Source organism: Citrobacter sp. RHBSTW-00881 (assembly GCF_013728515.1).
Classification (GTDB): Bacteria; Pseudomonadota; Gammaproteobacteria; order Enterobacterales; family Enterobacteriaceae; genus Citrobacter; species Citrobacter braakii.
Window position 1 is genome coordinate 3,337,613 of record NZ_CP056269.1, and the last position, 57,671, is coordinate 3,395,283.

Sequence of the window (57,671 nt, forward strand, 5' to 3'; positions counted from 1 at the left end):
GCTGAGAAGATCGCGAAAATCCTGCTCCGCTTCCTCTGCGACCTGGATGAATTCTTTGCCACGGTGGCTAATTTCCATCACCGACGTGCCAAGACCGTTCCAGTCGCGAAGATCCTGTTGAGCCAGTTTAAGTACTTCTGCCGGTAACATTGCCGGACCTGAACTAAAATTGAAGACCTGAGCCATTTCCCCTCACCACGTTGTGTTGTTGTCCAATCAACATCCTGTCATTGGCGATAATCCGGTGACAGACATTGGTATAAGTTATTCCTGTGGATATCGGTTTTATCATTCAGTGACACGCGCCGCAATGGGTAAAACTGACCAGGGTAAAAATGTGTCATTGGTCACACAACAGAATCTATCGGATTGACGGGTAAAAACCGAGATTTTCGCTGTCAGGTGACCCGTTTTGCCCGACTGGCCTTCGACCATTCTGGATTTGCACAGCGTGGACATAATTGATGATCTCCGGCGTTCATTTGCACCACTTCACTACACCGTATACAGGCATAGTCCCCAGCTTCAGGTATCACTTTAAATCGCTGTGTGCAGCGTTTAGGCAAAATACTGAGCCCCGGCTTTACGTCTTCATCAGCAAAGAAATAGACGCTGATTTGCCCATTAGTCTCCAGGATGGCCAGTCTCACCTGTCCCAATTGCTCCACGCCGTTCAAACGCAATTCCATAAAGAATTCGAATTCCGTCATATTGGCGCTATTGAGCTTCGACCATGCCAGCTCGCCGTCCTCAATGATCACAACGGGCTTGCCCTCCAGCAAATCCTCCATTTTCTCGCTATGCGCCATCAGCCACATAACCAGCCGATACAGCACAGCAAGCGTAATAAAGACCACCAGCACCGGCAGCATCGGGACATCATCATAAAATGCCACGTCTCCCGCCGCGGACCCCAGCGTAAGGATAATCAGCACTTCAAAAAGCGACATCTGGCGTACGCCGCGACGTCCGGTGATTTTTAAAAACAGAAAAACCAATATAAAGGTATAGAGGCTGCGCAGAGCAACTTCTCCCAGAAAATCCATGGGCACCTTATCCAGTACCATTCGGTGTAAATCGAAAGCTTTCATTATTATGCTCTAAACGTGGTTGGCTGTAGGAAAGCATAGCTAATACTTTTATTTACGTCTGAACTCCGGCGACGATAGCGCCATTCATTTAAAACCCGTATCATTGCGCGCTTTCCGTACGACAAAAGTGATTTTCATGACGCAAACATTTATCCCCGGCAAAGATGCCGCTCTGGAAGACTCCATCGCTCGCTTCCAGCAAAAATTGCTCGACCTTGGTTTTCAAATTGAAGAAGCCTCGTGGTTGAATCCCGTCCCTAACGTCTGGTCTGTACATATTCGCGACAAAGAATGCGCGCTGTGCTTCACCAACGGTAAAGGCGCGACGAAAAAAGCGGCGCTGGCTTCCGCGCTGGGCGAATATTTTGAGCGTCTGTCGACTAACTATTTCTTTGCTGATTTCTGGCTGGGTGAAACCATCGCCAACGGCCCATTCGTGCATTATCCGAACGAAAAATGGTTCCCGTTGACTGAAGAAGACGACGTACCAGAAGGTCTGCTGGATGCTCGTCTGCGTGCGTTTTACGATCCAGACAACGAACTGACTGGCAGCATGCTTATCGATCTGCAATCCGGTAATGAAGAACGTGGGGTCTGCGGCCTACCGTTTACCCGTCAGTCGGATAACCAGACCGTCTATATTCCGATGAACATTATTGGCAACCTGTACGTTTCTAACGGCATGTCTGCGGGTAACACCCGAAACGAAGCGCGCGTTCAGGGCCTGTCTGAAGTCTTTGAGCGTCATGTGAAGAACCGTATTATTGCGGAAAGCATCAGCCTGCCGGAAATCCCGGCCGAAGTCATGGCGCGCTACCCGGCAGTGGTTGAGTCCATCGCCAAACTGGAAGCGGAAGGTTTCCCAATTTTCGCCTACGATGGCTCGCTGGGCGGCAAGTATCCGGTGATTTGCGTTGTCCTGTTCAACCCGGCCAATGGTACCTGCTTTGCCTCCTTCGGTGCACACCCGGATTTCGGCGTTGCGCTGGAGCGTACTGTCACTGAACTGCTACAGGGCCGCGGTCTGAAAGATCTTGATGTCTTCACCCCACCGACCTTTGACGACGAAGAAGTGGCTGAACACACTAACCTTGAAACCCACTTCATCGATTCCAGCGGCCTGATCTCCTGGGATCTGTTCAAGCAGGATGCTGACTATCCGTTCGTTGACTGGAATTTCTCCGGTACCACGGAAGAAGAGTTCGCCACCCTGATGGCCATCTTCAATGCTGAAGATAAAGAAGTGTATATCGCCGACTACGAGCACCTGAGCGTTTATGCGTGCCGCATTATTGTTCCGGGAATGTCTGACATCTATCCGGCTGAAGATCTGTGGTTAGCCAACAATGCCATGGGCGCCCATCTGCGTGACACTATCCTCTCTCTTCCGGGCAGTGAATGGGATAAAGAAGACTATCTCAATCTGATCGAACAACTGGATGAAGAAGGCTTTGACGACTTCACCCGCGTACGCGAGCTGCTCGGTCTGGCAACCGGTGCGGATAACGGTTGGTACACCCTGCGCATTGGCGAGCTTAAAGTGATGCTGGCGCTGGCCGGCGGCGACCTGGAGCAGGCGCTGGTCTGGACAGAATGGACGATGGAATTCAACGCCTCTGTCTTTAGCGCTGAACGTGCCAACTACTACCGCTGTCTGCAAACGCTGCTGCTGCTATCTCAGGAAGAAGATCGTCAGCCGCTACAATATCTGAACGCGTTTGTTCGCATGTACGGTGCCGAGGCGGTTGAAGCCGCAAGTGCAGCATTAAGTGGCGAAGCGCCGTTCTACGGGCTTCAAACTGTTGATAGCGATCTGCAGGCTTTCCCGGCGCATCAGTCTCTGCTGAAAGCTTACGAAAAACTGCAGCGCGCGAAAGCAGCACATTGGTCAAAATAGTGACAATCAGCCTGCGCTGAGTAGGCTAAAGGTATTGTCTGGGCTATATTACGGGGCGCTTAATGCGCCCTGTTTTTTATTTTGGTCAAATCAAAAAATAAATGTAAAAACAAGGTTAAATATTAGTAGTTGATATTAAGAAAATTAGCTTATTAATGTGGTTTTTTATCTCAATTACTCCATTTTAATTAACCGCCCCAGAGGAGACAGAAAGAAAAAATTCAACTCACTTTATAATTTTTAAAATTTATTTTTATTTGGATAATCAAAAAGTTACACCGTAATCGCATAAAAACCATGCGCCTTACGGGCCTATAAGCCAGGCGAGATATGATCTATATCAAATTCTCATCTATAATGCTTTGTTAGTATCTCGTCGCCGACTTAATAAAGAGAGAGTTAGTGTGAAAGCTGACAACCCTTTTGATCTTATTCTTCCTGCTGCAATGGCCAAAGTTGCCGAAGAAGCAGGCGTCTATAAAGCAACGAAACATCCGCTTAAGACGTTCTATCTGGCAATTACTGCCGGTGTATTCATTTCAATTGCCTTTGTTTTCTATATCACCGCCACAACCGGTACCGGCACAATGCCTTTCGGCATGGCGAAGCTAGTAGGTGGTATCTGCTTTTCCCTGGGGCTGATTCTCTGCGTTGTCTGCGGTGCAGACCTCTTCACCTCAACCGTACTGATTGTCGTAGCGAAAGCCAGTGGCCGCATCACCTGGGGCCAATTGGCGAAAAACTGGCTTAACGTTTATGTCGGCAACCTGATTGGCGCCCTGATCTTCGTGTTACTCATGTGGCTTTCTGGCGAGTATATGACCGCTAACGGCGCGTGGGGTCTCAACGTCCTGCAAACAGCCGACCACAAAGTGCACCATACTTTTGTTGAGGCGGTAAGTCTTGGCATCCTGGCGAACCTGATGGTGTGTCTGGCAGTATGGATGAGCTATTCGGGTCGCAGCCTGATGGACAAAGCGTTTATCATGGTATTACCGGTCGCAATGTTTGTTGCCAGCGGTTTTGAGCACAGTATCGCAAACATGTTTATGATCCCTATGGGTATTGTAATTCGCGATTTCGCCACCCCGGAATTCTGGACCGCTGTTGGGTCTTCTCCGGAGAATTTTTCTCACCTGACCGTGATGAATTTCATCACCGATAACCTGATTCCGGTTACGATCGGCAACATTATCGGCGGCGGTTTGTTGGTCGGGTTGACATACTGGGTCATTTATCTGCGTGGTAACGATCATCATTAATCTGATGATGCCCATTACACGCAGTAAATAAAAAATCCACTTAAGAAGGTAGGTGTTACATGTCCGAGCTTAATGAAAAGTTAGCCACAGCCTGGGAAGGTTTTACCAAAGGTGATTGGCAGAATGAAGTAAACGTCCGTGACTTCATTCAGAAAAACTACACTCCGTATGAGGGTGACGAGTCCTTCCTGGCTGGCGCAACTGATGCGACCACTGCACTGTGGGACAGCGTGATGGAAGGCGTTAAACAGGAAAACCGCACTCACGCGCCTGTTGACTTTGACACCTCCGTTGCTTCTACCATCACTTCTCACGACGCTGGCTACATCAACAAAGCGCTCGAGAAAATTGTTGGTCTGCAGACTGAAGCTCCGCTGAAACGTGCGATCATTCCGTTTGGCGGCATCAAAATGGTTGAAGGTTCCTGCAAAGCGTACAATCGCGAACTGGACCCGATGCTGAAAAAAATCTTCACCGAATACCGCAAAACCCACAACCAGGGCGTATTCGATGTTTACACCAAAGACATTCTGAACTGCCGTAAATCCGGTGTTCTGACTGGTCTGCCAGATGCCTATGGCCGTGGCCGTATCATCGGTGACTACCGTCGCGTTGCGCTGTACGGTATCGACTACCTGATGAAAGACAAATACGCTCAGTTCGTCTCTCTGCAGTCCGATCTGGAAAACGGCGTAAACCTGGAAGCCACTATCCGTCTGCGTGAAGAAATTGCTGAACAGCACCGCGCACTGGGTCAGATCAAAGAAATGGCTGCTAAATATGGCTGCGATATCTCTGGTCCGGCAACCAACGCTCAGGAAGCTATCCAGTGGACTTACTTCGGCTACCTGGCCGCGGTTAAATCTCAGAACGGCGCAGCAATGTCCTTCGGTCGCGTATCCACCTTCCTGGATGCCTACATCGAACGTGATATCAAAGCGGGCAAAATCACCGAGCAAGACGCTCAGGAAATGATTGACCACCTGGTCATGAAACTGCGTATGGTTCGTTTCCTGCGTACCCCTGAATATGATGAACTGTTCTCCGGTGACCCGATTTGGGCAACTGAATCTATCGGTGGTATGGGCGTTGATGGCCGTACTCTGGTTACCAAAAACAGCTTCCGCTTCCTGAATACCCTGTACACCATGGGTCCTTCTCCGGAGCCGAACATCACCGTTCTGTGGTCTGAGAAACTGCCTCTGAACTTCAAGAAATTCGCCGCTAAAGTGTCCATCGACACCTCTTCTCTGCAGTACGAGAACGATGACCTGATGCGTCCGGACTTCAACAACGACGACTACGCTATCGCTTGCTGCGTAAGCCCGATGGTTGTTGGTAAACAAATGCAGTTCTTCGGTGCGCGTGCAAACCTGGCGAAAACCATGCTGTACGCAATCAACGGCGGCGTTGATGAAAAACTGAAAATGCAGGTTGGTCCTAAATCTGAACCGATCAAAGGCGACGTTCTGAACTTCGACGAAGTTATGGAGCGCATGGATCACTTCATGGACTGGCTGGCTAAACAGTACGTCACTGCACTGAACGTTATCCACTACATGCACGACAAGTACAGCTACGAAGCCTCTCTGATGGCGCTGCACGACCGTGACGTTATCCGCACCATGGCGTGTGGTATCGCTGGTCTGTCCGTTGCTGCTGACTCCCTGTCTGCAATCAAATATGCGAAAGTTAAACCGATTCGTGACGAAGACGGTCTGGCTGTCGACTTCGAAATCGAAGGCGAATACCCGCAGTTTGGTAACAACGACTCTCGCGTTGATGACATGGCGGTTGACCTGGTAGAACGTTTCATGAAGAAAATTCAGAAACTGACTACTTATCGTAACGCTATCCCGACTCAGTCTGTTCTGACCATCACCTCTAACGTGGTTTATGGTAAGAAAACCGGTAACACCCCAGATGGTCGTCGTGCTGGCGCGCCGTTCGGACCGGGTGCTAACCCAATGCACGGTCGTGACCAGAAAGGTGCTGTTGCCTCTCTGACCTCCGTTGCTAAACTGCCGTTTGCTTACGCTAAAGATGGTATCTCTTACACCTTCTCTATCGTTCCGAACGCACTGGGTAAAGACGACGAAGTTCGTAAGACCAACCTGGCTGGTCTGATGGATGGTTACTTCCACCACGAAGCGTCCATCGAAGGTGGTCAGCACCTGAACGTGAACGTCATGAACCGTGAAATGCTGCTGGATGCGATGGAACATCCGGAAAAATATCCGCAGCTGACCATCCGTGTTTCTGGCTACGCAGTACGTTTTAACTCCCTGACTAAAGAACAGCAGCAGGACGTTATTACTCGTACCTTCACTCAGACCATGTAATTGGTTTTGACTGAAATCGTACTTTAAAAAGCGTACAATAAAGGCTCCACGTAAGTGGGGCCTTTTTAATAGCCTGCTTTGTCAGCTATCTATACTTATGGATAGCAGCCAAAACAGACTCGACACAGTTAATAACTGTGCACTAACACTGGCCCCGGATGGGCCACACCTGGAGAAACACCGCAATGTCAGTTATTGGTCGCATTCACTCCTTTGAATCCTGTGGCACTGTTGATGGCCCGGGCATCCGTTTTATTACCTTCTTCCAGGGCTGCCTGATGCGCTGCCTGTATTGTCATAACCGTGACACATGGGATACGCACGGCGGCAAAGAAGTCACCGTCGACGAGTTAATGAAAGAGGTCGTGACCTACCGCCACTTTATGAACGCCTCCGGTGGCGGTGTGACAGCGTCCGGTGGCGAAGCTATCCTGCAAGCTGAATTTGTACGCGACTGGTTTCGTGCCTGTAAAAAAGAAGGTATTCATACCTGTCTGGATACCAACGGTTTTGTTCGCCGCTACGATCCGGTGATCGATGAATTGCTGGAAGTCACTGACCTGGTGATGCTCGATCTCAAACAGATGAATGATGAAATCCATCAGAATCTGGTGGGCGTATCTAACCATCGCACGCTTGAGTTTGCACGTTACCTGTCCAATAAAGACATCAAGGTGTGGATCCGCTACGTCGTTGTGCCTGGCTGGTCTGACGATGACGACTCCGCGCACCGCCTGGGCGAGTTTACCCGCGATATGGGCAACGTAGAGAAAATCGAACTGCTGCCATACCATGAGCTGGGCAAACACAAATGGGTGGCAATGGGTGAAGAGTACAAACTTGACGGTGTTAAGCCACCGAAGAAAGAGACCATGGAGCGCGTGAAAGGCATTCTTGAGCAGTATGGTCATAAAGTGATGTACTAATGACGACCACGGCGTCGCAGCGCTCTGCTTGAGTAGCGCGACGCCAACGTTCGATGCCTACGACATAAAATATTCTGAAAGTTTATTGGTCACGCTTTCAATAGAGAAAATACGTTTCTGGTGTGCTTTACGACACTGCACGTAACGCTCATCCTGCTCTTCCAGAGCACTGAGTATGCGATCTGCCACCATCATCGCACCAGCAATTTCAGCAAAACCAGACTCACCTTCCCCCTGTAATGCAACCGCCGCCTGCAAATTCCAGTCAGAAAGCCGATTTAATGGCGCAAACGATCCGCGAGTTAACGAGAGAATTTTTATGCCTTGTTCCTTCGCTAGCGTCAGCGACTGCATCATATCGGTAGAGACTTGTTCTGTATGAATAACGATAATCCCTGTTTTTTGGCTGTCCGCCAACGGAGAGATAGCCGCCGGATAAAATCGGTCGATATAACTGGCTATTTTCCCCATCTGCACCAGATTGATTTGCAGGAATAACGCCACCGGCACCGCAGTACCTACCGCATAAATTGCAATATTACTGAGCTGATTTAACCAGGTCGCAACCGCCTGCAACTCTTTGCTGTCAATGATGGCATTGCTGTCACAAACGCTTGCCAGTACCGCCGCCGTCTCCTCACTTCCTCCATCATTCGGCCGTGCAGCTCCTTGCTCCAGTGCAAGAGCCGTTCTGAAATCAGAAAACCCCTTAAAACCAAAGGCACGGCAAAAACGAGTGATACTCCCCTCACTGGTATCAATAGAATCGGCCAGCTCGGTTATCGTATGCCGCATCACAAAATCAGGATTTTCAGTGATAAAACGCCCTACCTTTTCCAGGATCGGACTCAGCTCTGAAGCCCCATTTCTTATGTTAATCAATAAATTAGTATCTATTTGACTCATTTTTCGCCTTTTTGCACAAAATGCAAATGCTGTCACATACTTTGCCCGGCTTTGCGATAATAATTTTTATCGCACCAATGATAATTAAAAATAATTATTTTTACAAACAGGAGAACGTCTAATGAAAGGTCTGATCGTCTGTCGTACCGGTATGGGCAGTTCACTAATGCTGAAAATCAAAGCCCAAAAAGTCATCGATAAACATGGCTGGGATATCGATCTTGAACACGATGTCCTGTCAGGGCTACGAACCTGGCAAAACATCGACTTCGTGATCACCATGAGCGACCTGACCGATGAGGTAGAAGCCGCCGGGTTCAGAGCAATCGGTATCACCGATCTGATGAACAGCGAAGAAATGGAATCTGCGCTCACCAGCGTTGTTCAAAACAACTAACCTCTCCGGGGGAAATATGGATCTCCTAAAGTTCATTGTATTCGACATTTTGGGTGTAACCCCACTTTTAGTTGGCTTTATTGCGCTAATTGGTTTGCTTATCCAGCGTAAACCCATCGAAAAAGTGCTTTCAGGTACCTTTAAAACCATCGTCGGATTTCTGGTATTTGCCGGCGGAGCAGGGATTGCGGTGACATCCTTAGGTAATTTTCAGACCTTATTCAGCGATGGATTCGGTCTGAAAGGTGTGATGCCGTTAGCCGAAGCGTTAACTGGGCTGGCACAGACCAAGTTTGCCATGTGCGTTTCACTCATCATGGTCGTTGGTTTCGGCTGGAACTTGTTTTTTGCCCGCGTAACGCCGTTCAAATACATCTTCCTGACGGGTCAACATAATCTGTATCTGTCTGCCCTCTTAACCGTTACGCTTAAGGCGCTTGGCTACAGCGATGTAACAACAATTATCGTCGGCTCCATACTGCTGGGGCTTGCGGCCTGTGTCTATCCAGCTATCGCTCAGCCGTGGATGCGTAAGATTACCGGTAATGATGAAATCGCGATGGGTCATTACGTTACTCTGGCCTACGCGCTATCGGGATGGATCGGTTCGAAAGTGGGCGATCCTAAGCAGTCAACAGAAAAGCTAAATCTTCCCGGATGGTTGGGGATTTTTAAAGACTACATCGTCTCCGTGTCCATCTCTGTCAGTATTTTCTATTACATCGCGGCGCTTGCCGCAGGCGAAGAAGCGGTAACGGCCGCCGCCGGTGGAATGCATTGGCTGGTTTATCCGCTATTCCAGTCACTCACGTTTACCGCATCGCTTTATATCATCATCACCGGCGTTCGCTTGCTGTTGTCAGAAATAGTCCCGGCATTTCTGGGCATCTCTGAAAAATTTATCCCGAACGCCAAACCCGCACTGGATTGCCCAGTCGTCTTTCCGTATGCCCCAACCGCCACCGTTTTAGGTTTCATCTCTTCCTTTGTGGGTGGATTGGTGGTTATGGGGGTACTCGCATCAATTGGGCAAACGGTCATTATCCCCGTCGCCATCCCCTACTTCTTCATTGGTGCTACCGCCGCCGTCTTCGGTAATGCGTCAGGAGGCTGGAAAGGGGCCATCGCCGGTAGCTTTGTCACTGGCATATTAATTGGTATTGGCCCGGCACTCATCTATCCCATCATGGAATCGGTGGGATTGTCCGGTACTAGCTTCCCGGAGACAGATTTTGTCGCCCTCGGCTTAGTGGTTTATTACATCGGCAAAATGTTGCCCTGATAAGGAATGAACATGAATATTGATGAATTGAAATCCCATGCGCTGGCTGCTCGCCGGGATATTGTCACCATGATTTATGAATCAGGCATTGGCCATCCTGGCGGTGCATTGTCCATCATCGACATTCTGACCTGGATTTACGATCAAGAGGTGGACTTCTCCTGCGCCCCTCGCGCTCGCGTGGTCATGAGCAAAGGTCATGCGGTTGCTGCTCAGTACGCCATGCTGCATCAAAAAGGCAAAATTGAGCGCAGCGAATTTAATACTTTTCGACAAATTAACTCACGTTTACAGGGGCACCCTAGCATCAAATCTCTGCCCGAAGTCGATGCAACAACCGGCCTGCTGGGCCAGGGATTATCCATTGCCTTTGGTATGGCGGCGGCCAAAAAACAGCGGGGGGAATCACAGCGCGTTTTCGCCATCATTGGCGATGGCGAAATGCACGAAGGGCAAATCTGGGAGACGCTACAACAGGCAGGCCATATGAAGATGGATAACCTGGTGGCGATTATCGACTACAACGGTTTTTCCTCCCACGACCCCGTTAATCAGGTGGTGAATCTGGAACCTCTGGCCGACAAAGTGCGTCTTTTCGGCTGGCACGTACTCGAACTCCATAACGGTAACGATATGCATCAGGTTGCCGACACGCTGATGCTTTCACGCCATCTGAAAGGAAAACCTGTCGCCATTATTGCGCATACCACCAAAGGCAGTGGCGTTAGCTATATGGAAAATAACGGTGACTGGCATTCAAAAACCCCAACCACCGAACAATATCAGCAGGCTATGGAGGAGTTGCAGTGATGAAAGCCCCACGTGATGAAATTGGTAACGCACTCATTGCCCTGAAAAAAAAGGGCTATCCCATTGTCGCCATTGATAGTGATTTAGCCAGCTCCACCCGCACTGACCAGTTCCAGGCCATCTATCCAGACGCTTTCTTTGAAATGGGTATTGCGGAAGGATCGGCAATGAGTTTTGCCACTGGCCAGGCGCTGGAAGGAAATATTCCGTTCTACGTTAACTTTGCGATGTTTGTGACAGGCACCGCCTGGACTCAACTGCGCCAGGCGTGCTACGCCAAAGCTAACATTAAATTAGTTGGTAGCCACCCAGGAATGGATGATGGACCTGACGGCGCATCGCATCATGCGCTGGAAGATCTGGCCCTGACGCGCGTACTGCCGGGGCTCACAATTCTAACGCCTGCCGACGCTGAAGAAGTTGAGGCCGCATTTGAACAGGCAGTAAACATTCCCGGTCCGGTCTATATTCGCGTAGCCCGAGAACCGATGCCCGTGCGCGATAAATCTGCCGTTCCGCGAGTGACCGATATCGCCGCCGTGGAGGACTCAGGCAATGACTTCGCCATTCTCTATGAAGGGACCGTTCTGGAGCAGGCAAGCGCAGGTTATGTGCAGCTGTGCGCCCAGGGAAAACGTGGCAAGCTGATTCACGTCGCCATGCTAAAACCGTTTAACCGCCAGCGCTTTCTGCAACTGATTGCCAACTGCCCGCAGATCGCAACGATTGAAAATCACACGATCACCGGTGGGCTTGGCGGACAGGTTGCTGAAGTATTGGCGGAGGAAGGATTAACCACGAGATTAATCCGACTGGGGACACAAGATACGTTTACGGAATCAGGCAATAGCCGCCAGTTGAAAGAGAAATACGGTATTTCGGCGACCGCACTCTTTGAAGCCCTGAGATAGTTCGGGTTGGCAGACCGCAATGCGGTCTGCTGCTCTGAAATAAGGAGAACACAATGACATCTGCGCTATTTTCTGCCTGTCAGTTTCGTGAACAATGCCACTCCTGGCAGGAGGCCGTGACGCTGGCTTGCCAGCCTCTGGAAGAACTGGGCGCGATTACGTCCGCCTACGCTCAGGCAATCATCCGTGAAACAGAACAACTGGGTCCGTGGTACATCTTAAGCCCTGAGTTTGCCCTACCGCACGCTCGTCCGGAAGAAGGAGTGATAAGCAGTGAGACACATTTGTCGCTCTTGTGTCTGAAAGAGGCGGTGCCTTTTCCAGGGCATCCAGATGTGCGGTTAATTATTGTCCTGGCGGCTGCCAGCAGCACCCGACATATTGAAATGATTCAAAAACTGGTTTGCTGGCTGGATGAAGGGGAGCATTTACAACAGCTGACGAGTATGACCAGTCAGGCGCAGCTTCACTGCACGCTGAAAGCATGCGAATACCTCGCAACTTCCGGCATACCCGCAATGGGAAAATGAGTCACGGTATGCAAACATTTTGCCTGCATACCGTCTGGCGCGCTTTATACATGAGCCACCGGAGTCGGTGTATGTCTGGCGCTACGCAACAACATCAGCAGATAAATAAACGATACGCTGGCGATCATAATGAATAACAGATTATCGGAATAATTCTGCATCAGCATTGCGGTGAATGAAGGACCCAGCAGGCTGCCAACGGTATAGCTTAATAACAATGCCTGATTCATGGCGACCAGCTGATGATGTTCAACCTTTTCACAGGCCCAGGCCATCGCCACCGGATAGAGGGTAAAACCTGCCGCACCCAACATAAACAACGCCGGCGCCATCGCCGCCTGATTCAGCATGGCAATACTTCCGACGATAACCACGAAGACCTGGACGCGTAAAACCAGCAGGCGTCCCAGCTTGTCTGCCAGGCGGCCAATCGGCCATTGCCCCAGAATACCGGCGCTAACCAGAACCGCCATCCAGAAACCAATGCTGGCGTTGCTCACCCCTTGATGGTTGAGATACAGCGGCATCAGGCCATACAAAGACCCCAGCACAATCCCGGAAATAATACAGCCGTTAACGCCCAAACGCGCCTGCCGCAGCTTCAGCATGGAGGTAATAGGAGTAGACTGCTGTTCATAACCCTGCTGATTGGCAATGCGCGTAAAGAGCAATGGCAAAACGCCAGCCAGGATCGTACCCGTCACCCACGGCAGGACGTTCATCAATTCTGTTGATACTTTACTGACCAGTAGCTGGCCTAAAAACGTCCCCACGTAATAGATCATCATATAGGCGGCAAGCAAGCGTCCGCGATTACGCGAAGTCCCGCTGCACATCAGCGCACTTTCCACTACCACCCAAATCATGGCGCAGCCAACACCGGCGATAAAACGCCAGGTCATCCAGCTCCAGAATCCCACCATAACCCCCAGGCCGATACAGCCCGCGGCAAAAATAAGCGAGGCAATGTAATAGCTGCGATTAAAACCAAGGTGTTTTATTAAATACCCGGTCAGCAACGTCCCTACCAGATTGCCGGTAAAGTAGGAAGAACTCACCACACCTACCTGCCAGGTGGGCAAATTTTCATGGGCGAGCCAAAGCGGGACGAGCGTGTTTAACACGGCGATCGCCAGGGTCAGCAGAAGCAGCCCGCACAGCAACAGCATGACGGGACGGGTATAGATGGACATGAATAAAAACCGTGAGGAAGTTCAAATTTCATGCGCATCATGCCACTGCCAAAAACATTGTCAATCGGCGCAATCAAAGGGCTGAGGCGCTTTCCTGACGATCGATTTGCATTACTGATTCTTAATGTGAATAGATAAAAAACACAAAAACACATCTGCTTGTTTTTATTGATCTAAAACAAAAATCTCGCGTTGCGTTCAGTCGAAAAATTTCATGGACTCCCCTTACTTTTATTTCTTACTAAACTCTATGCGGGATGCAGATCTGCATTGTCTTCAAAATAGAACAGTGAGTTCTTATTTAGGTATCTAATCCATATATCGTTCTTTCTGTAGACTTAAACTCATCAAATTTCCCCCACTGATGCAGAACAGGAGAAATATCATGACTAAACCTTACGTAAGACTTGATAAAGATAATGCGGCAGTACTGCTGGTCGACCATCAGGCTGGCCTGCTCTCTCTGGTTCGGGATATCGATCCCGATAAATTTAAAAACAACGTGCTTGCCCTCGGCGACTTAGCAAAATACTTCAAACTCCCAACCATTCTGACAACCAGTTTCGAGACAGGACCAAACGGGCCACTGGTACCGGAACTGAAAGCTCAATTTCCCGATGCGCCTTATATTGCTCGCCCCGGAAACATTAACGCGTGGGATAACGAAGATTTCGTGAAAGCAGTGAAAGCGACCGGTAAAAAACAGCTGATTATTGCCGGTGTCGTGACGGAAGTTTGCGTTGCTTTCCCTGCGCTCTCGGCTATTGAAGAAGGTTTTGATGTCTTTGTCGTAACCGATGCGTCGGGTACGTTTAATGAAATTACTCGCCATTCAGCATGGGATCGGATGTCCCAGGCCGGTGCTCAACTGATGACATGGTTTGGTGTCGCATGTGAGTTGCATCGCGACTGGCGCAACGATATCGAAGGTCTGGCAACGCTGTTCTCTAATCACATTCCTGATTATCGCAATCTGATAACCAGCTACGACACGTTAACTAAACAGAAGTAAAAAACCGGGGCTATGCCCCGGTTTGTCATTTAGCTGGCAACCGCCATACCGACGGTCATATGCAGACCGTAGAACACGCCACGACCAATCAACTCGCCGACTAACAGCAGAATAAACGCGACGGAAAGCAGCGGAACTGCAGGCTGGTAGCCTTTCACTTGCGGTACAATCCAGCAGCACAACGCTAATGCCAGAGCGACAATCCGCCACGCCATCAGCGAGCCGTAATCCGGAACCAGCGCAGACGCCTGTTGAATGGAACTGTGGATCGTCGCCAGTTCAGCCCCCTGCATTACAGACATGATGGCGCTCACGACCAGAGCAAGCACTGAAATAGCCGGCAACAGGCGCATCGCCCAACCGTCCACGCCAGCAATTCTCAGCAACAGATATCCCAGCAGCGGACCGCCCATAAACATCGTCAGGAAGAAGCCCAGCGGCGTCCAGATGCTGTACCAGGTCGGTACGGTATCGATGGTGTTATACACGCGCACCATCATCCAGACAAAAACCACGCCCAGTACCATGGTGACAACTAACCACAGATTGCGTAATACGGGCGACATTTTTTTTAACGTTGCCAGCAGCCAGCCGATGCCGCCAACGGCAAAGAAGATTGAGCCGCTGGCAATTTCATTACTCAACGCAGAAGACCCTACACGATTGAGTGAGTTAAAGGCGCGCATCGGTGAGCCCAGGTGGAGCATAGAAGCAATAAAGCCAATGCCCATTAATACCCACAGCCCGAACATGCAGGCAATCACGCGCTGCTGCGATTCAGGGCGTAAGTCCCCTTTCATCAACGCCAGCGCCAGAACGATAAAGCCACCAACTACACACTGTCCGAAGACAGTGAAGATCATCAGCGGCCATTCATGCCATCCACTTCCCATCTTACACCTCCTTCGGATTGGCCAGATAACCTGTAGTATCCCCTGTCGGGCGGCTATTGGCGTTAGGTTTGATGACAATACTTGGTTTGGTAAAGTGCGCGCCCGGCAGTGGCGCTACCGCAGCCAAAGTACCGTGTTTTTTGCGCAGCTCTTCAATCGGACCAAAATCCAGCGCACGCAGTGGGCAGGACTCCACGCAGATAGGTTTTTTGCCTTCAGCGACGCGCTCATGGCAGCCATCACATTTAGTCATATGCCCTTTTTCAGCATTGTACTGTGGCGCGCCGTAAGGACAGGCCATGTGGCAATACCGGCAGCCAATGCAAACATCTTCGTCGACAACGACAAAACCATCTTCACGTTTGTGCATCGCGCCGCTCGGACAAACCTTGGTACAGGCCGGATCTTCACAGTGGTTACACGCAATGGAGAGGTAATAAGCAAAGACGTTCTGATGCCAGACACCGTTGTCCTCCTGCCAGTCGCCGCCTGCGTATTCATAAATGCGGCGGAAGCTGACTTCCGGGGTTAAATTTTTGAAATCTTTGCAGGCCAGTTCGCAGGTTTTGCAACCGGTGCAACGGCTGGAATCAATAAAAAATCCATACTGGGTTGTCATCGGTTACTCCTTACGCCTTTTCAACCTGAACAAGGTTCGTGTGTGACGGATTCCCCTTTGCGAGAGGAGACGGACGCTGGGTCGTCAGGACGTTAATGCAACCGCCCTGATCCACGCGTTTTGCATCCGGGTCATACCAGGCCCCTTCGCCCAATGCCACCACGCCAGGCATCATACGTGGCGTCACTTTCGCCTCGATATGCACTTCACCACGATCGTTAAAGATACGTACCTTGTCGCCGTTGTTAATACCGCGTCGCTGCGCATCCATCGGGTTGATCCACATTTCCTGGCGGCAGGATGCTTTCAGGACATCGACGTTGCCATAGGTCGAGTGAACGCGAGACTTATAGTGGAAGCCGGTCAGCTGCAAAGGGAATTTCTCCACCAGCGGATCGTTTAAGCTTTCAAAGCCTGGGGTATAAATCGGTAGCGGATCGATTACATCACCTTCCGGCAGTTCCCAGGTTGCCGCGATCTCGGCAAGCTGCTGCGAATAAATTTCGATCTTACCTGACGGCGTGGTCAGAGGATTGGCTTTAGGATCCTCACGGAATGCCTTGTACGCCACATGATGTCCTTGCGGATCGCGCTGTTTAAAGATCCCTTGCTGACGGAATTCTTCAAATGTAGGCAGTTCAGGAATCGCTTTGCGCGACTGCTCATACAGATGGCGCATCCACTCTTCCTGAGTACGACCTTCTGTAAACTGCTGCTCAACGCCAAGGCGCTTCGCCAGCTCGCTGGTCATCTGGTAGATAGTCTTGCATTCGAAGCGTGGTTTGATCGCCTGATCGGTGAAAATCACATAGGACATGTTCCCGCATGAGGCATCCAGCGCAAAATCCATCTGTTCGGAGGCAGTGCAGTCCGGCAGCAAAATGTCTGCGTATTTCGCCGAGGAAGTCATATGACAGTCGATGACGACGATCATCTCGCACTTCTTCTCGTCCTGGAGGATTTCATGCGTGCGGTTAATATCAGAGTGTTGGTTAATCAGACAGTTACCGGCATAGTTCCAGATCATCTTAATAGGAACATCGAGCTTGTCTTTGCCGCGTACGCCGTCACGCAGGGCCGTCATCTCCGGGCCTCGCTCAATCGCGTCCGTCCACATGAACATCGAGATGCTGGTTTCAACAGGGTTTTCCAGCGTTGGCATACGCTCAAACGGCAAACTGTATGAGCCCTCACGCGCCCCGCTGTTGCCGCCGTTGATCCCAACGTTACCGGTCAGGATAGCGAGCATAGAAATGGCGCGGGTCGCTATTTCACCGTTAGCATGACGCTGCGGTCCCCACCCCTGGCTGATGTATGCCGGTTTAGCGCTACCTATTTCACGCGCCAGTTTGACGATACGTTCAGCGGGAATACCGGTAATCTGCGCCGCCCACTCCGGGGTCTTGGCAATGCCGTCCTTACCCTGCCCAAGAATATACGCCTTATAGTGACCGTTCTTCGGTGCGTCGGCCGGTAAGGTTTTCTCGTCGTAACCCACGCAATATTTGTCGAGGAACGGTTGGTCAACCATGTTTTCGGTGATCAGGACATACGCCAGACCATTGACCAGCGCCGCATCAGTACCAGGACGGATCGGGATCCATTCATCTTCACGCCCCGCACCGGTATCCGTATAACGGGGATCGATAATGATCATGCGGGCATTGGATTTCTGTCGCGCCTGTTCAAGGTAATAGGTTACCCCACCCCCGCTCATACGGGTTTCACCAGGGTTATTACCGAACAGAACCACCAGCTTGCTGTTTTCAATGTCGGACGGGCTGTTACCGTCAGCCCAGCCGCCGTAGGTATAGTTCAACCCGGCAGCGATTTGCGCTGAAGAGTAGTCACCGTAGTGATTAAGATAGCCGCCGCAGCAGTTCATCAACCGTGCCACCAGCGTTTTACCCGGCGGCCACGAGCGCGTCATAGTGCCACCCAGCGTACCGGTACCGTAGTTCAGGTAGATAGACTCATTGCCGTAGTCTTTGATAAGACGCTGCATATTGCTGGCAATGATGTCGTAGGCTTCATCCCAACTGATGCGCTCAAATTTTCCTTCGCCACGCTTACCAACGCGTTTCATCGGGTATTTCAGACGATCGGGATTATAGACTCGGCGACGCATGGATCGACCACGCAGACAGGCGCGTACCTGGTGCAGACCGTCATAGTTGTCATCGCCGGTGTTGTCGGTTTCGACATACTTTATTTCACCGTCGACCACATGCATACGCAGCGGGCAGCGGCTGCCGCAGTTTACCGTACACGCGCTCCAGATCACTTTCTCATTAATCGGTGTCGGATTAAGGGCTTCTGCAGCATTTGCAATACGGGTAAATGGCAGGGTAAACGCGCTACTGGCCACCGCCAGTCCGCCTATCGCCGTCGTTTTCACCAAACCGCGGCGACTAACCTCAGCTGCCAGCACGGCATCGGGGATCTTAGTTTTCATAGTGGCTCACTCTGCTGCTCACAATAAACAAAATACAAATATTCGATGTATAGTTTTTTATATAACGTTAATATCGATATACAGGCTGGTAGAAACTGAATTTGCTAAAAGACAGAGAAAAATACTGACTTTCATTCGAAGTCAGTATTACCCCTATGGGAGTAGTCGTTATTGTCCGACGTCAAGCGGGCATAAAAAAAGCGCCCTGAGGCGCTTTTTTAGCAGAGAAAGGTAGCTTAACCGATGAATTCCAGGCCATTCATGTACGGACGTAATACTTCCGGAACCTGAATGCGGCCATCAGCCTGCTGATAGTTTTCCATTACCGCAACCAGCGTACGCCCAACCGCCAGACCGGAACCGTTCAGAGTATGCACTAAACGAGTCTTTTTGTCGGATTTGCTGCGGCAACGCGCCTGCATACGACGAGCCTGGAAATCCCACACGTTGGAGCAAGAGGAGATTTCGCGATAGGTGTTCTGCGCCGGGATCCACACTTCCAGATCGTAAGTTTTGCATGCGCCGAAGCCCATGTCGCCAGTGCACAGGATGATTTTGCGATACGGCAGCCCCAGTAGTTGCAGGACCTTCTCGGCATGGCCGGTCATCTCTTCCAGCGCGTCCATCGAATCTTCCGGGCGAACAATCTGCACCATCTCAACTTTATCGAACTGGTGCATACGGATCAGACCACGCGTGTCACGACCGTAAGAACCTGCTTCAGAACGGAAGCACGGCGTATGCGCAGTCATTTTGATCGGCAGCGCATCTTCATCGATGATCTCGTCGCGCACCAGGTTGGTCAGCGGAACTTCTGCCGTTGGGATCAGCGCATAGTTGCTGCTATCAGCTTCTTCATCCAGCGGACGGGTATGGAACAGATCGCCAGCGAATTTCGGCAGTTGGCCTGTACCGTACAGCGTGTCATGGTTAACCAGATACGGGACGTAGTTTTCGCTATAGCCATGCTGTTCAGTATGCAGATCCAGCATGAACTGAGACAGCGCACGGTGCATACGCGCAATCTGCCCTTTCATAACAACAAAACGAGAGCCGGTCAGCTTAACCGCCGCGGCGAAATCTAGACCCGTGTGCATTTCACCCAGGGTAACGTGATCGCGCACTTCGAAATCAAACTCACGCGGAGTACCCCAGCGGCTGACTTCGACGTTGTCATTTTCATCTTTACCCACCGGAACGTCGTCCGCTGGCAGGTTAGGAATAGTCAGCGCAATGTCGCGGATCTCGGCCTGTAAGGTATCAAGTTCAGCTTTCGCGGCATCCAGCTCTTCGCCCAGTTTGTTCACTTCCAGACGTAAAGACTCGATATCTTCCCCGCGCGCTTTTGCCTGGCCGATGGATTTCGATCGCGAGTTACGCTCTGCCTGCAGGTTTTCAGTTTGTACCTGCAGAACTTTACGACGCTCTTCAAGAGCGCGTAGCTTATCTACATCCAGCTTAAAGCCCCGGCTTGCCAGTTTTTCTGCGACTGCGTCTGGCTCATTACGCAGCAGATTGGGATCGAGCATGCTTATCCTGTGCTTATCGAATTAAAATAGGAGAAAGTGACCACAGCCTGCGGTCACAGGGATACAGAGACAACATTACCGCAACGATAACACTAACGGTAGCGTTTTATAGGGCTATTTTGATCCTGTCCGGCGAGCCAGGCGAGCTTTTCGCCAATCTTGCCTTCAAGACCTCTGTTTGTGGGGCGATAATAGCGCGTTTGTGCCATTTCCTGCGGGAAGTACTCTTCTCCGGCGGCATAGGCATTAGGCTCATCATGGGCATAACGATACTCCTGACCGTAGCCCATCTCTTTCATCAGCTTAGTCGGCGCATTGCGCAGGTGAACCGGCACGTCGTAATCCGGACGTTCGCGGGCATCAGACAGCGCGGCTTTGAAGGCGGTGTAAACCGCATTACTCTTCGGCGCACAGGCCAGATAAACAATCGCCTGAGCAATCGCGCGTTCGCCTTCCGCGGGTCCCACGCGGGTAAAACAGTCCCATGCGGAAATCGCCACCTGCATGGCGCGGGGATCGGCATTGCCGACATCTTCTGAGGCAATCGCCAGACAGCGACGGGCAACGTACAGCGGATCGCCACCAGCGGTAATAATTCGCGCATACCAATAAAGCGCCGCATCTGGGGCGCTTCCACGTACCGACTTGTGTAATGCGGAGATGAGATCGTAAAAACGATCGCCTTTATTATCGAAACGCGCACTACGTTCACCGGCAATTTCGGTGAGCAATTCTGGTTTCAATACGCGCTTGCCGGAATCATCAACTTCGGCCATATCGGCCATCATTTCCAGCGTATTCAGCGCCCGCCGCGCGTCACCATTAACCAGCTCGGCAATAGCCCGACGCGTTTCTGGCGGCAGAACAATATCCTGGCCGCCATAACCACGCGCTTTGTCTGACATCGCCTGGTCCAGCACCTGTTCAATGTCGTCGGAAGTTAACGATTTCAGTAGATAAACGCGTGCACGCGACAACAGCGCCGAGTTGAGCTCAAACGAGGGGTTTTCAGTGGTGGCGCCAATAAACGTAATGGTACCGTCTTCAATATGCGGTAAAAACGCATCCTGTTGGCTTTTATTAAAACGGTGAACTTCGTCCACGAACAGGATCGTGCGTCGACCCGCGTTACGGTTCTGACGCGCACGCTCAATCGCTTCACGAATTTCTTTAACGCCAGACGTAACTGCCGAAATTCGTTCGACATCGGCGTTGGCGTAACGGGCAATAACTTCGGCAAGCGTCGTTTTCCCGGTCCCCGGCGGTCCCCATAAAATCATGGAGTGCAGATGCCCGGCCTCGATAGCGCGCGGCAAGGGTTTGCCAGCAGCCAGCAGGTGCTGCTGGCCGATATACTGCGCTAAATTTTCTGGCCGCATACGCGCGGCCAGCGGCTGAAAAGTATTATCAGAAAAGTCGAGCGACAGATTGCTCACTCACACGCCTCTACTTACGTTGATCGTCAACCGTTACACCTTGCGGCGGGGTAAAGGTGAATTTAGAGGGTTCAATCGCACCATTCTGCTGAGATTTCAGCTGATAGCTGCTGCGCTGATCGTCTTGTTCAACGGCGCTGAACTGGTGGATCGTCCCGTCACGCCCAACATTGATAGTAAACTGCTTAAGGTTACCGCTGCTGGTTTTTGGCGTCAGCACGAAATCATCGCCATTTTGCTTAATATTGTACTGCTGCCAGTCGCTGGCCTGGTTACGCGCAATCAGCATGAACGGTGTGTTGCCCGTGGCATCTTTCAGCCATGTCGCAGTCGCCTGCTCAACAAACGGGTTAAAGAACCACAGCGTTTTACCATCGGAAACCAGGATGCTCTCGTCAGGCTGCGTCATATGCCAGTTAAACAGATTAGGACGTTTAACCCATAAGTCACCCTGACCTTCCTGCACCGCCGCACCGCTACCGTCCGTGACCTTCTGAGTAAAACTGGCATGGAAGCTACTGACTTTATCCAGGCGGCTTTTCAGGTCGCTGGCAGCATCTGCCCAGACGCTGCTCACCACAAAGCTCGACAATAATGCACAGGTGATTGCGATTCTTTTCATTGTTATTCCTCAAAATACGTCACTCCCAACGGGGAGATCCCTCTGCTATCCATTTCAGGCCAAAAATCAGCATGAGGAAAGTAGAAAATACTGAATTACTTAACTTTGCAATCATTCGAAGGGCGGTGGAGCCAGCACTTCACGATTACCATTATGCCCTTGCTCGCTGACAATTCCCTGCGCTTCCATCTGTTCGATGATACGCGCCGCTCGGTTGTAACCGATACGGAACTGACGCTGGACGCCGGAGATTGAGGCTTTGCGTTTCTGGGTGACAAAGTTTACCGCCTGATCGAACAGCGGATCCAACTCTTCGCCACCATCAAAGCCGCCACCGCCGCCTTCGCTTTCGCTGTCAGACGTTATGCCGTCAACGTATTGTGGACGACCGCGCGCTTTCCAGTCCTGAACCACAGCGTGAACTTCTTCATCACGTACAAAGGCGCCGTGTACACGCACAGGGATCGTTGAGTTTGGTGCGGAATAAAGCATGTCACCCATACCCAACAGCGATTCCGCTCCGCCCTGGTCAAGGATGGTACGCGAGTCAATTTTACTGGACACGGTAAAGGCGATACGCGTTGGGATGTTCGCTTTAATCAGACCAGTGATAACGTCAACCGACGGTCGCTGGGTCGCCAGCACCAGGTGGATCCCCGCCGCACGCGCTTTTTGCGCCAGACGAGCAATCAGTTCTTCCACCTTTTTACCCACGGTCATCATCAGGTCGGCGAATTCATCCACCAGCACAACAATATACGGCAGTTTTTCCAGCACCGGATGCTGAACATCCATACTGTCGCCCGGCTTCCAGTACGGGTCCGGAATCGGACGTCCCATACGGGCGGCTTCAGCAATTTTTTCGTTATAACCGGCAAGGTTACGCACGCCAAGCGCCGACATCAGCTTGTAGCGACGTTCCATTTCATTGACGCTCCAGCGCAGGGCGTTGGCAGCATCTTTCATGTCGGTCACAACTTCAGTCAGCAAATGCGGAATGCCTTCATAAACCGACAGTTCCAGCATTTTCGGGTCAATCATGATAAAGCGAACGTCTTCCGGCTGCGCCTTGTATAACATGCTGAGGATCATGGCGTTCACCCCAACCGACTTACCGGAACCGGTTGTCCCTGCCACCAGCAAGTGCGGCATTTTCGCCAGATCGGCAACCACGGGTTCGCCCGCAATATCTTTACCCAGTACCACGGTCAGCGGAGATGAGTTATCACGGAATTTGGCGTTATCCAACACTTCGCGCAGATAAACGGTTTGACGTTTTTTGTTGGGTAACTCCAGCCCGACATACGGTTTGCCCGGAATGACCTCGACCACGCGTACCGCTGCGGTCGACAATGAACGCGCCAGATCTCGCGACAGGTTGGAAATACGCGCCGCTTTAACTCCAGGCGCAAGATTAAGCTCAAAGCGGGTAATAACCGGACCAGGTGAGTAGTTCACCACATCGGCTTTAATGCGGAAGTCCGCCAGACGAGCCTCCACCAGACGAGCCATTTGCTCCAGAGCGAAAGTATCTATCGGCTCAACCTCACTCGGCGGCGGCGTGAGCAGATCCAACGATGGCAGCGGCGTACTTGGACGGTGCGCCGGACGACTGTCGCCATTACGCATCAGGAGCGGATGGATCAGGCTATCCTGCGGCGGCGCTGTAACAGGCTGCGCCGGTTGCTGGTAATGCTGTTGTGGTGCGACAGGCTGCGCTGGCTGCTGATAATGCTGCTGCGGTGCGACAGGCTGCGCTGGCTGCTGGTAATGCTGCTGCGGTGCGACAGGCTGCTGGTACTGCGGCGCAGGCTCCGGCATTACGCCTGGAGTAAATAGCGGCTCATGCGGACCATCATCCACCAGCGTTTTCATTGGCGAAAATTCAAAGTCATCAAGCGAGAACGGATTCGCTCCGGCAGGCTGTTCACCGGAATAGCGCTGCTGCTGGGAAGAGGCAAACTGGCGAGCCAGTTCTGCTTCTGCGGCTGAATCATCATCAGTCTGACTGGCATCATCCTGATACTCCTCGCCATAGCGGTGCTGCTGCGACTGGGCGAACTGACGCGCCAGCTCATCTTGCTGCATTGCGTCAATTTCTTCGTCACTGTACGCATCTGTATCAAGATGCTCTTCGCGCGCTTTCTCTTCAGCCATACGTTGTGACGGCAGTTTTATGCCATACGACGCCAGCTCCCGACGAGTAGGCACGCGCACACGATTCGGACGCGGTAACTGCGGACCAATCCCCTCTTTCACCTGTGGACGCGGCGCACCGCTACCCGCAAGACTAAAGACAGGTGCTGCGGCAGCCGCACCCGCCCCTAAAGCGGCGTTTTTCACCCCGGCGGCCAGCGGCGCAACGGCAGCAACTGATTCAACGGGCGGTATGGATGCTGCCGTCGGCATAGACGGCTTAACACGTTCAGGCTCCTGAGCAGGCTCTGGAATCGGCTGATACCAGGCGGCCAGTTGCTCGCGCTCACGTGCACGTTTCTCTTCAACTTCTTCAAAATAGTAGAGTGGCGGACGAGTCGGTTTAACCTCTTCAACCACCGGTTCTGGTTCCACTACAGGCGGTTGTTCAATCGCAGGCTGCTGGAACGCGGCGTTTTGTTGAAAGGTTGATTCCGGCTGATAAACAGGTTGCTGCACGGGATCCGGCTGATAAGCAGGTTCCGGCTGCCAGTTGTGCTCCGCGGTAAATCCCTGCGGCTGCGGACTTTCTTCCACAACCGGCTGCTGCCATGGTTCATACTGCTGCTGCACTGGTGGCTGTGCGTAGTGGGCTGGCTGAGGATAACCCTCAGGCGCTGGCGCAATCACCGCATCACCGGTTTGCGGGCCAGGCACGGCTTGCCAGGCTACGGCTGGGGCCGGTTGCTCCATAACGGTATTGGTCACTGGCGATGTTTGCAGCAGCGGATCAACCGGTGCGCTCCAGGCCTGAGCTGCCGTTGTCGCTGCCGCTGCGGCGGCAACTGGCTCTGTCACCGAATGACCATTCAGCAGTGGGTCAAGTTCGTCATATTCAGGCAGCGTCGCACGATTACCGGAGAACAGCACATCGTTAGGATCGGCAACCACGCCACGAGCGCTGTATTCAATTTCGTCTTCATCATCCATGCGTTTGCCGGAAAACAGCGCGGCATCAGTATGACGGCCAAGCGGGTTGGTAAATTTCTCCGCCAGACGCTTACGGCGCGCTAACGCACCGCGCAGAATACGCGCCCGACGCGATTCATGAGGTTTGCCATCAGCGGCGTCGAAAGACTCATCTTCATCTTCATATTCTTCGTCATCGACCCAGGTATCGTCGCGGCGGGTACGGTTGCTGGCAAACGTCAGGATATTGAGTAACCAGCCGCCCAGTTTTTCCGCAATGCTCACCCATGACCAGCCGGTAAACAGCGTTAATCCCGCAGCCCAAATGCACAATAGCGTCAGCGTACCGCCGCTACTGTGCAGTAATGGTTGCAACGTGGTGCTGAGCAGGCTGCCGATCACGCCGCCAGAGGCGAAATACCAGATGTCATCGGCATTGATTGCGGCAAGCCCGCAGGAGGTAAGGATCAGCGCCAGAACGCCAATAATACGCAGCGAAACGGCAAAATAATCGACGTATTCGTCGCTGGCCTGGTGTCGCCATGCAAACCAGCAGCCGCCGACAATGATGACGGGAATGGTGTAGGCCATGACGCCAAAAATAAAGAACAGTGTGTCTGCCAGCCATGCTCCGGGTATTCCCCCCAGATTATGGATAGGTTCGTGCCACGCGGTTTGCGACCAACTGGGATCCGAAGGGTTAAAGCTGAGTAAGGCAGCCATCAACCAGACGGCAAAAAGGGCAATAAGGATCAGTAGCGCTTCCAGGAGTCGGCGCCCGCTGCTTAACTTCGTCAATGTGACGTCTTTGTCTTCAGTGTATTCCTGGCTCAAAAACGGCTCTCCAGGTTTCAGGCTTTTCCTGCCCGATGCTAAAACGGACAACAGCACCGGGTTGCCCCGGCACTGTTGCTGTATGGATTAACAGGAGTGTAATCAAACTGCGTCGATTTTGCACCTGTTCCGTGTTAGCGCGTCTTAATTACCAGACGATTGCTCTGTTTGACTTCTTCCATTACGACATAAGTACGTGTGTCATTCACGCCAGGCAGACGCAGCAGGGTTTCCCCCAACAGCTTACGGTACGCCGACATATCCGGTACGCGTGTTTTCAACAAATAGTCGAAATCACCGGAAACCAAATGACACTCTTGAATTTCTTCAAGTTTTTGTACTGCAGAGTTAAATTGCTCAAACACATCCGGGGCGCCACGATTCAGAGTAATCTCAACAAAAACCAGAAGTGATGCATCCAGATAATGCGGGTTTAACAGCGCTGTATAGCCCTGAATAAAACCCTGTCTTTCCAACCGACGCACACGCTCAAGGCAGGGCGTTGGTGAAAGTCCCACACGTTTAGAAAGCTCGACGTTAGAAATACGCCCATCCTTTTGCAGCTCATTAAGAATGTTACGATCGATACGGTCGAGATCTTTGCCAGGGCGCTTCTTACTATCTACCATTATTATTGTCTCTCTGTATTCCTTCCCTACTCCTGCCTGACTCTACCAACATCACTGTTCAGAGTCGCTACCCATCAAAATAAACCGCAACCCAGAGGGATTTTCGGTTTGTAATGCCTGGGCTTATGGTGAGAAGACCGTTGCCTGTCGGCGGCTATCGACATCACGAATGGCATCTGTCCACACCATGCGTAGATTTCGCTAACACGGTAAACATGGTATCTACATGCATGATTATGCAGCACATACATGACACATTTTTTTTCTTCCTTGACTGTTTTCGCAAAACAGCAGGTGATTGTCAAAGCAAAACATCGATTTTTAGTACAACATGCCAGTTATTCATTCGCAGTGATGGAAAATCGTCATTTTATCACCTTATAACTGACCGATTTTTAGTAGAAATCGTTATAGTATTACGACTTATTCCCCCGCTCATCGGTTTCTGCTATTACACAAATTGTTAACAAAATCGCCATACTCTTTTTTTACGCCTGTAAATTCCCTACAATCCTGCTCATTGCCTGCCAACAACAATGGGGATCTCATGGGCGCAACCAAACACAGTAAACTTCTTATTCTGGGCTCAGGCCCTGCGGGATATACCGCTGCGGTCTACGCTGCACGCGCTAACCTGCAACCGGTACTGATTACCGGTATGGAAAAAGGTGGTCAACTGACCACAACAACAGAAGTGGAAAACTGGCCTGGCGATCCGCACGATCTCACTGGCCCGCTGCTGATGGAGCGTATGCACGAACATGCGACCAAATTTGATACAGAAATCATTTTTGATCACATCAGCAAAGTTGATCTGCAAAACCGCCCTTTCCGTCTGACCGGCGATAGCGGAGAGTACACCTGTGACGCACTGATCATCGCTACCGGCGCATCAGCACGTTACCTGGGCCTGCCTTCAGAAGAAGCATTCAAAGGCCGCGGCGTTTCCGCCTGCGCAACCTGCGACGGTTTCTTCTACCGTAACCAAAAAGTTGCGGTGATTGGCGGTGGCAACACTGCGGTTGAAGAAGCGCTGTATCTGGCGAATATCGCATCTGAAGTGCATTTGATTCACCGTCGCGACAGTTTCCGCGCTGAGAAAATTCTCATCAAGCGTTTGATGGATAAAGTTGAAAACGGCAACATCGTGCTGCACACCCACCGCACGCTGGAAGAAGTAACCGGCGATCAAATGGGCGTAACCGGGCTGCGCCTGCGCGATACGCAAAACACTGACAATGTGGAGTCACTTGACGTTGCCGGATTGTTTGTCGCTATCGGTCACAGCCCGAATACCGCCATTTTCGACGGTCAGCTTGAACTGGAAAACGGCTACATCAAAGTTCAGTCCGGTATTCACGGTAATGCCACACAAACCAGCATTCCGGGGGTCTTCGCAGCCGGTGACGTGATGGATCATATTTATCGCCAGGCGATCACCTCTGCGGGCACGGGCTGTATGGCCGCACTCGATGCAGAACGTTATCTCGACGGTCTGGCGGACGCTTGCAAATAAGTTTTACAAATCAGTAACAAAAGTAAAAAAGGCGACTATAAGTCGCCTTTATTTTTGCCTCGTTGTAACATTGCCCTGCCCAAAAATTCCAATAACTCACCTGCTAAGCGTGCAATGAATAAAACCCGTCAAAAAGAGCTGACCCGCTGGTTAAAACAGCAAAGTGTAATTTCCCAACGATGGCTGAACATTTCACGCCTGTTGGGGTTCGTGAGTGGTCTGTTAATCGTCGCTCAGGCCTGGCTCATGGCCCGCATTCTGGACCACATGATCATGGCCAATATTCCCCGAGAGGCGCTGCTGCTTCCGTTCATCGTGCTGGTATTGATTTTCATCCTGCGGGCATGGGTCGTCTGGTTACGCGAACGGGTCGGGTTTCACGCAGGGCAACATATTCGCTTTGAAATTCGCCGCCAGGTGCTTGACCGTCTGCAACAGGCTGGTCCGGCCTGGATACAGGGCAAACCGGCCGGGAGCTGGGCCACGCTGATCCTGGAACAGATTGACGATATGCATGATTACTATGCACGTTATCTGCCGCAAATGGCGCTGGCCGTATGCGTCCCATTATTGATTGTGGCGGCGGTATTCCCGTCAAACTGGGTAGCCGCTCTTATTCTGCTCGGAACAGCCCCGCTGATCCCGTTATTTATGGCAATGGTCGGTATGGGCGCTGCCGATGCTAACCGCCGCAATTTTCAGGCTCTTGCCCGCCTCAGCGGTCATTTCCTCGATCGTCTGCGGGGCATGGAAACGCTAAGAATATTTGGTCGCGGTGAAGCCGAAACGGAAAGCATCCGCGCTGCGTCGCAAGATTTCCGCCAGCGCACCATGGAAGTCCTGCGCCTGGCGTTCCTGTCATCCGGTGTCCTTGAGTTCTTTACCTCTCTGTCTATTGCGCTGGTGGCGGTTTACTTCGGTTTTTCCTACCTCGGAGAGCTCGATTTCGGCCACTACGGGACGGGCGTCACGCTGGCAGCAGGCTTCCTCGCGCTCATTCTGGCGCCGGAGTTTTTCCAGCCCCTGCGCGATCTGGGCACGTTTTATCACGCCAAAGCGCAAGCCGTTGGTGCAGCTGATAGTCTGAAAACTTTCATGGAAACCCCGCTGGCTCATCCAGAGCGTGGCGACATTGAGCTGGCGACGAAAGACGCCGTTTCAATTGAGGCACACGATCTGATTATCACTTCGCCGGAAGGTAAAGTGCTGGCCGGCCCGCTCAACTTTACCCTGGCAGCCGGTCAACGCGCGGTGCTGGTTGGACGCAGCGGTTCCGGTAAAAGTTCGCTGCTTAATGTCCTGTCCGGTTTCCTCTCTTATCGGGGATCGCTGCGAATTAACGGCTTTGAACTTCGCGACCTGTCACCTGATTCCTGGCGTAAACAGCTGTCATGGGTCGGGCAAAATCCGCAGCTTCCTGCCGCCACGTTACGCGAAAACGTTCTGCTGGCTCGCCCCGATGCCAGCGAAGAACAGCTACAAGCCGCACTCGACAGCGCCTGGGTCAGCGAGTTTTTACCGCTGCTGCCGCAGGGCGTGGATACGCCAGTAGGCGATCAGGCGGCCCGACTTTCCGTCGGGCAAGCGCAGCGCGTTGCCGTCGCTCGCGCCTTACTCAATCCTTGTCAGTTACTGCTGCTGGACGAACCCGCCGCCAGCCTTGATGCGCACAGCGAACAACGCGTGATGCAGGCGTTGAACGCGGCATCTCGCCGCCAGACCACGCTGATGGTGACGCACCAGTTGGAAGATCTTGCCGACTGGGACGCTATTTGGGTGATGCAGGACGGACAGATCGTTGAACAAGGTACCTGGACCGAACTTAGCTCAGCCAACGGGGCTTTTGCGACATTACTGGCTCATCGTCAGGAGGACATCTAAATGCGCGCTTTGCTACCTTATCTGACACTGTATAAACGTCACAAATGGATGTTAACGCTGGGGATCGTTCTGGCGATCGTCACGCTGCTGGCAAGTATTGGCTTACTGACGCTTTCAGGGTGGTTCCTGTCGGCTTCTGCAATGGTTGGCGTCACCGGGATTTACAGCTTTAACTATATGCTCCCTGCCGCAGGCGTACGCGGCGCGGCGATCACCCGCACCGCGGGGCGTTATTTCGAACGACTGGTCAGCCATGACGCAACATTCCGTGTGCTGCAGCATTTGCGTATTTATACCTTCAGCAAACTGCTGCCGCTCTCCCCTGCGGGCCTGTCCCGTTATGGACAGGGTGAATTACTTAACCGCGTGGTGGCTGATGTCGACACGCTCGATCATCTGTACTTGCGCGTGATCTCCCCGCTGGTGGGGGCTTTTGTGGTCATCATGGTGGTCACGCTGGGTCTAAGCGTTCTCGATTTCACGCTGGCTATCACCCTCGGCGGTATTATGCTGCTTACCTTATTTATTCTGCCCCCACTCTTTTATCAGGCAGGCAAAAGCACCGGACAAAGTCTGACGCATCTGCGTGGGCAATATCGTCAGCAGTTAACCTCGTGGCTACAGGGCCAGGCTGAATTGACCATTTTTGGCGCCAGTGAACGCTACCGCGCTCAAATGGAAGCCACCGAGCTGCAATGGCACGAAGCCCAGCGACGCCAATCTGAATTAACGGCGTTGTCGCAGGCGGTCATGCTGTTAGTTGGCGCGCTGGCAGTGATTATGATGCTATGGATGGCCTCAGGCGGCGTGGGCGGTAACACCCAGCCAGGCGCACTGATCGCGCTGTTTGTCTTCTGTGCACTAGCCGCGTTCGAAGCGTTAGCGCCTGTCACCGGCGCGTTTCAGCATCTCGGCCAGGTTATTGCCTCTGCGCTGCGCATCACCGAACTGACCGAACAGCAGCCAGAAGTGACCTTCCCGGATGCGGGTTCCTCGGTTTCAGAGCAGGTAACCCTTACGCTACGCGATGTGTCATTCAGCTATCCAGGACAGGCGCAAAAGGCGCTCGATACACTTTCCCTGCAGGCCAACCCCGGTGAACACATTGCGATTCTCGGTCGCACCGGCTGTGGTAAGTCAACGTTATTGCAATTGCTAACCCGCGCATGGGATCCGCAGAGTGGCGAGATCCTGATTAACGAACAGCAAATTGCGACCCTTAGTGAAGCCACGCTGCGCCAGAGTATCAGCGTCGTGCCACAACGCGTGCATCTGTTCAGCGCTACGCTTCGCGATAACCTGTTGCTGGCGGCACCGCACGCCGGCGATGACGCATTAGCCGCGATGTTGTGCCGCGTCGGTCTGGACAAACTGCTTGAGGATGATGGACTCAACGCATGGCTGGGCGAAGGCGGTCGTCAGCTTTCTGGCGGCGAGCTCCGTCGTCTGGCTATCGCCCGCGCCTTATTGCACGATGCTCCGCTGATGCTGCTGGATGAACCCACCGAAGGGTTGGATGCCACAACGGAAAGTCAAATGCTTGAATTAATTAGCGATGTCATGCGCAACAAAACCGTATTAATGGTTACACATCGTCTGCGTGGGCTGTCACGTTTTGATCAAATAATAGTAATGGACAACGGACAAATTATTGAGCAAGGTAATCACGCAGATCTGTTAGCCAGGCAGGGGCGTTATTACCAGTTTAAGCAACGTCTGTAAGCTATTATTGAACGATCAAACTCGCGTAGTGGAGTTTCGCTGTCATGCGCCTGGTGCAACTGTCCCGCCATTCCATAGCCTTCCCGTCACCGGAAGGCGCTTTACGCGAGCCTAACGGTTTATTGGCGCTTGGCGGCGATCTCAGCCCTGCCCGCCTGCTGATGGCTTATCAGCGTGGTATTTTCCCATGGTTTTCACCTGGCGACCCCATCCTTTGGTGGTCGCCCGATCCGCGCGCCATTCTTTGGCCCGAGAAATTTCACCTCAGCCGCAGCATGAAACGCTTTCATAAAAATTCGCCTTATCGCGTGACGCTCAATTACGCGTTTGGTCAGGTGATTGAAGGCTGCGCGAATGACCGGGAAGAAGGCACCTGGATAACGCATGATGTGGTGGAGGCTTACCATCGGCTGCACGAACTGGGGCATGCCCACTCAATTGAGGTGTGGCGACAAAATGAATTAGTGGGCGGTATGTATGGCGTGGCGCAAGGTACGCTGTTTTGTGGCGAATCGATGTTCAGCCGTCAGGAAAATGCGTCGAAAACCGCACTGCTTGTTTTTTGCGCTGAATTTATCCGTCAGGGCGGAAAATTAATCGACTGCCAGGTATTAAATAGCCACACAGCCTCGCTGGGCGCCGTCGAAACACCGCGTCGGGAGTACCTTGAGCACCTGAGCAGACTGCGCCAGCAGCGGCTACCGAGCCATTTCTGGATTCCCAGGACGTTATTTTCACCTCAGGAGTGAATGTTTTCGGCACATTTTTTGTCGGGGTGTTATAATTGTCGCGCAGAGTTGGTTTAGCCCATTACCCCGCCGCCGTTAAGGAACAGTTCGCGTCAGGCAACGCCTATCGTTTATCTCCTCGTTCCCTTACACGTTGCGCTTTAAGTGCGGCTTTGCCGTGTGTGGATAGAGTAATGCGCCAAACCCGATTTGCTGTGTTTTAAACGCACAAATCTTTACTTATTAAAAGAACTTCGGCATTATCTTGCCGGTTCAAATTACGGTAGTGATACCCCAGAGGATTAGATGGCCAAAGAAGACAATATTGAAATGCAGGGTACCGTTCTCGATACGTTACCTAATACCATGTTCCGCGTAGAGTTAGAAAACGGTCACGTGGTTACTGCACACATCTCCGGTAAAATGCGTAAAAACTATATCCGCATCCTGACGGGCGACAAAGTGACTGTTGAGCTGACCCCGTACGACCTGAGCAAAGGCCGCATTGTCTTCCGTAGTCGCTGATTGTTTTTAACGCCCGAATGGCGTCCAGATAATAAAAGGTCGGTTTAACCGGCCTTTTTTGTGGGCTGAAGCCTGGTATTTAATCCTCAATCATCCGCGCATATTCTTCCGTTAAGAAATCCACTAATGCGCGCACTGACGGTAATAATCCCCTGCGTGATGGAAAGACTGCGTGAATAATTTCTCGCTTAGGTTCCCAACCGTCGAGCAACGCCACCAACTCACCCGCAGCTAATTGATCTTTTACCATCAACTGTGGAAGTTGAACAACACCTACGCCGGCGACTGCGGCTTCGCGTAACGCCAGCATATCGGTGGTGATCATACGCGGCGTGAAATGCACCTCCGCCCGCGCGCCCTGCGGGCCGAATAACTCCCAACGATGCACATGTTTACCAGAGGCCAGACTCAAACCTGGCCAACGGGTCAGCTCTGCCGGAGAGTGTAGCGCCCCCATCTGCTCAATTAACTGCGGGCTGGCATACAAGCGATGTCCTCTGTCCGCCAGGACGCGCATCACCAGGTCGCTATCCTCAAATGGCCGAGGTCTGACGCGAATCGCCACATCCAGACCTTCTCCAACGACGTCAACACGACGGTTAGTGGCCTCCAGTTGTACTGATACGTCAGGATAACGTGCCATAAAACGGGCAAGCATTGGCCCGATATGCACATGCAGCAATGTGACAGGACAAGTCAGCTTCACAACGCCACGCGGTTCAACCTGTAACGCGGCAATGGCATCCTGCGCCGCCTGCGCTTCCACCAGCATCGCCTTACAGTGTTCGTAAAAGTTTTGCCCAACTTCAGTCACGTTAAATTGCCGGGTGGTTCGCTGAATCAGTCGTACCCCCAGTCTCTCTTCGAGTTGCGCTATTCGTCGGCTCAGTTTTGATTTTGGTTCATCAAGCGCCCGACCCGCCGCCGCGAATCCCCCTTCCTCTACAACATGCACAAACCATGCAAAATCATTGAGATCCGGCCTTGTCATTTCATTGTCCTATTTTTGAGACAGTGAGAGCTATTTTAGCTACTACTCAGCTCTCTGTCATGAATATAAGCTTATTCACATCAAAACAACGCCACTGAGGAGACACATATGAAACAAGTAACAGGCGTCTACACCGCACCTCGCCCACACTGGGTTGGCGATGGATTTCCGGTTCGCTCGATGTTCTCTTACCAGTCTCATGCTGAGCAATTAAGCCCGTTCCTGCTGCTTGATTACGCGGGTCCGCATACGTTCACGCCGGGTAACGAAAAACGCGGCGTAGGTGAACACCCTCACCGCGGTTTTGAGACGGTGACTATCGTTTACAGCGGCGAAGTTGAACACCGTGATTCAACCGGTCGCGGCGGCATTATCGGCCCTGGCGATGTGCAGTGGATGACCGCTGGTGCAGGAATATTACACGAAGAGTTCCACTCCCCGGAATTTACCCGTCAGGGCGGTGAACTGGAAATGGTGCAACTGTGGGTCAATCTGCCGGCAAAAGACAAAATGGCCGTACCGGGTTATCAGGGCATCAGCAGCGATGTTATTCCCACCGTCGCCTTGCCCGATGATGCAGGCAGCGTTCGCGTGATCGCGGGTAGTTATCAGGATACGAAAGGCCCGGCACACACCTTTTCACCGCTGAACGTCTGGGATATGCGCCTGCAACGTAATCATCCGCTGACGTTGTCCCAGTCTGAAGGGTGGAGCACCGCTCTGGTGGTATTAAAAGGGAATATCACCGTAAACGGCACCACGCCTGCCAGCGAAGCACAACTGGTAGTGCTAAGCCAGCAGGGGAAAACGCTACACATTGAAGCCACCAGCGACGCCAGCGTGCTGCTGCTGTCTGGCGAACCGTTGAACGAGCCGATTGTAGGTTACGGTCCGTTTGTGATGAATACGAAACAAGAAATCGCTGAAGCCGTCCGCGATTTTAACTCCGGCCGCTTTGGCCAAATCTGAATCGAAGGAGAAGAATATGTCCAGTCCTGCAAACTTTAATGGTTCACGTCCGGTCATCGATGTGAATGATTCCGTCATGCTGCTTATCGATCATCAGAGTGGGCTGTTCCAGACCGTCGGCGATATGCCAATGCCGGAACTGCGTGCGCGTGCCGCCGCGCTGGCTAAAATCGCAACCCTGGCGAAGATGCCGGTAATTACCACGGCATCGGTACCGCAGGGGCCTAACGGTCCGTTGATCCCAGAGATCCATGCCAATGCGCCACATGCCCAATACGTAGCACGTAAAGGCGAAATCAACGCCTGGGATAACGAAGACTTCGTGAAAGCGGTCAAAGCTACGGGTCGTAAGACGCTGATTATCGCCGGTACGATCACCAGCGTGTGCATGGCTTTCCCGGCCATCAGCGCGGTTGCGGAGGGCTACAAGGTCTTCGCAGTGATCGACGCTTCCGGTACTTACAGCAAAATGGCGCAGGAAATCACCCTGGCACGTGTTGTTCAGGCTGGCGTGATACCGATGGATACCGCCGCCGTCGCTTCTGAAATTCAGGGGACATGGAACCGTGAAGACGCCGCTGAATGGGCGGAAGTGTATACCAAAATCTTCCCGGCTTATCAGTTGCTGATCGAGAGCTATAGCAAGGCCCAGGAAGTCGTGACCAACGGCGAAAAACTGGACTCGCAGCGCTAATCATATTCTCCGCGCCTGTCCGGGCGGAGGAATATGTACATTGCGTAACCAAACGAGAGTTAACACGTAAATTCTGCTTGACCGTTTTAGCGCAACTCCCTATAGTAGCGCCCCGTTGCCCCCCAAGCGGTCAGGCAGCAATACAATATGGTGAGGTGTCCGAGTGGCTGAAGGAGCACGCCTGGAAAGTGTGTATACGGCAACGTATCGGGGGTTCGAATCCCCCCCTCACCGCCATATTCGAGAAAGAGCTCGTACGAAAGTACGGGCTTTTTTTCGCATGCTGCATTTGCCTGATAAACGTAGCGCCATCAGGCATGTCGGTTATTGTCGGCTGAGCAGAGTTAACACTTCGTAATGCGCAGTATGTGGGAACATATCGAAAAGTTGGACGCGTTCAATGCGATACCCAGGCAACTCGCGGATATCCTTTGCCATGGTTTGTGCATTACAGCTGGAGTAAACGATAAAACGCGGTGCCATGCGGGAAAGAAAATCGCACAGCGGCTTCCCAATCCCCCGACGAGGCGGATTCACCAGCACCAGGTCCGGCACTTCTCCCTGCGCGGTAGCAAACTGGGTTGAATCCAGCGCCTGAAAATGCAGATTCTGCAACCCAAGCTCCTGCGCCGACTGTTTCGCGCAGGTAATGGCCTCTGGCGCAATTTCAATACCCGTCAGTTTCATCTGCGGCGTGGCGCAGTGCAAACCAAACCCCCCGACGCCGCAAAACAGATCCCACATGTGATTAACCGGAAGCTGACGCACCCAGTCGCGCGCCGTGGCATATAAATACCCAGCCACCACGGGGTTGGTCTGGAAGAAGCTCTGTGGGCGTATCCACAATGGCACATCGTTAAAGCGTTCAGCCAGCGCCTGTTGTTCCGTCAGGAAGATTTCGCTCTCCCCTTCCATAATCGCCATATGCACAGGTTGAATATTGGCGGTGATCACTTTTAACTGCGGAAGCTGCGCCTGTAACCATGGCAGCGCCGTACGCAGTTGTGCCAGTTTCGCATCGGAGCGCAGAACAAAACGCAGCATCATACCGCCATCAAACCGGCTTTCCGTTAACAGCAGATATTTCAGCTCCCCGCGTTTGCGCGCCACATTATAGGGCGTCAACCCCGCACGGGCGATAAACGGTTTTAGTGTGGCAAACACCGGCGCAAAAGACTCAGGATAGAGCGGACACTCGCACAAATCCTCCGGCGTACCGTCACGATGCAGCATCCCCAGCAGCGGTTTTTCCACGCTGCCGCTGACCACCATTTTGGCTTTATTACGAAAAGCGCTCTCCGGGCCGCTGACCGGCGCGCACCATTCTCCGACCGGATAATCGGCCAGCAGATTCTGCAGATCGGCTGTTTTGGCGAAGAGTTGATCGGCGACAGGCTGCGTTATCCACTGACAAGAGCGGCAGCGTTCGGCGTCATAAAGTGCGCACTGCATACAAAAACCTAAAAATTAACAGGGGGCGAAGATTATACACGTTATTGCAAGCGGAAGAACCGCCTGCTGGACGCAGGAACAAACAGCAGTAGCAACACCAGCATATCCGGTAATTTTTGCATTACCAGCGTATGCAGGATTTCACGTCTGGACTCTCCCGCAATACTGAACAGTTCCGGATATCCATAGCCCAATGAGGCCGCCCACAGATAGACGCTGGCGATAATCTGGGTCAGTAGATAGACCCAGCGTGCCCAGTTCCGACCTTTAACCAGCGAAAATGCGCAGTAAATTTCGATAAACAGCAGCACCAGGCTACCCAGAAACACCAGCGTCAAATTCCAGGTCTGGACGCTGCGATGAATAAACTCGCTGGTTCCGCGAAACCCGAGCGTATTAAAAATCATCAACAGATCGAGACAGCGGATCATGATAATAGCCAGCGCCGCCACCTGCACTAAAGTAGGGACGTTTAAACGGGCATGTGATGTGGATGATTTCTTAAAAAATCCCAACGCGTCGTCTTCCATGAAAACGGCGCAGCCACCGCAGCTGCGCCGTATAGACAGGTTGGCAGATTTTAGTTTTTTCAGCCGCGTCTTGCACGTTGGATATCGCGAATCCGTTGTTTTTCTGTTCGCGCCATCAGATACCACGCGATAAATCCGATAATTCCTACTACGCCAAGTATCAACGTCGCCAGCGCGTTGATCTCCGGATTGACCCCCATACGTACGCTGGAGAACACCAGCATGGGTAACGTTGTGGCGCCAGGACCAGAGACAAAACTGGCAATGACCAGGTCATCGAGCGACAGCGTAAAGGCCAGTAACCACCCTGAGATCACCGCCGGCATAATCATCGGCAGCGTGATGACGAAAAAAACCTTCAGCGGCGTGGCGCCAAGATCCATCGCCGCTTCCTCAATGGAGTGATCCAGTTCGCGTAAACGCGAGGAAATCACTACCGCCACGTACGCTGTACAGAAGGTGACGTGCGCCAGCCAGATGGTCAACATACCGCGATCCGCTGGCCAGCCGATGGCGTGCGCCAACGCCACAAACAGCAGCAGCAGCGACAAACCGGTAATGACATCCGGCATCACCAGCGGTGCGGTGATCATAAAGGCGAAACCATTTGATCCACGAAAACGACCAAAGCGCACCATCACCACGGCGGCGATGGTACCGAGAATTGCCGCCATCGTCGCAGCACAGGCGGCAATCGTTAAGCTCATGCCCACGGCGCTTATCATCGCGCTATCGTGGAAAAGCTCACCATACCAACGCGTTGACCACCCCGCCCAGACCGTCACCAGCTTGGAGCTGTTAAACGAATAGATAACCAACATCAGCATCGGCGCGTACAGGAAGGTAAAACCCAGTACCAGGATAAAAATACGCCACGGCGAGCGAACGACCGGTAAGTTATTCATCCGTGTTCCCCCACGCTTTTTTGCTGATATTTATGAAACCACATGATCGGCACAATCAGTAACAGCAGCATAATAATGGCGACGGCAGAAGCCACCGGCCAGTCACGGTTATTGAAAAACTCCTGCCAAAGCACACGCCCAATCATGATGCTGTCCGGGCCGCCCAGCAGTTCCGGGATCACAAACTCCCCAACCGCCGGGATAAACACCAGCATTGACCCGGCGATAATCCCGCCCTTGGTCAACGGCACGATCACGCTAAAGAAGGTTTTTAACGGTCGTGCGCCTAAATCCAGTGCCGCTTCCACCAGCGAGTAATCAATACGCGTCAGCGCGGTATAAATCGGCAGCACCATAAAGGGCAAATAGGCGTAAACAATACCGATATAGACCGCCAGATTGGTGTGCAGAATCGTCAACGGTTGGTCGATAACGCCCAGCCACATCAGAACGTTGTTCAGGACACCGTTATTTTTCAGGATCCCCATCCAGGCGTATACGCGAATCAAAAATGACGTCCAGGACGGCAGGATCACCAGCAGCAACAGAATATTGCGTGTCGAGGGTTTGCTGTGCGCGACCGCCCATGCCAGCGGATATCCCAACAGCAGGCAACAGACAGTCGAAATCCCCGCTACCTGCAAAGATTGCAGGTACGCATCAAAATAGAGCGGATCGTCCGTCAGTTGCAGGAAATTGCCTAAATTGAGGGTGATGGATAACTGATCGTCAGCCCATGAAATGAGGTCGGTATACGGCGGAATAGCCCGCGCCATTTCAGCCAAACTGATTTTGAAGACGATCAGAAACGGCAGCAGAAACAGGAGCATCAGCCACACATACGGCAGCGCGATGACCAGCTTGCGCCCGTGCTTCATTTGCAGCCGCGACATAAACAGCGTGAAACGCCCCACGTGATCCACGCGCGCCGGAGGTTCAAGTGTACTCATCTTCGCTCCTTAAACCGTCAACACCACACAGCTGTCCGCATCCCAACATAAACGGACTTCGTCACCCCAGGTTGGTAATCCCTTGCGATAACGATGTTCATTTTGTAACTGAGCGCTCAGCATCTGGCCACTTTTCAAGCGTACGTGGTACACCGACAAATCACCCAGATAGGCAATGTGCACCACTTCGCCTACCGCGAAGTTATATCCCTCTGGCGGAGGGGCTTCGCAGAGCATGATTTTTTCCGGGCGCAGCGCAACATACACCGGGACGTTATCGACAACGGAAGCGTCTGCGTCCACTTTCAGCGGATGTACCAGTCCTGGAGACTCAATAACCAGACCATCTTCCTGACGTTCTTTCAGCAGCCCCTCAAAGACGTTAACCGAACCGATAAATTCTGCACTGTAACGCGTAGTCGGATGCTCGTAGATCTCTTCAGGCTCGCCGATCTGGACAAATTTGCCACGGTTCATGATCGCAATGCGGCCCGCCATCGTCATGGCTTCTTCCTGATCGTGCGTCACCATCACGCAGGTCACGCCGACACGTTCAAGGATATCCACCACTTCCAGTTGCATGCGGTCACGGAGCTTTTTATCCAGCGCCCCCATCGGTTCATCCAGCAGCAGCAGCTTCGGGCGTTTCGCCAGGCTACGCGCCAACGCCACGCGCTGACGCTGACCGCCAGAAAGCTGATGCGGCTTACGTTTGGCGAACTCCTGCATATGCACGAGTCCCAGCATCTCACTCACCCGGCTGGCGATTTCAGCCTTTGGCAGCTTGTCCTGCTTGAGGCCAAAGGCAATGTTCTGCTCTACCGTCATGTGCGGAAACAATGCATAGGACTGAAACATCATATTAATCGGACGCAGATAAGGCGGGACATGCGCTAAATCGACGCCATCAAGCATAATTTGCCCGGTTGTTGGCTGTTCAAATCCCGCCAGCATCCGCAACAGGGTCGATTTACCGCAGCCGGACGCACCGAGCAGAGCAAATATTTCACCTTTGTAGATAGTAAGATTGACGTCATCAACGGCGTGCTGACCGTCAAAGGACTTGGTCAGGTTGCGAATTTCAAGCAGCGGGGTCAGCGCCTTGCGGATTTTCGCTTGTGGGCGTGGGGTTGCATCATTCAATTAGGCGCTCTCCGGCATAAAACAAAGAAACGGTGCAAATAACGCACCATGGTGGTGCGTATTGCCGGGTTATATGTGTCCGGGATCAACACTGCCCGGCAGGCGTAAATCCTGCCGGGTCACGTCCCGTACATCGGGTTATTTCCCGCTTTTTACCTTCGTCCAGGCGCGAGTACGTACACGGTCGATCTTCGGATCCTGTACTTTCAGCGTGAACAGCTTGGCGCGGACATCGGCAGGCGGGTAAATGCCCGGGTTGTCGCGCACGTCCTGGCTGACCAGTGCTGTCGCTTCTTTGTTGGCATTGGCATAGAACACGTGGTCAGAAATATGCGCAATTACATCAGGGCGCAGCAGGTAGTTGAGGAACTGATAGGCTTCGTCTTTGTTTTTCGCATCGGCTGGCATCGCGAACACATCAAAGAAGGCCATCGCACCTTCCTTAGGAATTGAGAAGGAAATATTGACGCCATTTTTCGCTTCTTTCGCCCGGTTTGCCGCCTGCCATACATCCCCGGCCCAGCCAATCGCCACGCAGGTATCACCGTTTGCCAGGTCGTTAATGTACTGCGAGGAGTGGAAGTAGCGAATGTTCGGGCGCAGTTTCAACAGCAGATCGGTTGCCGGTCCGGTGTAATCATCCGCTTTGGTACTGTTTGGATCTTTACCCAAATAATTCAGCACGGTGGCAAACACTTCTTCGGGCGCGTCGAGGAAAGAGACGCCGCAGCTTTTGAGTTTTTCCAGATTTTCTGGCTTGAGGATCAGATCCCAGCTATTAACCGGCGCATCCGGCCCCAGTACCGCTTTCACTTTATCCACGTTATAGCCAATACCGGTTGTTGCCCACATATACGGCATCGCAAACTTGTTGTCCGGATCGTGTTTACCCACCAGCTTCAGCAATTCAGGATCGAGGTTTTTCCAGCCAGGCAATTTGCTCTTATCCAGCGGCTGGAAGACGCCCGCGGTCAGTTGACGCTCAAGGAAACTGGCGGATGGAACGACAAGGTCAAAGCCGGTACTGCCAGCCATGAGCTTACCTTCCAGCACTTCATTGGAATCAAATACGTCATAGATAACTTTAATTCCGGTCTCTTTTTCAAAATTAGCCACCGTATCCGGGGCAATATAATCAGACCAGTTATAAATATGCAGCGTTTTTTGTTCAGCAGCGAGCGTGCCAGCAGAGATGGCCATCAGAGCACCCGCAACCAGGCCTGGTAACCATCGTTTATTTAAGGCGGTCATAATCTCTTTCCTTCTGAAAGTTCGTTAACAAACGAACAAAAATGTCACACTCTAATGATATGCAAGAAACGTGCATATTCTTTCAAGCGGCACCCATGAAAAGAGAGGCCTCTCCTCACGCCGCTATTGCGCGCTGGTATCCCCCCATGCATTCATATGCATTGTGGCCACAGATCAGGCCACAAGGGGCTGTTTGAATGATGACGTTGATCAGCTTCGCAAGAATAACTTTAGCCAGGATTTGTGGATATAGCCCAGATTAAAAAACGTCTTTTATCAATTTTTTATGCATGAATTGTCTATGACATACAGCGGAAGGCGCTGAATGGAGGTGAATAATTCTTTAATGAACGGTTAAATGCAGAATAAAAACAGGCAATACGCAACCGCTTTGGCAGCGGCTGCGCAATATATGTCCAGATTCAGGAAGAATTAATGGAGGAAATGAACTTCGGCGTTGCTGTTTTGCGCATCTTCTTCAGCGTTAAATAACAGCTGATGCGCACCGGCCTCGAGGATCACCATCGATATTTGCTCTTCACTCTGGCGAACAAAATATTCGAACTGCTCAAACGTCACGCCCGGGATAACGGATAAAGACTGGCAGACCACCAGCTTTGGCAGATTATCATCCTGCATATCCAGAAAGGCTTTCACCGTCAGTGAACTGGCGTTAATCGCAGACAGATCGGCGGCCAGCGGCAGTAGTGCAGAAGGTCTGACTTCTGCCATCGCGGAAAACAGAATGACGTTATCGACCAAATCAACTTTTGCATCAAAGATGCCGTCAAAATTCTGCATGTGCGGCAAATGCAGCGCCTGACAGGTATCGCATTCAAAAAAACTCATGCCCAGGTCGTCGAGCCATTGACGCAACGTATCCAGAGTGGGAACGACCAGTGATGTCATAATAATGTGCGACCTCTATTGATGAAAAAAATACCGGCACAGCTTACGCAAAAAGAGCGTGTCATACTACGATCGCAATCGATATTGTGCTTAGCCGCCGATTTTAAGGCAAAATTCAGGTGTAGCGTGACGCTCAATCCACTGGATCATCTTGCCGGCAATGTCTATTCCGGTAGTTTTCTCCACCCCTTCCAGGCCAGGAGAAGCGTTGACCTCCATGACCAGCGGCCCACGTTCAGCACGCAGAATATCAACGCCAGCAACGTCCAGACCCATTGTCTGAGCGGCTTTGAGCGCAATTTCCCTTTCGCGCGGCGTGATATTCGCAATAGTGGCAACCCCACCGCGATGGAGATTAGAACGAAAATCACCTTCTTTCGCCCGGCGCTCAATGGCGGCCACCACCTCGTCACCCACCACGAAACAGCGAATATCTCGCCCTTTCGCTTCTTTGATATATTCCTGAACCAGAATATGGGCATTCAACCCACGAAAGGCATCCACCACGCTTTCTGCGGCCTGGCGCGTTTCCGCCAGAACCACGCCGATCCCCTGCGTACCTTCAACCAGTTTCACCACCAGCGGCGCGCCGCCAACCATGTCAATCATGTCGCTGGTATCGTCCGGAGAGTGAGCAATCCCGGTGATGGGTAAATCGATTCCCTGACGCGCCAACAGCTGCAGCGAACGCAGCTTATCGCGCGCACGCGTAATCGCTACCGACTCATTCAGCGGATAGCTACCCAGCATCTCAAACTGGCGCAACGCCGCGGTACCGTAAAAGGTAATCGCTGAACCAATCCTTGGGATCACTGCATCGAAATGAGGAAGCTGGCGGCCCTTGTAATGAATAGAGGACGCCGCCGGGCTGATGTTCATATAGCAAGAAAGGGGATCGATAATTTCAACCAGGTGACCACGCTGCATCGCCGCTTCACGCAGGCGCTTACAAGAATAGAGCGTTCCGTCCCGGGACAAAATGGCAATTTTCACCCTGCACCTCTCTGAATGACCTGGTAAAAGCTGGCGTATCATACACTGCGTTAAAATCTTTAGCGCGTAGCCCATCCCTGTTTATGCAAATATTCCAGGATAAAGGGACGACTTTCTTTAATGATGGTGCGGCGAATATGGTCGCTCCAGGTGTCACGACGCGTATTGCTCCCGCGGGTCAGATAGTACTGCGCGAGCTGCTCATCATATTGCGACAAAACGTCTTTGTTGAGTGGCTGATACTGATTTTCGTGCACCACAAGCGACGCTGGCAGTCGCGGCTTGATATCCGGGTTATCAGCAGGCCAGCCGAGGCATAGCCCAAACAACGGCAGAACATGTTGCGGAAGCTTCAGCAGTTCAGTGACCGGCTCAATATTATTTCGCAGACCGCCAATAAACACGCCGCCAAGCCCCAAAGACTCTGCCGCCGTCAGCGCATTTTGCGCCATCATCGCGGTATCAACAACGCCCAGTAGCAGTTGTTCCGCCAGCCCGAGTTGCGCGTCAGGGCAAATCTGCAAATGGCGATTAAAGTCAGCGCAAAACACCCAGAACTCGGCGGCCTGCGCCACATGTTTTTGTCCGCCGGATAAAGTAGCCAGTGATTCACGCAGGGCGTTATCTGTTATGCGAACGATGGTTGTGCATTGTAAAAAACTGGAGCTTGAGGTCCCCTGAGCGGCGGCAATAATCGCCTCCCTCTGCGCATCCGAAATGGCATCATCGGTGAAATGGCGAATGGAACGGTGGCTACGAAGTAAATCAATGGTTGGCGTCATCTCTTTTTTCTCTGTCTGAACGTGAAGAATCACCGGGGGTTCGTGACATCAGCTGCGGCGCAACCAGTTGAGCAATACGCCACGTTAATACCACCGCGGCGGGAAGCATCAGCAGCACACCCAGAAATATCATCACCACGCAGGCTAACGGACTGCCAAGCGGTGCGGGTAAAGTGAGGTAATCGTTAAGCGATAGCAGCGCCAGCGATAACAAAACCATCCCGATTATTTCCAGCATCAATACGCTTTTGGGTAATGCACCAATTGCGCGCATAAGCGGCCTCCCGGCGAAATGGCTTTCATTATAAAACGTTCCGGCTTGACGTGTTTAACAGTTATAGCTTGAGGATATCAAAGCAACAGGCTGAACCTGCTTTTCATCTGTCACAAATCGCGGCATCATAACAAGTATTGCCATCCGGCCTGATAAGTTCGAGGAGAGAGAGATGTTTGCCGTTATTTTTGGTCGTCCAGGGTGCCCGTATTGCGTGCGCGCAAAAGAATTAGCAGAAAAATTAAGCAATGAGCATGACGATTTTAACTTCCGCTACATTGATATCCATGCCGAAGGTATTACGAAAGCCGATCTGGAAAAGACGGTAGGTAAGCCAGTTGAAACCGTTCCGCAGATTTTTGTTGATCAAAAACACATCGGCGGCTGCACGGATTTTGAAGCGTGGGCAAAAGAGAACATGAATCTGTTCGCCTGATCGCCGTTTCTACGCCCTCCGCTGGAGGGCGTCTTCAGTTCTTTTTCCGTCGATGATGCTGATTGAACAAGTTGCTGATAAACAAAAAACACAATGCGCCAAGCGCGCACCAAAACACCGCACTAAACAACCACGCCAGCTCTTGCCACAATGAACGCGTCGGCATAAAAACGAACCGCATCAGTAACAGACAGCACGGCGCCGCCAACATGGCACCAAGAAGGGGTTTGAGCACCTCCCGACGATGGGAGAAAAAGCTTGCTGCAGCGCCAGGCAGGATAAAAAACAACAATCCGACCTCAGGATGCCCTGCCGCTCTGAATGCCCCTTTCACGTTCAGCGTTAATGAAAGACACACCACAATAAAGAGCACAAAGCAGCAGACCGCACCCGCCCAACTTTGCTTATGTTTCAATTGTTCCTCCTGACACATTCTCTATCGAACACTCTTTTCGCCCGCAGGCGTCCAGTCAGATAAAGTAACCAGGCATTCCATGCCAAAAACACACTCACACGATTCTTATAGCCGTTGATACGTAATGAGATTAAACTAACCGCATATATTGTTATGCTGCATTATTCGGGGCTGTGTACGAAGCTGTCGCCCCTTAATTTCTGGCAAAAACATTAGCGTAAATTGCCATTTCTTTCAATAGCTTACTAGTAAACAAGAAGTTAGTCTCCGTGAATATAAACGTCGCAGATTTGTTAAATGGGAATTACATCCTGTTATTATTTGTGGTCCTGGCACTGGGCCTGTGTCTGGGTAAATTACGTCTGGGTTCAGTCCAACTCGGTAATTCCATTGGCGTTTTAGTGGTGTCCCTATTATTAGGTCAACAGCACTTTAGTATTAACACCGATGCATTAAATCTCGGCTTTATGCTGTTTATTTTTTGTGTCGGCGTCGAAGCCGGTCCCAACTTTTTTTCGATTTTTTTTCGCGATGGGAAAAATTATCTAATGCTTGCTCTGGTGATGGTCGGCAGCGCCATGCTGATCGCCCTGGGGCTGGGTAAGCTATTTGGCTGGGACATCGGCCTGACGGCAGGTATGCTGGCCGGCTCGATGACCTCAACGCCGGTGCTGGTCGGCGCGGGTGACACCTTGCGCCATTCCGGAATGTCGGGGACATCGCTTTCAACCGCCCTCGATAACCTGAGCCTCGGTTATGCGCTCACCTATTTGATTGGTTTGGTCAGTCTGATTGTTGGCGCGCGCTACCTGCCGAAACTTCAGCATCAGGATCTGCAAACCAGCGCCCAACAAATCGCACGTGAACGGGGTCTGGATACTGATGCCAACCGTAAGGTTTATCTGCCGGTAATTCGTGCCTATCGAGTTGGCCCGGAACTGGTGGCATGGGCCGATGGCAAAAATCTGCGCGAGCTGGGTATCTATCGCCAGACCGGTTGTTACATTGAACGCATCCGTCGCAACGGCATCCTGGCCAACCCGGATGGCGACGCGGTACTGCAAATGGGCGATGAGATAGCCCTGGTGGGTTATCCAGATGCGCATGCCCGCCTCGATCCCAGCTTCCGTAATGGTAAAGAGGTGTTCGATCGCGATCTGCTCGATATGCGCATCGTCACTGAAGAGATTGTGGTGAAAAACCACAATGCCGTTGGCCGCCGCCTGGCCCAGTTGAAACTGACCGATCACGGCTGTTTTCTCAACCGCGTGATCCGTAGCCAGATTGAAATGCCTATCGATGACAACGTCGTGCTTAATAAAGGCGACGTGCTGCAGGTCAGTGGGGATGCTCGCCGAGTCAAAACTATTGCCGATCGTATCGGCTTCATTTCCATTCACAGTCAAGTGACCGATCTGCTGGCCTTCTGCGCCTTCTTTATCATCGGTCTGATGATCGGGATGATCACCTTCCAGTTCAGTAATTTCAGCTTCGGCATCGGGAATGCGGCTGGACTGCTGTTCGCTGGGATCATGCTGGGCTTCCTGCGTGCCAACCATCCAACGTTTGGCTATATCCCACAGGGGGCGCTGAACATGGTCAAAGAGTTTGGCCTGATGGTATTTATGGCAGGCGTCGGTTTAAGCGCGGGCAGCGGCATTGGCAATGGCCTTGGCGCCGTGGGTGGGCAAATGCTGATTGCCGGCCTGGTTGTCAGCCTGGTGCCGGTTGTCATCTGTTTCTTATTCGGTGCTTACGTATTGCGCATGAACCGCGCCCTGCTTTTTGGCGCCATGATGGGCGCACGTACCTGCGCTCCGGCAATGGAAATCATCAGCGATACGGCACGCAGCAACATCCCCGCATTAGGCTATGCCGGGACCTACGCAATTGCCAACGTACTGCTGACATTAGCGGGGACACTCATCGTCATTGTCTGGCCTGGGCTTGGTTAGCGCTGAAATTTACTCTTAAACGAAAATTTTTTGCAGGTAAGCAGAACTTTTCTTCAAGACGTCAGTCATAACTATTGCCACTGCTTTTCTTTGATGTCCCCAATTTGTGGAGCCCATCAACCCCGCCGTTTTGGTTCAAGGTTGATGGGTTTTTTGTTGCCTGAATTTTGCGATCGCTGACTCCCTCCCCCGAAACTCTCTCTCACATTTGCAGCATGCTGGTTATGACACATACTTTTAGTCAGAGCTAAATGGTAATAGGTGGTTGCTATGTTACTCGCAGGCAAAGTCGCGGTAATTTTCGGTGGCAGCGGCGCTATAGGCAGTGCAGTTGCGCATGCCATGGCGCGTGAAGGCGCCCATGTGTATCTGGGCGCGCGCAGTCAGGAAAAGCTGGATTGGGCGGCCAGTAGTATTCGAACCGCGGGCGGTGCCGTCGAAACCTTTGTCACCGATGTCCTCGACGAATACGGTACCTCAAAACAAGTTACTCACCTTGCGCAGCAAACCGGTGGAATAGATGTGGTGGTTAACGCAACCGGCTTTATGCATGAACAGGGCAAACGCATCGAGGCGTTATCCCTTTCTGAGTTTATGAGCGGTATCACCCCTTTCCTCTCGGCGCAGTTCAATATCGCAAAAGCCGTAACGCCACACATGGGCGGCAATCGTGCGGGCGTCATTCTCACCGTTGTTGCGCCTGCGGCCCCGATGGCGATACCTGGACATCTGGGACACATCGTTGGCTGTGCGGGAACAGAGGCCTTTATTAAAGCGCTCGCCAGCGAACTGGGGCCGGCGAATATTCGGGTCGTCGGCGTGCGCTCGCATGCGATTGTGGATGCCGTTCAGGCCGGTTCCTATACCGGGGAGATTTTTACCGCTAAAGCGCAGTCCATGGGTATTACCGTCGCACAATGGTTAGCTGGTGCGGCACAAAGTACCATGCTTGGGCGTCTGCCTACGCTTGCACAAATCGCTGAGGTAATGACCTTTCTGGCTTCAGACCATGCCGGAGCAATCACCGCAACGGTGGTGAATATTACAGGCGGCGCTACGCACAACTGACCGTCGCGGGCAACCCCGCAATACGCTCCACCATCAGCAAGATATCTTCTCGCCGCAGCGGCTTTTTGTCCGTGACAAAATGCAGCGTCATCCCTTCAATAAACGCATCCAGCGCCCGCGCCGTAACCGGAGCAAACCACTGCTCCAGCGTTTGTTGGCTGCGTAACATCCAGTTTTGCATCACCGTTTTTAGTGCCGGTTTACGGCTGGCGAAGGCATACAGCTGATACATGAGTTCCATGTTATCGGGTGTCGTGACCTGGGAGCTGTAAATCATATCGGTAATCGCATGGCAAGCCTGCGACGCATCCGCAACGTCGGCAAAAAAAGCCTGATACTGCAGCATCATCCTGTCAGTAAAACGGTCAAACGCCTCCATTAAAAGCTCATCAATTCCCGAAAAGTAATAGGTCATAGAACCCAAGGGCACCTGAGCAATTGTCGCAATCTTCCGATGTGTAACCGCATGAATACCATGGGCTATTACCGCATCCAGAGTCGCCTGAACTATTTTTTCCCGCCGCTGCGGATCGTTCGCACGTCGCACTGCATTACCTCTTCTTGCATTTGTGTACAAATGTACACAACCTTGCTAAGGTTGTCTTCTTTCCTCTTTTCTTCGGCTCGAATTCATGACTGGCATCTCATCACGCAAAGCCTTAAGACGTCGCACCTGGGCACTGTTCACGTTCTTCTTTTTACCAGGATTATTAATGGCCTCCTGGGCAACGCGTACCCCTGCCATCAGAGATATCCTCTCCATCTCAACCGCCGAAATGGGCGCGGTGCTGTTTGGACTCTCAATTGGTTCGATGAGTGGCATTCTTTGTTCGGCCTGGCTGGTGAAACGATTTGGCACGCGTAAAGTGATCCGCACCACCATGTCTTGCGCAGTCCTCGGAATGGCAATCCTCAGCGTAGCGCTCTGGCTGCATTCCGCATGGCTTTTCGCATTTGGTCTGGGCGTGTTCGGCGCCAGCTTTGGCGCAGCAGAAGTTGCCATCAACGTCGAAGGTGCGGCTGTTGAGCGCGAAATGAATAAAACCGTACTGCCGATGATGCACGGTTTTTACAGCCTGGGAACGCTGGCGGGTGCCGGAGTCGGGATGATGCTTACCGCCTTCAGCGTACCGGCGACCGCGCATATCTTGCTGGCGGCGATGGTGGCTATCACCCCTATCTTCATCGCCATCAAAGCCATTCCTGACGGCACGGGTAAAAATGCCGCTGACGGGTCTCACTCCGGCGAAAAAGGACTGCCTTTTTATCGTGATATTCAGCTATTGCTGATTGGCGTCGTGGTGCTCGCAATGGCATTTGCTGAAGGTTCCGCCAACGACTGGCTTCCGCTACTGATGGTGGACGGACATGGATTTAGCCCGACATCAGGCTCGCTGATTTATGCCGGATTTACGCTGGGCATGACCGTTGGACGATTTACTGGCGGCTGGTTCATCGACCGCTACAGCCGCGTCGCGGTAGTGCGCGCCAGTGCGCTTATGGGTGCTCTTGGGATTAGCCTGATTATTTTTGTCGACAGCACTTGGGTGGCGGGTGTTTCCGTTATTCTGTGGGGACTCGGCGCATCACTGGGCTTCCCACTGACCATTTCGGCTGCCAGCGACACAGGCCCCGATGCGCCAACCCGCGTCAGCGTTGTCGCCACTACCGGCTATCTGGCGTTCCTGGTTGGACCACCGCTGCTGGGCTACCTGGGTGAACACTACGGCCTGCGTAGCGCTATGCTGGTGGTGCTGGCGCTGGTGCTTGTCGCCGCCATCGTCGCGAAAGCGGTGGCAAAACCGGATCTCAAAAACACCACTGTGATGGAGAACAGCTAATGCGTATCAAACTGATTGCAGTCGACATGGACGGCACATTTTTAAGCGACCAAAAAACCTATAATCGTGAGCGCTTTATGGCGCAATACCGCCAGATGAAAGAACAAGGGATCCGCTTTGTGGTCGCCAGCGGCAACCAGTATTACCAGCTCATCTCCTTTTTCCCTGAACTGGCCAGTGAAATCTCATTTGTCGCCGAAAACGGCGGATGGGTGGTCAGCGAAGGGGAAGATGTCTTTAACGGTGAGCTGGCAAAAGACGATTTCCATGCCATTGTGGAACATCTGCTGACCCGTACGGACATCGACATTATCGCCTGCGGTAAAAACAGCGCCTATACCCTGAAGCGGTACAGCGATGAGCATAAGACGGTCTCCGCCATGTATTATCATCGTCTTGAATTTGTGGATAATTTTGACAACCTCAACGACATTTTCTTCAAGTTCGGGCTAAATATTTCAGACGATCGTATCCCCCATGTGCAGGCTGACCTCCATGAGGCGATTGGCGACATTATGGTGCCGGTACATACCGGCTACGGCAGCATCGATTTAATTATTCCCGGTGTGCATAAGGCAAACGGTCTGCGTCTGCTGCAACAACGCTGGAATATTACCGACGATGAGGTTGTTGTATTTGGCGATGGCGGAAATGATATTGAGATGCTGCGTCAGGCAGGATTTAGTTTTGCAATGGCGAACGCCCATGAGCCGGTTATCCAGGCGGCAAAATATCGCGCAGGGTCGAACAACGAAGAGGGCGTGCTGGATATTATCGACCGCGTGTTAAAGAATGAAGCACCGTTTACGCAATAACGCCTCAGCACAGACGGCAACAAAATGATGGCATGATCTATTCATAATCCGCCTCAAATTAACCCGCTGGATTATTACCTCCAGTGAATATTCAGACGAGCGGATTATGAAGAAAAGTGTACTGATAGCGACATTGTTGCTGGGTTTTGCGGGGACAACATTTGCGCAAAGCGTTACCGTTGATGTACCAAGCGGTTATAAGGTGGTGGTAGTGCCCTCTTCCGTCAGCGTTCCGCAGGCGGTCAGCGTCACCACCGCGCCACAAACGGTGTATGTTGCTCCGGCGCCTGCCCCGGCCCCTGTCTATCGCGCACATCCTTATGCGCGACATGTTGCAAGCGTCGGTGAAGGAATGATCATCGAACACCAGATTGACGATCACCACTAAGTTTTTGCCTGGCCCGGGCAACCGGGCTTTAACCTTCCCGTGAATCCCCTACCCGTTTATCTTTCAGGAAGATAACCATCAGAATCACCCACAGTACGCCGCTTGCCAGATTGAACAGGCTGAACAAGCCGTTTCCTCCGAGCAGATAAGCGTGTTTACTCAGCTCAATACCGACGGTAAAAATCAGCATCTGCAACATACCCATGGCGGCAGAAACCGTGCCCTTACTCATTTCACTGGCAAACAGCGTCAGACGTACCAGTCCCGCATTCGCCACGCCAATACCAAACGCATAGATGCTTAAACCCGCCGTCATCCATAGATACGCATGGGATGACACCACCGTGGCCGCAGCGGCAATCACCAGCCCGAAGGCGATTGGCCAGCCGCCCATGATAATCAGCGAACGTACGGTTTTTCGCGAGGTCAGGCGCGCCAGTACCAGGTTACCGGCAATCAACGCGCCAAAAATCGGTACCTGCAACAGGCCATATTCGTAACTGCTGAGATGTTCACCGCTGATGATAATAATCGGGGACTGCGCAATCCACGCCAGTAACGGCAGGCTGACAAAACCCAATGCCAGCGCGCCTGCAACGAAGCGCACGTTCCTCAGCACCAGCTTATAATCTTTGCCCAGCTCTTTAATCGACAGCTTTTCACCAAGCCGGGTTGCCGTTTCCGGCATCGCGCGTTGCAGACCAAAAAAAGAGATGGCGGCCAGGGCGGCAAACAGGATAAACATCCCTTCCCACGGCAGAACATGTACCCAGGCTGCGCCGACCAACGGCCCCAGCAGGGGCGCAATCAACGCTACGTTTGCCATCAGCGCGGTAATTTTTATGCACACCGCTTCTTCAAAGGATTCCTGAATTGCGGCGTAACCCACCGCGCCAATAAAGCACAGGCTTATCCCTTGTAAAAAACGCAGGAAGGTAAATTGCTCAATATTCTGCGCAAGCAGGGTTGCAAGGCAGGTCACAATGAACCAGAGCACGCCGGTTAACATCACCGGGCGACGTCCAATTCGATCCGACAGCGGTCCTAATAACCACTGCAAAAACATGCCGCCAGCCAGATAGGCGGTCATGGATGTGGGCACCCAATCTAATCCGGCATTATATTGCTCCACCACCGCCAACATTCCGGGCTGGATCATATCGTTGCCGATATAAGTAGAGAATTCGTAAAGCACCAGACAGAGAGGGAAAAGTAATGCCTGACGCCCCAAACGGGCGCCTGAAGATAAACGGTTCTGCATGCAGTCTCTTAACTATAGAAAAATCGCGCAAAGTGTAATAAATGTGCCGTACTGGTGATAGTGAATTATGTGATTTGAAAGCAAATTGCGCACATTTTTACACTCATTTGCTCAGGAACATTTTGCGTTAAGGTTAATTTAAGTTGAGACCGCTATCATGTTCAATAAGTCTCATTAATTGTCTGAAAAATAGTCATTTAACAGACAAATAAGACAAGACCGCTTTTTATCCCGTGAAAGCAATTTTATGCTCTCCCCTCTTGGGCCTTTTTAACGATTACACTGAGTCTGGACGTTATGCTGGAAAATCTGAACAACTCACTTTTTTATCTCATCAATGCCACGCCGGACTCTGCGCAATGGATGATATCGCTTGCCATTTTTATTGCCAAAGACCTGATTAACATCGTACCGCTGTTAGCCGTTGTGCTTTGGCTTTGGGGGCCGCGGGCCCAGGTTACTCTCCAGCGCCAGTTAGTTATAAAAATGGCGATTGCGCTGATCGTCGGTCTGACGATTTCATGGCTGATGGGGCATCTGTTCCCTCACGATCGTCCGTTTGTTAACCACATCGGTTACAACTTCCTGCATCATGCGGCGGATGACTCTTTCCCGAGCGATCACGGTACGGTTATCTTTACCTTTGCACTGGCTTTCCTGTTCTGGCATCGCCTGTGGACGGGCGCTCTGCTGATGGTCGTTGCTGTGGCGATTGCCTGGTCGCGGGTCTACCTTGGCGTACACTGGCCGCTGGATATGCTGGGAGGATTACTCGTCGGGCTGATTGGCTGCCTGAGCGCCCAGATGATCTGGCAGCGGTTTGGCACGCCCCTGTACCTCGGCTTGCAAAATTGCTATCGCGCCTGCTTCGCTCTGCCCATCCGTAAAGGCTGGGTGCGTGACTAACCCACGGTAAAAAGAGTAGTATTAAGCGCGATACTGAGCACTTATTCTACTCTCCAGGGGAACTATGGAAACTCGACGCGACGAGCGTATTGGTCAATTACTGCAGGCGCTGAAACGCAGCGATAAATTACACCTCAAAGAAGCCGCGACGCTGCTGGGCGTATCTGAGATGACCATTCGTCGCGACCTGAATAATCACGATGCTCCCGTCGTCTTGCTCGGGGGCTATATTGTTCTGGAACCCCGCAGCGCCAATCACTATTTAATCAGCGATCAAAAATCCCGACTGGTTGATGAAAAGCGCCGTGCCGCCCAGATGGCGGCAAGCCTCGTGCAGGCACATCAGACTATCTTTTTCGACTGTGGTACCACCACGCCGTGGATCATTGAGGCTATCGACAATGAATTGCCTTTCACCGCAATCTGCTACTCGCTGAATACGTTTCTGGTGCTGCAGGAAAAACCGCAGTGCCGCGTCATTCTGTGTGGTGGCGAATTCCATGCCAGCAACGCAATTTTCAAACCGCTTGATTTCCAGGAAACGCTGAACAACCTGTGCCCGGATATCGCTTTTTATTCCGCAGCTGGCGTTCATATTGAGAAAGGCGCGACCTGTTTTAACCTGGAAGAGCTACCGGTGAAACACTGGGCGATGTCGATGGCGCAGCATCACGTGCTGGTGGTCGATCACAGCAAATTTGGTAAGGTGCGTCCTGCGCGGATGGGTGAAGTAAAACGCTTTAATACCATCGTCAGCGATAGCCGTCCTGACGAGGCGTTTGTTGAGTACGCGAAAGCGCAACGTATCAAACTGATGTATTAAGCGATACTGCCGGATGGCGATAGCGTCATCCGGCAAACGCTAAGATTAAGAGAACCAGCCGCCAAACCACTGGTGGAATTTCATCATCACAAAGTCCCACATGCGACTAAAGAATCCCCCCTCTTCCACGGCCTCCATCACCATCAGTGGACGCTGCTCGATGGATTTCCCGTTCAACTGGAAGTCGATAGTTCCCACAACCTGACCTTTCTTCAGCGGCGCGGTTAACTGTGGTTCGGTCAGGGTAAAGCTGGCCTTCAGGTTTTTGAGCTGACCACGCGGGATAGTCACCGAGCCCGCTTCTCCGGCGCCCAAATTAACCTCACTCTTATCGCCAAACCAGACGCGCTGCGTCACGAAAGTGGCATCCGGTTTAATCGGCGTAACGGTTTCAAAGAAGCGGAAGCCCCAGGTCAGCAACTTTTCTGACTCATTAAAACGAATGCGGTCGGTTTTCGCCCCCAACACCACAGAGATCAGGCGCATATCCCCCTGGGTCGCAGAAGCGACCAGGTTGTATCCCGCCCCGGCCGTGGTACCGGTTTTCATACCGTCCACGTTCAGGTTGGTGCTCCACAACAAACGGTTGCGGTTCGGCTGGCGGATTTTATTAAAGGTAAATTCTTTCTCTTTGTGGATAGCGTACTCTTCCGGTACATCGTGGATTAGCGCCTTCCCGAGCAGGGCCATATCACGTGCGGTACTGAACTGTCCTGCCGCATCCAGGCCATGCACGGTCTGGAAAGTGGTATTGGTCAGCCCCAGTTTTTTCGCGTAGCCGTTCATCAGACCAATGAAGGATTCCTGGCTGCCGGCAACGTAATCAGCCAGTGCGATACAGGCATCGTTACCAGACTGGATGATAACGCCTTTGTTCAGATCGGACACTGCAACCTGATCGCCAGGTTTGAGGAACATAACCGACGAACCGCGCAGGGCCGGATTACCGGTCGCCCAGGCGTCTTTGCCCACGGTGACCATATCGTTGAGGTTAATTTTCCCGGCCTTCAGCGCCTGACCGACCACATAGCTGGTCATGATCTTAGTCAGACTGGCAGGATCCAGTTTCTCATCAGCATTACCTTCCGCCAGTACCTTACCGCTGGCGTAATCCATTAGGATCCACGCGCGCGCGTCGACGCTCGGTGGGGCCGTTGGTTGCTCCGCCGCCTGTACGCTCGGCGCCAAAAGGATTAAGAGTGCAGAACCTGCAGCAAAGCTGCGAAGTGAAGAGAAGTATTGCGTCATAAATGCCACCCGAGTATCCATTCCAAAAAACCACGTCATACCACACCGTGTTTACACAAAACCAGCCAGGCGACCCTGGCCAACCCATGCAGAAAAGGTCTGATGGATGACGTGTAAAATAAGTGCGGTGAGTAATAACGCACTAACGAGCTTAAAGAAACCGTAAGTTGGTAAAGTTTTTAAAGTTTATGCAATAACACCGCGCTGCGCTGCTCCTGGCACGATTTTTTTAGACTTTGTTGCGTAAATATTAGGTTTACCCCACCATGTGGGCTAGTCAGATGGCATCTGCAGCCATAAAGCTGCTCAATTAATTTGCGGGGTTACTATGATTACACTGTGGGGTCGCAATAACTCGACCAACGTAAAAAAAGTATTGTGGACGCTCGAGGAACTGGAACTGCCGTATAACCAAATTCTGGCGGGCGGACAGCATGGCGGTAACCGCGATGCCGACTATCTGGCACTCAACCCGAACGGACTGGTCCCGCTGCTACGTGATGATGAAACGGACGTTGTTCTGTGGGAATCCAATACCATTGTCCGCTATCTGGCAGCTCAGTACGGACAAAAGCGTTTGTGGATTGACGCCCCGGCCGCGCGCGCCGTCGGTGAAAAATGGATGGACTGGGCAAACCAGACGCTAAGTCCTGCGCATCGGGTTATCTTGTTTGGCTTGGTCAGAACCCCTGCCGAGAAACGCGACATGGCGGCAATCGAGGCGGGTAGTCAGGTGTGCGATAACCTGTTTGCCATTCTGGATAACGCGCTGGCGGACCAGCCATGGTTCTCCGGGGCTGAATTTGGCACTGCCGATATCGCCGTTGCGCCGTTTATCTATAACCTGTTCAACGTTGGCCTGAGCTGGACCCCGCGCCCACATCTGGAGCACTGGTATCAGCAACTGACCGAACGTCCGGCGTTTCAAAAAGTCGTGATGATCCCGGTCAGCTAACTAAATCAGGGACTCACTTTCAGTAATTCCCCGTCGGACTCGTCGGTTAGTACGTATAAGTACCCGTCTGGTCCGACGCGCACATCACGGATCCGCTGTCCCCTTTCCTGCAACAGACGACCCTCTTCGGTGACGGCATTCCCTTTGACGCTCAGCACGATCACTTCTTTATCTTTCAACGCGCCAATAAATAACTTCTGCCGCCACTGTGGGAAGGTATCGCTATTATAAAAAGCCATTCCGCTGACCGCCGGTGACTTTTCCCAGTAAAAGATGGGTTGCTCTGTTCCAGCAACAATTGGGCCTTTTGCTTCGGGAATTTTAAGACCACTGTAGTTAACGCCCCAGGTCGCAAGCGGCCAGCCGTAGTTTTTCCCTTTCTCGGGGATATTGATTTCATCGCCCCCGCGTGGACCATGCTCATTAAGCCACAGCGTATCGCTCCAGGGATTCATCGCCATCCCCTGCGGGTTGCGGATACCATATGACCAAATCTCTGCCCGCGCTCCTGCCCTCTTCACAAACGGATTATCCGGCGGAATTTTTCCCTCATCGGTCAGTCGTACGACCTTGCCCTGCAGCTTATCCAGATCCTGTGCGGTAGAACGTTGATTGTTTTCACCAAGGCCAATAAACAGATAACCGTTGCCATCAAAAACCATAC

At 52.2% G+C, this 57,671-nt stretch carries 54 protein-coding genes and 1 tRNA gene (2 of these 55 running past the window's edge); 27 read left to right on the plus strand and 28 right to left on the minus strand.

The window, feature by feature from the left end; translation table 11 throughout:
• Positions 1 to 186, minus strand: partial view of a 3-phosphoserine/phosphohydroxythreonine transaminase gene (gene serC / locus HV311_RS16190; protein ID WP_016152445.1) — the 5' end (the start) only. The gene continues 903 nt to the left of window position 1, outside the view; 186 of the gene's 1,089 nt are visible here — the first part of the coding sequence; its start codon is at positions 184 to 186; its stop codon lies beyond the left edge, outside the window.
• Between the two features lie 212 nt (positions 187 to 398).
• The gene (locus HV311_RS16195) at positions 399 to 1,091 is read right to left on the minus strand and encodes a DUF421 domain-containing protein (protein WP_016156114.1); all 693 of its coding nucleotides are present in this window, start codon (positions 1,089 to 1,091) and stop codon (positions 399 to 401) included.
• Positions 1,092 to 1,227: 136 nt separating this feature from the next.
• On the opposite strand from HV311_RS16195, the gene ycaO reads away from it, so the two are divergent.
• From ycaO to pflA, 4 genes are all read left to right on the plus strand, one after another.
• Positions 1,228 to 2,988, plus strand: a complete 1,761-nt coding sequence (gene ycaO, locus HV311_RS16200) for a 30S ribosomal protein S12 methylthiotransferase accessory factor YcaO (protein ID WP_047414124.1) — start codon at positions 1,228 to 1,230, stop codon at positions 2,986 to 2,988.
• A gap of 404 nt (positions 2,989 to 3,392) precedes the next feature.
• Positions 3,393 to 4,250, plus strand: a complete 858-nt coding sequence (gene focA / locus HV311_RS16205; protein WP_003831909.1) for a formate transporter FocA — start codon at positions 3,393 to 3,395, stop codon at positions 4,248 to 4,250.
• Between the two features lie 59 nt (positions 4,251 to 4,309).
• Positions 4,310 to 6,592 carry a formate C-acetyltransferase gene (pflB, locus tag HV311_RS16210; protein ID WP_016152441.1) on the plus strand — a complete coding sequence of 761 codons (2,283 nt, stop codon included), beginning with the start codon at positions 4,310 to 4,312 and terminating at the stop codon, positions 6,590 to 6,592.
• Positions 6,593 to 6,777: 185 nt separating this feature from the next.
• Positions 6,778 to 7,518, plus strand: a complete 741-nt coding sequence (gene pflA, locus HV311_RS16215) for a pyruvate formate lyase 1-activating protein (RefSeq protein WP_003035751.1) — start codon at positions 6,778 to 6,780, stop codon at positions 7,516 to 7,518.
• A 57-nt stretch (positions 7,519 to 7,575) separates the two neighbouring features.
• Here the strand turns inward: pflA and HV311_RS16220 are convergent, their stop codons facing one another.
• A complete protein-coding gene (locus HV311_RS16220) occupies positions 7,576 to 8,424 on the minus strand; it encodes a MurR/RpiR family transcriptional regulator (RefSeq protein ID WP_016156113.1) in 849 nt (282 codons plus the stop codon).
• A gap of 121 nt (positions 8,425 to 8,545) precedes the next feature.
• Here HV311_RS16220 and HV311_RS16225 point away from each other — a divergent pair, with 121 nt between their 5' ends.
• Genes HV311_RS16225 through HV311_RS16245 form a run of 5 tightly spaced genes read left to right on the plus strand, consistent with a single transcriptional unit; the run spans position 8,546 to position 12,354 of the window.
• Positions 8,546 to 8,821 carry a PTS sugar transporter subunit IIB gene (locus HV311_RS16225; RefSeq protein WP_016152439.1) on the plus strand — a complete coding sequence of 92 codons (276 nt, stop codon included), beginning with the start codon at positions 8,546 to 8,548 and terminating at the stop codon, positions 8,819 to 8,821.
• A gap of 16 nt (positions 8,822 to 8,837) precedes the next feature.
• The gene (locus HV311_RS16230; protein ID WP_016156112.1) at positions 8,838 to 10,103 is read left to right on the plus strand and encodes a PTS ascorbate transporter subunit IIC; all 1,266 of its coding nucleotides are present in this window, start codon (positions 8,838 to 8,840) and stop codon (positions 10,101 to 10,103) included.
• Positions 10,104 to 10,115: 12 nt separating this feature from the next.
• On the plus strand, positions 10,116 to 10,913 hold the full coding sequence (locus HV311_RS16235; protein ID WP_016156111.1) for a transketolase: 798 nt from the start codon (positions 10,116 to 10,118) through the stop codon (positions 10,911 to 10,913).
• On the plus strand, positions 10,913 to 11,824 hold the full coding sequence (locus tag HV311_RS16240; protein ID WP_181220602.1) for a transketolase family protein: 912 nt from the start codon (positions 10,913 to 10,915) through the stop codon (positions 11,822 to 11,824). The genes HV311_RS16235 and HV311_RS16240 overlap by 1 nt, the downstream gene beginning before the upstream one ends.
• Positions 11,825 to 11,877: 53 nt before the next feature.
• On the plus strand, positions 11,878 to 12,354 hold the full coding sequence (locus HV311_RS16245; protein WP_016152435.1) for a PTS sugar transporter subunit IIA: 477 nt from the start codon (positions 11,878 to 11,880) through the stop codon (positions 12,352 to 12,354).
• A 44-nt stretch (positions 12,355 to 12,398) separates the two neighbouring features.
• Here the strand turns inward: HV311_RS16245 and HV311_RS16250 are convergent, their stop codons facing one another.
• Entirely contained in the window at positions 12,399 to 13,547 is a 1,149-nt protein-coding gene (locus HV311_RS16250) for an MFS transporter (RefSeq protein ID WP_191220177.1), read from the minus strand.
• 385 nt (positions 13,548 to 13,932) lie between these two features.
• Between HV311_RS16250 and ycaC the strand changes: the two genes are divergently transcribed.
• Positions 13,933 to 14,559 carry an isochorismate family cysteine hydrolase YcaC gene (gene ycaC / locus HV311_RS16255; RefSeq protein WP_191220178.1) on the plus strand — a complete coding sequence of 209 codons (627 nt, stop codon included), beginning with the start codon at positions 13,933 to 13,935 and terminating at the stop codon, positions 14,557 to 14,559.
• Between the two features lie 29 nt (positions 14,560 to 14,588).
• Here ycaC and HV311_RS16260 read toward each other — a convergent pair whose 3' ends face one another.
• From HV311_RS16260 to lrp, 8 genes are all read right to left on the minus strand, one after another.
• Positions 14,589 to 15,452: a dimethyl sulfoxide reductase anchor subunit family protein gene (locus HV311_RS16260; RefSeq protein WP_016152432.1), complete on the minus strand. Its 864-nt coding sequence runs from the start codon at positions 15,450 to 15,452 to the stop codon at positions 14,589 to 14,591.
• Position 15,453: 1 nt separating this feature from the next.
• Positions 15,454 to 16,071, minus strand: a complete 618-nt coding sequence (locus HV311_RS16265; RefSeq protein WP_003035741.1) for a DMSO/selenate family reductase complex B subunit — start codon at positions 16,069 to 16,071, stop codon at positions 15,454 to 15,456.
• Between the two features lie 10 nt (positions 16,072 to 16,081).
• A complete protein-coding gene (dmsA, locus tag HV311_RS16270; RefSeq protein ID WP_049269642.1) occupies positions 16,082 to 18,526 on the minus strand; it encodes a dimethylsulfoxide reductase subunit A in 2,445 nt (814 codons plus the stop codon).
• Positions 18,527 to 18,762: 236 nt separating this feature from the next.
• Entirely contained in the window at positions 18,763 to 20,055 is a 1,293-nt protein-coding gene (serS, locus tag HV311_RS16275) for a serine--tRNA ligase (RefSeq protein WP_003831902.1), read from the minus strand.
• A gap of 92 nt (positions 20,056 to 20,147) precedes the next feature.
• Positions 20,148 to 21,491 carry a replication-associated recombination protein RarA gene (gene rarA, locus HV311_RS16280; protein WP_016152429.1) on the minus strand — a complete coding sequence of 448 codons (1,344 nt, stop codon included), beginning with the start codon at positions 21,489 to 21,491 and terminating at the stop codon, positions 20,148 to 20,150.
• 10 nt (positions 21,492 to 21,501) lie between these two features.
• Complete coding sequence (lolA, locus tag HV311_RS16285; RefSeq protein WP_003831898.1) at positions 21,502 to 22,113, minus strand: outer membrane lipoprotein chaperone LolA; 612 nt, start codon at positions 22,111 to 22,113, stop codon at positions 21,502 to 21,504.
• Positions 22,114 to 22,224: 111 nt separating this feature from the next.
• A complete protein-coding gene (ftsK, locus tag HV311_RS16290; RefSeq protein ID WP_191220179.1) occupies positions 22,225 to 26,052 on the minus strand; it encodes a DNA translocase FtsK in 3,828 nt (1,275 codons plus the stop codon).
• A gap of 134 nt (positions 26,053 to 26,186) precedes the next feature.
• On the minus strand, positions 26,187 to 26,681 hold the full coding sequence (lrp, locus tag HV311_RS16295) for a leucine-responsive transcriptional regulator Lrp (RefSeq protein ID WP_002439523.1): 495 nt from the start codon (positions 26,679 to 26,681) through the stop codon (positions 26,187 to 26,189).
• A gap of 547 nt (positions 26,682 to 27,228) precedes the next feature.
• On the opposite strand from lrp, the gene trxB reads away from it, so the two are divergent.
• From trxB to infA, 5 genes are all read left to right on the plus strand, one after another.
• The gene (trxB, locus tag HV311_RS16300) at positions 27,229 to 28,197 is read left to right on the plus strand and encodes a thioredoxin-disulfide reductase (RefSeq protein WP_016152427.1); all 969 of its coding nucleotides are present in this window, start codon (positions 27,229 to 27,231) and stop codon (positions 28,195 to 28,197) included.
• Between the two features lie 114 nt (positions 28,198 to 28,311).
• Positions 28,312 to 30,078, plus strand: coding sequence for a heme ABC transporter permease/ATP-binding protein CydD (gene cydD, locus HV311_RS16305; protein WP_047359392.1), 1,767 nt, complete (start codon positions 28,312 to 28,314; stop codon positions 30,076 to 30,078).
• Positions 30,079 to 31,800: a heme ABC transporter ATP-binding protein/permease CydC gene (gene cydC, locus HV311_RS16310; RefSeq protein WP_191220180.1), complete on the plus strand. Its 1,722-nt coding sequence runs from the start codon at positions 30,079 to 30,081 to the stop codon at positions 31,798 to 31,800.
• Between the two features lie 44 nt (positions 31,801 to 31,844).
• Complete coding sequence (aat, locus tag HV311_RS16315) at positions 31,845 to 32,549, plus strand: leucyl/phenylalanyl-tRNA--protein transferase (protein WP_019076385.1); 705 nt, start codon at positions 31,845 to 31,847, stop codon at positions 32,547 to 32,549.
• A 285-nt stretch (positions 32,550 to 32,834) separates the two neighbouring features.
• A complete protein-coding gene (infA, locus tag HV311_RS16325) occupies positions 32,835 to 33,053 on the plus strand; it encodes a translation initiation factor IF-1 (RefSeq protein WP_002211347.1) in 219 nt (72 codons plus the stop codon).
• A gap of 79 nt (positions 33,054 to 33,132) precedes the next feature.
• On the opposite strand, the gene HV311_RS16330 is transcribed toward infA, so the two are convergent.
• Positions 33,133 to 34,044 (minus strand): LysR family transcriptional regulator, encoded by a 912-nt coding sequence (locus HV311_RS16330; protein WP_191220181.1) that lies wholly within the window; start codon positions 34,042 to 34,044, stop codon positions 33,133 to 33,135.
• Between the two features lie 108 nt (positions 34,045 to 34,152).
• On the opposite strand from HV311_RS16330, the gene HV311_RS16335 reads away from it, so the two are divergent.
• The 3 genes from HV311_RS16335 to HV311_RS16345 all read left to right on the plus strand — a co-directional run bounded on the left by HV311_RS16335 (position 34,153) and on the right by HV311_RS16345 (position 35,944).
• Entirely contained in the window at positions 34,153 to 35,013 is an 861-nt protein-coding gene (locus HV311_RS16335; RefSeq protein ID WP_016156102.1) for a pirin family protein, read from the plus strand.
• 16 nt (positions 35,014 to 35,029) lie between these two features.
• Positions 35,030 to 35,707: an isochorismatase family protein gene (locus HV311_RS16340; protein ID WP_016156101.1), complete on the plus strand. Its 678-nt coding sequence runs from the start codon at positions 35,030 to 35,032 to the stop codon at positions 35,705 to 35,707.
• A gap of 149 nt (positions 35,708 to 35,856) precedes the next feature.
• Positions 35,857 to 35,944: transfer RNA gene (locus HV311_RS16345), tRNA-Ser, on the plus strand.
• Positions 35,945 to 36,031: 87 nt separating this feature from the next.
• Here HV311_RS16345 and rlmC read toward each other — a convergent pair.
• The 10 genes from rlmC to HV311_RS16395 all read right to left on the minus strand — a co-directional run bounded on the left by rlmC (position 36,032) and on the right by HV311_RS16395 (position 44,896).
• A complete protein-coding gene (gene rlmC, locus HV311_RS16350) occupies positions 36,032 to 37,159 on the minus strand; it encodes a 23S rRNA (uracil(747)-C(5))-methyltransferase RlmC (RefSeq protein WP_191220182.1) in 1,128 nt (375 codons plus the stop codon).
• 41 nt (positions 37,160 to 37,200) lie between these two features.
• Positions 37,201 to 37,689 (minus strand): YbjO family protein, encoded by a 489-nt coding sequence (locus tag HV311_RS16355; RefSeq protein ID WP_016152418.1) that lies wholly within the window; start codon positions 37,687 to 37,689, stop codon positions 37,201 to 37,203.
• A gap of 59 nt (positions 37,690 to 37,748) precedes the next feature.
• Positions 37,749 to 38,594 (minus strand): putrescine ABC transporter permease PotI, encoded by an 846-nt coding sequence (gene potI, locus HV311_RS16360; protein ID WP_016152417.1) that lies wholly within the window; start codon positions 38,592 to 38,594, stop codon positions 37,749 to 37,751.
• Complete coding sequence (gene potH, locus HV311_RS16365) at positions 38,591 to 39,544, minus strand: putrescine ABC transporter permease PotH (RefSeq protein WP_181632716.1); 954 nt, start codon at positions 39,542 to 39,544, stop codon at positions 38,591 to 38,593. The genes potI and potH overlap by 4 nt, the downstream gene beginning before the upstream one ends.
• Before the next feature lie 9 nt (positions 39,545 to 39,553).
• Positions 39,554 to 40,687, minus strand: coding sequence for a putrescine ABC transporter ATP-binding subunit PotG (potG, locus tag HV311_RS16370; protein ID WP_016152415.1), 1,134 nt, complete (start codon positions 40,685 to 40,687; stop codon positions 39,554 to 39,556).
• Positions 40,688 to 40,825: 138 nt separating this feature from the next.
• Complete coding sequence (gene potF, locus HV311_RS16375; RefSeq protein WP_016152414.1) at positions 40,826 to 41,938, minus strand: spermidine/putrescine ABC transporter substrate-binding protein PotF; 1,113 nt, start codon at positions 41,936 to 41,938, stop codon at positions 40,826 to 40,828.
• 432 nt (positions 41,939 to 42,370) lie between these two features.
• Complete coding sequence (locus HV311_RS16380; RefSeq protein WP_016152413.1) at positions 42,371 to 42,847, minus strand: YbjN domain-containing protein; 477 nt, start codon at positions 42,845 to 42,847, stop codon at positions 42,371 to 42,373.
• Between the two features lie 90 nt (positions 42,848 to 42,937).
• Positions 42,938 to 43,840, minus strand: coding sequence for a 30S ribosomal protein S6--L-glutamate ligase (gene rimK, locus HV311_RS16385; RefSeq protein ID WP_016152412.1), 903 nt, complete (start codon positions 43,838 to 43,840; stop codon positions 42,938 to 42,940).
• Between the two features lie 59 nt (positions 43,841 to 43,899).
• Positions 43,900 to 44,622 (minus strand): nitroreductase NfsA, encoded by a 723-nt coding sequence (gene nfsA, locus HV311_RS16390; RefSeq protein WP_016156098.1) that lies wholly within the window; start codon positions 44,620 to 44,622, stop codon positions 43,900 to 43,902.
• The gene (locus tag HV311_RS16395) at positions 44,606 to 44,896 is read right to left on the minus strand and encodes a YbjC family protein (protein WP_019076379.1); all 291 of its coding nucleotides are present in this window, start codon (positions 44,894 to 44,896) and stop codon (positions 44,606 to 44,608) included. Before HV311_RS16395 ends, nfsA begins: the two co-directional genes overlap by 17 nt.
• 172 nt (positions 44,897 to 45,068) lie before the next feature.
• Here HV311_RS16395 and HV311_RS16400 point away from each other — a divergent pair, with 172 nt between their 5' ends.
• Complete coding sequence (locus HV311_RS16400) at positions 45,069 to 45,332, plus strand: GrxA family glutaredoxin (RefSeq protein WP_016152408.1); 264 nt, start codon at positions 45,069 to 45,071, stop codon at positions 45,330 to 45,332.
• 34 nt (positions 45,333 to 45,366) lie between these two features.
• Here the strand turns inward: HV311_RS16400 and HV311_RS16405 are convergent, their stop codons facing one another.
• A complete protein-coding gene (locus tag HV311_RS16405) occupies positions 45,367 to 45,747 on the minus strand; it encodes an inner membrane protein YbjM (protein WP_016152407.1) in 381 nt (126 codons plus the stop codon).
• Positions 45,748 to 46,016: 269 nt separating this feature from the next.
• Here HV311_RS16405 and HV311_RS16410 point away from each other — a divergent pair, with 269 nt between their 5' ends.
• Entirely contained in the window at positions 46,017 to 47,702 is a 1,686-nt protein-coding gene (locus tag HV311_RS16410) for an aspartate:alanine antiporter (RefSeq protein ID WP_016152406.1), read from the plus strand.
• A gap of 270 nt (positions 47,703 to 47,972) precedes the next feature.
• Entirely contained in the window at positions 47,973 to 48,770 is a 798-nt protein-coding gene (locus HV311_RS16415) for an SDR family NAD(P)-dependent oxidoreductase (RefSeq protein ID WP_191220183.1), read from the plus strand.
• On the opposite strand, the gene HV311_RS16420 is transcribed toward HV311_RS16415, so the two are convergent.
• On the minus strand, positions 48,757 to 49,317 hold the full coding sequence (locus HV311_RS16420) for a TetR/AcrR family transcriptional regulator (protein WP_029139468.1): 561 nt from the start codon (positions 49,315 to 49,317) through the stop codon (positions 48,757 to 48,759). The two genes, HV311_RS16415 and HV311_RS16420, sit on opposite strands and share 14 nt — an antisense overlap.
• Before the next feature lie 85 nt (positions 49,318 to 49,402).
• Between HV311_RS16420 and HV311_RS16425 the strand changes: the two genes are divergently transcribed.
• The 3 genes from HV311_RS16425 (at position 49,403) to HV311_RS16435 (ending at position 51,814) form a co-directional block, all read left to right on the plus strand.
• Positions 49,403 to 50,611 (plus strand): MFS transporter, encoded by a 1,209-nt coding sequence (locus HV311_RS16425; protein ID WP_029139467.1) that lies wholly within the window; start codon positions 49,403 to 49,405, stop codon positions 50,609 to 50,611.
• Complete coding sequence (locus tag HV311_RS16430) at positions 50,611 to 51,426, plus strand: Cof-type HAD-IIB family hydrolase (protein WP_191220184.1); 816 nt, start codon at positions 50,611 to 50,613, stop codon at positions 51,424 to 51,426. Before HV311_RS16425 ends, HV311_RS16430 begins: the two co-directional genes overlap by 1 nt.
• A 106-nt stretch (positions 51,427 to 51,532) precedes the next feature.
• Positions 51,533 to 51,814, plus strand: coding sequence for a hypothetical protein (locus HV311_RS16435; RefSeq protein ID WP_019076373.1), 282 nt, complete (start codon positions 51,533 to 51,535; stop codon positions 51,812 to 51,814).
• Between the two features lie 28 nt (positions 51,815 to 51,842).
• On the opposite strand, the gene HV311_RS16440 is transcribed toward HV311_RS16435, so the two are convergent.
• Positions 51,843 to 53,075 (minus strand): MFS transporter, encoded by a 1,233-nt coding sequence (locus tag HV311_RS16440; RefSeq protein WP_191220185.1) that lies wholly within the window; start codon positions 53,073 to 53,075, stop codon positions 51,843 to 51,845.
• A gap of 297 nt (positions 53,076 to 53,372) precedes the next feature.
• Between HV311_RS16440 and ybjG the strand changes: the two genes are divergently transcribed.
• Both ybjG and deoR read left to right on the plus strand, forming a co-directional pair.
• Positions 53,373 to 53,981, plus strand: a complete 609-nt coding sequence (ybjG, locus tag HV311_RS16445; RefSeq protein WP_016152399.1) for an undecaprenyl-diphosphate phosphatase — start codon at positions 53,373 to 53,375, stop codon at positions 53,979 to 53,981.
• A gap of 64 nt (positions 53,982 to 54,045) precedes the next feature.
• Entirely contained in the window at positions 54,046 to 54,804 is a 759-nt protein-coding gene (deoR, locus tag HV311_RS16450) for a DNA-binding transcriptional repressor DeoR (RefSeq protein WP_019076372.1), read from the plus strand.
• A 45-nt stretch (positions 54,805 to 54,849) separates the two neighbouring features.
• On the opposite strand, the gene dacC is transcribed toward deoR, so the two are convergent.
• Positions 54,850 to 56,052, minus strand: a complete 1,203-nt coding sequence (gene dacC, locus HV311_RS16455) for a serine-type D-Ala-D-Ala carboxypeptidase (protein ID WP_016156089.1) — start codon at positions 56,050 to 56,052, stop codon at positions 54,850 to 54,852.
• A gap of 328 nt (positions 56,053 to 56,380) precedes the next feature.
• Here dacC and HV311_RS16460 point away from each other — a divergent pair, with 328 nt between their 5' ends.
• Positions 56,381 to 57,007 (plus strand): glutathione S-transferase family protein, encoded by a 627-nt coding sequence (locus tag HV311_RS16460; RefSeq protein ID WP_016152396.1) that lies wholly within the window; start codon positions 56,381 to 56,383, stop codon positions 57,005 to 57,007.
• Between the two features lie 5 nt (positions 57,008 to 57,012).
• Here HV311_RS16460 and HV311_RS16465 read toward each other — a convergent pair whose 3' ends face one another.
• A protein-coding gene (locus tag HV311_RS16465; RefSeq protein ID WP_103283664.1) for a PQQ-dependent sugar dehydrogenase crosses the window boundary here: on the minus strand, positions 57,013 to 57,671 show its 3' portion. 439 nt of this gene lie beyond the right edge of the window; the window shows 659 of its 1,098 coding nt (coding positions 440-1,098); its start codon lies off the right edge, out of view; its stop codon occupies positions 57,013 to 57,015.

Bases quoted from the DNA above. Each gene is read 5' to 3' on its own strand.
- HV311_RS16195 (WP_016156114.1), bottom strand. From the start codon at position 1,091: ATGAAAGCTTTCGATTTACACCGAATGGTACTGGATAAGGTGCCCATG.
- ycaO (WP_047414124.1), top strand. From the start codon at position 1,228: ATGACGCAAACATTTATCCCCGGCAAAGATGCCGCTCTGGAAGACTCC.
- pflB (WP_016152441.1), top strand. From the start codon at position 4,310: ATGTCCGAGCTTAATGAAAAGTTAGCCACAGCCTGGGAAGGTTTTACC.
- pflA (WP_003035751.1), top strand. From the start codon at position 6,778: ATGTCAGTTATTGGTCGCATTCACTCCTTTGAATCCTGTGGCACTGTT.
- HV311_RS16220 (WP_016156113.1), bottom strand. From the start codon at position 8,424: ATGAGTCAAATAGATACTAATTTATTGATTAACATAAGAAATGGGGCT.
- HV311_RS16225 (WP_016152439.1), top strand. From the start codon at position 8,546: ATGAAAGGTCTGATCGTCTGTCGTACCGGTATGGGCAGTTCACTAATG.
- HV311_RS16230 (WP_016156112.1), top strand. From the start codon at position 8,838: ATGGATCTCCTAAAGTTCATTGTATTCGACATTTTGGGTGTAACCCCA.
- HV311_RS16235 (WP_016156111.1), top strand. From the start codon at position 10,116: ATGAATATTGATGAATTGAAATCCCATGCGCTGGCTGCTCGCCGGGAT.
- HV311_RS16240 (WP_181220602.1), top strand. From the start codon at position 10,913: ATGAAAGCCCCACGTGATGAAATTGGTAACGCACTCATTGCCCTGAAA.
- HV311_RS16245 (WP_016152435.1), top strand. From the start codon at position 11,878: ATGACATCTGCGCTATTTTCTGCCTGTCAGTTTCGTGAACAATGCCAC.
- HV311_RS16250 (WP_191220177.1), bottom strand. From the start codon at position 13,547: ATGTCCATCTATACCCGTCCCGTCATGCTGTTGCTGTGCGGGCTGCTT.
- ycaC (WP_191220178.1), top strand. From the start codon at position 13,933: ATGACTAAACCTTACGTAAGACTTGATAAAGATAATGCGGCAGTACTG.
- HV311_RS16260 (WP_016152432.1), bottom strand. From the start codon at position 15,452: ATGGGAAGTGGATGGCATGAATGGCCGCTGATGATCTTCACTGTCTTC.
- HV311_RS16265 (WP_003035741.1), bottom strand. From the start codon at position 16,071: ATGACAACCCAGTATGGATTTTTTATTGATTCCAGCCGTTGCACCGGT.
- dmsA (WP_049269642.1), bottom strand. From the start codon at position 18,526: ATGAAAACTAAGATCCCCGATGCCGTGCTGGCAGCTGAGGTTAGTCGC.
- serS (WP_003831902.1), bottom strand. From the start codon at position 20,055: ATGCTCGATCCCAATCTGCTGCGTAATGAGCCAGACGCAGTCGCAGAA.
- lolA (WP_003831898.1), bottom strand. From the start codon at position 22,113: ATGAAAAGAATCGCAATCACCTGTGCATTATTGTCGAGCTTTGTGGTG.
- lrp (WP_002439523.1), bottom strand. From the start codon at position 26,681: ATGGTAGATAGTAAGAAGCGCCCTGGCAAAGATCTCGACCGTATCGAT.
- trxB (WP_016152427.1), top strand. From the start codon at position 27,229: ATGGGCGCAACCAAACACAGTAAACTTCTTATTCTGGGCTCAGGCCCT.
- cydD (WP_047359392.1), top strand. From the start codon at position 28,312: ATGAATAAAACCCGTCAAAAAGAGCTGACCCGCTGGTTAAAACAGCAA.
- cydC (WP_191220180.1), top strand. From the start codon at position 30,079: ATGCGCGCTTTGCTACCTTATCTGACACTGTATAAACGTCACAAATGG.
- aat (WP_019076385.1), top strand. From the start codon at position 31,845: ATGCGCCTGGTGCAACTGTCCCGCCATTCCATAGCCTTCCCGTCACCG.
- infA (WP_002211347.1), top strand. From the start codon at position 32,835: ATGGCCAAAGAAGACAATATTGAAATGCAGGGTACCGTTCTCGATACG.
- HV311_RS16330 (WP_191220181.1), bottom strand. From the start codon at position 34,044: ATGACAAGGCCGGATCTCAATGATTTTGCATGGTTTGTGCATGTTGTA.
- HV311_RS16335 (WP_016156102.1), top strand. From the start codon at position 34,153: ATGAAACAAGTAACAGGCGTCTACACCGCACCTCGCCCACACTGGGTT.
- HV311_RS16340 (WP_016156101.1), top strand. From the start codon at position 35,030: ATGTCCAGTCCTGCAAACTTTAATGGTTCACGTCCGGTCATCGATGTG.
- rlmC (WP_191220182.1), bottom strand. From the start codon at position 37,159: ATGCAGTGCGCACTTTATGACGCCGAACGCTGCCGCTCTTGTCAGTGG.
- HV311_RS16355 (WP_016152418.1), bottom strand. From the start codon at position 37,689: ATGGAAGACGACGCGTTGGGATTTTTTAAGAAATCATCCACATCACAT.
- potI (WP_016152417.1), bottom strand. From the start codon at position 38,594: ATGAATAACTTACCGGTCGTTCGCTCGCCGTGGCGTATTTTTATCCTG.
- potH (WP_181632716.1), bottom strand. From the start codon at position 39,544: ATGAGTACACTTGAACCTCCGGCGCGCGTGGATCACGTGGGGCGTTTC.
- potF (WP_016152414.1), bottom strand. From the start codon at position 41,938: ATGACCGCCTTAAATAAACGATGGTTACCAGGCCTGGTTGCGGGTGCT.
- HV311_RS16380 (WP_016152413.1), bottom strand. From the start codon at position 42,847: ATGACATCACTGGTCGTTCCCACTCTGGATACGTTGCGTCAATGGCTC.
- nfsA (WP_016156098.1), bottom strand. From the start codon at position 44,622: ATGACGCCAACCATTGATTTACTTCGTAGCCACCGTTCCATTCGCCAT.
- HV311_RS16395 (WP_019076379.1), bottom strand. From the start codon at position 44,896: ATGCGCGCAATTGGTGCATTACCCAAAAGCGTATTGATGCTGGAAATA.
- HV311_RS16400 (WP_016152408.1), top strand. From the start codon at position 45,069: ATGTTTGCCGTTATTTTTGGTCGTCCAGGGTGCCCGTATTGCGTGCGC.
- HV311_RS16415 (WP_191220183.1), top strand. From the start codon at position 47,973: ATGTTACTCGCAGGCAAAGTCGCGGTAATTTTCGGTGGCAGCGGCGCT.
- HV311_RS16425 (WP_029139467.1), top strand. From the start codon at position 49,403: ATGACTGGCATCTCATCACGCAAAGCCTTAAGACGTCGCACCTGGGCA.
- HV311_RS16430 (WP_191220184.1), top strand. From the start codon at position 50,611: ATGCGTATCAAACTGATTGCAGTCGACATGGACGGCACATTTTTAAGC.
- HV311_RS16435 (WP_019076373.1), top strand. From the start codon at position 51,533: ATGAAGAAAAGTGTACTGATAGCGACATTGTTGCTGGGTTTTGCGGGG.
- HV311_RS16440 (WP_191220185.1), bottom strand. From the start codon at position 53,075: ATGCAGAACCGTTTATCTTCAGGCGCCCGTTTGGGGCGTCAGGCATTA.
- ybjG (WP_016152399.1), top strand. From the start codon at position 53,373: ATGCTGGAAAATCTGAACAACTCACTTTTTTATCTCATCAATGCCACG.
- deoR (WP_019076372.1), top strand. From the start codon at position 54,046: ATGGAAACTCGACGCGACGAGCGTATTGGTCAATTACTGCAGGCGCTG.
- dacC (WP_016156089.1), bottom strand. From the start codon at position 56,052: ATGACGCAATACTTCTCTTCACTTCGCAGCTTTGCTGCAGGTTCTGCA.
- HV311_RS16460 (WP_016152396.1), top strand. From the start codon at position 56,381: ATGATTACACTGTGGGGTCGCAATAACTCGACCAACGTAAAAAAAGTA.